58 protein-coding genes and 3 tRNA genes (2 of these 61 cut by a window edge) are annotated in these 57,671 nt (G+C 32.0%); 33 read left to right on the forward strand and 28 right to left on the reverse strand.

What is annotated here, in order from left to right:
• The 6 genes in view from C8N26_RS00360 to C8N26_RS00385 are tightly spaced (at most 51 nt apart) and all read left to right on the forward strand, a layout consistent with a single transcriptional unit that may run on beyond the window.
• On the forward strand, positions 1 to 141 hold the final stretch of the coding sequence (locus tag C8N26_RS00360) for a LytR/AlgR family response regulator transcription factor (RefSeq protein WP_120185563.1). The gene continues 567 nt to the left of window position 1, outside the view; the window shows 141 of its 708 coding nt (coding positions 568-708); its start codon lies beyond the left edge, outside the window; the stop codon is at positions 139 to 141.
• Between the two features lie 34 nt (positions 142 to 175).
• Positions 176 to 1,255, forward strand: a complete 1,080-nt coding sequence (locus C8N26_RS00365; protein ID WP_120185564.1) for a diphosphomevalonate/mevalonate 3,5-bisphosphate decarboxylase family protein — start codon at positions 176 to 178, stop codon at positions 1,253 to 1,255.
• Between the two features lie 17 nt (positions 1,256 to 1,272).
• Positions 1,273 to 1,767, forward strand: coding sequence for a toxin-antitoxin system YwqK family antitoxin (locus C8N26_RS00370; RefSeq protein WP_051435838.1), 495 nt, complete (start codon positions 1,273 to 1,275; stop codon positions 1,765 to 1,767).
• Positions 1,768 to 1,818: 51 nt separating this feature from the next.
• Entirely contained in the window at positions 1,819 to 2,745 is a 927-nt protein-coding gene (locus tag C8N26_RS00375) for a mevalonate kinase family protein (protein ID WP_120185565.1), read from the forward strand.
• Between the two features lie 9 nt (positions 2,746 to 2,754).
• Positions 2,755 to 3,672 (forward strand): geranylgeranylglycerol-phosphate geranylgeranyltransferase, encoded by a 918-nt coding sequence (locus C8N26_RS00380; protein WP_120185566.1) that lies wholly within the window; start codon positions 2,755 to 2,757, stop codon positions 3,670 to 3,672.
• 49 nt (positions 3,673 to 3,721) lie between these two features.
• Positions 3,722 to 4,558, forward strand: coding sequence for a pseudouridine synthase (locus tag C8N26_RS00385; RefSeq protein WP_028891205.1), 837 nt, complete (start codon positions 3,722 to 3,724; stop codon positions 4,556 to 4,558).
• A gap of 35 nt (positions 4,559 to 4,593) precedes the next feature.
• Here the strand turns inward: C8N26_RS00385 and C8N26_RS00390 are convergent, their stop codons facing one another.
• Genes C8N26_RS00390 through C8N26_RS00400 form a run of 3 tightly spaced genes read right to left on the reverse strand, consistent with a single transcriptional unit; the run spans position 4,594 to position 7,687 of the window.
• Positions 4,594 to 4,959 carry a heavy-metal-associated domain-containing protein gene (locus tag C8N26_RS00390; RefSeq protein WP_028891206.1) on the reverse strand — a complete coding sequence of 122 codons (366 nt, stop codon included), beginning with the start codon at positions 4,957 to 4,959 and terminating at the stop codon, positions 4,594 to 4,596.
• 21 nt (positions 4,960 to 4,980) lie between these two features.
• Positions 4,981 to 7,218, reverse strand: coding sequence for a TonB-dependent receptor (locus C8N26_RS00395; protein WP_120185567.1), 2,238 nt, complete (start codon positions 7,216 to 7,218; stop codon positions 4,981 to 4,983).
• 58 nt (positions 7,219 to 7,276) lie between these two features.
• Complete coding sequence (locus C8N26_RS00400; RefSeq protein ID WP_120185568.1) at positions 7,277 to 7,687, reverse strand: HYC_CC_PP family protein; 411 nt, start codon at positions 7,685 to 7,687, stop codon at positions 7,277 to 7,279.
• 109 nt (positions 7,688 to 7,796) lie between these two features.
• Here C8N26_RS00400 and C8N26_RS00405 point away from each other — a divergent pair, with 109 nt between their 5' ends.
• The 9 genes from C8N26_RS00405 (at position 7,797) to C8N26_RS00440 (ending at position 16,106) form a co-directional block, all read left to right on the forward strand.
• Positions 7,797 to 8,249, forward strand: a complete 453-nt coding sequence (locus C8N26_RS00405; protein WP_120185569.1) for a GAF domain-containing protein — start codon at positions 7,797 to 7,799, stop codon at positions 8,247 to 8,249.
• An 86-nt stretch (positions 8,250 to 8,335) separates the two neighbouring features.
• Positions 8,336 to 8,461, forward strand: coding sequence for a hypothetical protein (locus tag C8N26_RS13645; protein WP_255326689.1), 126 nt, complete (start codon positions 8,336 to 8,338; stop codon positions 8,459 to 8,461).
• Positions 8,462 to 8,606: 145 nt separating this feature from the next.
• Positions 8,607 to 10,133 (forward strand): bifunctional phosphoribosylaminoimidazolecarboxamide formyltransferase/IMP cyclohydrolase, encoded by a 1,527-nt coding sequence (gene purH, locus C8N26_RS00410; RefSeq protein WP_120185570.1) that lies wholly within the window; start codon positions 8,607 to 8,609, stop codon positions 10,131 to 10,133.
• Positions 10,134 to 10,215: 82 nt separating this feature from the next.
• Positions 10,216 to 11,244 carry a rod shape-determining protein gene (locus C8N26_RS00415; RefSeq protein WP_028891211.1) on the forward strand — a complete coding sequence of 343 codons (1,029 nt, stop codon included), beginning with the start codon at positions 10,216 to 10,218 and terminating at the stop codon, positions 11,242 to 11,244.
• 16 nt (positions 11,245 to 11,260) lie between these two features.
• On the forward strand, positions 11,261 to 12,088 hold the full coding sequence (mreC, locus tag C8N26_RS00420) for a rod shape-determining protein MreC (RefSeq protein ID WP_120185571.1): 828 nt from the start codon (positions 11,261 to 11,263) through the stop codon (positions 12,086 to 12,088).
• Positions 12,081 to 12,587 (forward strand): rod shape-determining protein MreD, encoded by a 507-nt coding sequence (gene mreD, locus C8N26_RS00425; protein ID WP_120185572.1) that lies wholly within the window; start codon positions 12,081 to 12,083, stop codon positions 12,585 to 12,587. Before mreC ends, mreD begins: the two co-directional genes overlap by 8 nt.
• Positions 12,584 to 14,470: a penicillin-binding protein 2 gene (gene mrdA, locus C8N26_RS00430; RefSeq protein ID WP_120185573.1), complete on the forward strand. Its 1,887-nt coding sequence runs from the start codon at positions 12,584 to 12,586 to the stop codon at positions 14,468 to 14,470. Before mreD ends, mrdA begins: the two co-directional genes overlap by 4 nt.
• The gene (gene rodA / locus C8N26_RS00435; protein ID WP_120185574.1) at positions 14,451 to 15,728 is read left to right on the forward strand and encodes a rod shape-determining protein RodA; all 1,278 of its coding nucleotides are present in this window, start codon (positions 14,451 to 14,453) and stop codon (positions 15,726 to 15,728) included. The genes mrdA and rodA overlap by 20 nt, the downstream gene beginning before the upstream one ends.
• Positions 15,729 to 15,923: 195 nt before the next feature.
• Positions 15,924 to 16,106, forward strand: a complete 183-nt coding sequence (locus C8N26_RS00440) for a hypothetical protein (RefSeq protein WP_120185575.1) — start codon at positions 15,924 to 15,926, stop codon at positions 16,104 to 16,106.
• A gap of 11 nt (positions 16,107 to 16,117) precedes the next feature.
• Here the strand turns inward: C8N26_RS00440 and rpsT are convergent, their stop codons facing one another.
• The 4 genes from rpsT to proS all read right to left on the reverse strand — a co-directional run bounded on the left by rpsT (position 16,118) and on the right by proS (position 18,214).
• On the reverse strand, positions 16,118 to 16,369 hold the full coding sequence (gene rpsT, locus C8N26_RS00445; protein WP_028891217.1) for a 30S ribosomal protein S20: 252 nt from the start codon (positions 16,367 to 16,369) through the stop codon (positions 16,118 to 16,120).
• Positions 16,370 to 16,404: 35 nt separating this feature from the next.
• Positions 16,405 to 16,476: transfer RNA gene (locus C8N26_RS00450), tRNA-Glu, on the reverse strand.
• A 111-nt stretch (positions 16,477 to 16,587) separates the two neighbouring features.
• Positions 16,588 to 16,659, reverse strand: a tRNA-Glu gene (locus C8N26_RS00455).
• Positions 16,660 to 16,735: 76 nt separating this feature from the next.
• Positions 16,736 to 18,214: a proline--tRNA ligase gene (gene proS / locus C8N26_RS00460; RefSeq protein WP_028891218.1), complete on the reverse strand. Its 1,479-nt coding sequence runs from the start codon at positions 18,212 to 18,214 to the stop codon at positions 16,736 to 16,738.
• Positions 18,215 to 18,361: 147 nt separating this feature from the next.
• Between proS and C8N26_RS00465 the strand changes: the two genes are divergently transcribed.
• From C8N26_RS00465 to porT, 5 genes are all read left to right on the forward strand, one after another.
• Positions 18,362 to 19,684 carry a hypothetical protein gene (locus C8N26_RS00465; protein WP_120185576.1) on the forward strand — a complete coding sequence of 441 codons (1,323 nt, stop codon included), beginning with the start codon at positions 18,362 to 18,364 and terminating at the stop codon, positions 19,682 to 19,684.
• A gap of 15 nt (positions 19,685 to 19,699) precedes the next feature.
• Positions 19,700 to 21,052 (forward strand): OmpP1/FadL family transporter, encoded by a 1,353-nt coding sequence (locus tag C8N26_RS00470; RefSeq protein ID WP_120185577.1) that lies wholly within the window; start codon positions 19,700 to 19,702, stop codon positions 21,050 to 21,052.
• Between the two features lie 99 nt (positions 21,053 to 21,151).
• The gene (locus C8N26_RS00475; RefSeq protein ID WP_120185578.1) at positions 21,152 to 22,045 is read left to right on the forward strand and encodes a NifU family protein; all 894 of its coding nucleotides are present in this window, start codon (positions 21,152 to 21,154) and stop codon (positions 22,043 to 22,045) included.
• Positions 22,046 to 22,070: 25 nt separating this feature from the next.
• Positions 22,071 to 22,799 carry a bifunctional demethylmenaquinone methyltransferase/2-methoxy-6-polyprenyl-1,4-benzoquinol methylase UbiE gene (gene ubiE / locus C8N26_RS00480; protein ID WP_120185579.1) on the forward strand — a complete coding sequence of 243 codons (729 nt, stop codon included), beginning with the start codon at positions 22,071 to 22,073 and terminating at the stop codon, positions 22,797 to 22,799.
• A 1-nt stretch (position 22,800) separates the two neighbouring features.
• A complete protein-coding gene (porT, locus tag C8N26_RS00485) occupies positions 22,801 to 23,496 on the forward strand; it encodes a type IX secretion/gliding motility protein PorT/SprT (RefSeq protein ID WP_120185580.1) in 696 nt (231 codons plus the stop codon).
• A gap of 283 nt (positions 23,497 to 23,779) precedes the next feature.
• On the opposite strand, the gene C8N26_RS00490 is transcribed toward porT, so the two are convergent.
• Genes C8N26_RS00490 through C8N26_RS00500 form a run of 3 tightly spaced genes read right to left on the reverse strand, consistent with a single transcriptional unit; the run spans position 23,780 to position 25,393 of the window.
• Positions 23,780 to 24,598, reverse strand: coding sequence for a mechanosensitive ion channel family protein (locus C8N26_RS00490; protein ID WP_051435839.1), 819 nt, complete (start codon positions 24,596 to 24,598; stop codon positions 23,780 to 23,782).
• A gap of 25 nt (positions 24,599 to 24,623) precedes the next feature.
• Complete coding sequence (locus tag C8N26_RS00495) at positions 24,624 to 24,818, reverse strand: hypothetical protein (protein ID WP_038005480.1); 195 nt, start codon at positions 24,816 to 24,818, stop codon at positions 24,624 to 24,626.
• A gap of 5 nt (positions 24,819 to 24,823) precedes the next feature.
• A complete protein-coding gene (locus C8N26_RS00500; protein ID WP_028891226.1) occupies positions 24,824 to 25,393 on the reverse strand; it encodes an RNA polymerase sigma factor in 570 nt (189 codons plus the stop codon).
• A gap of 213 nt (positions 25,394 to 25,606) precedes the next feature.
• Here C8N26_RS00500 and C8N26_RS00505 point away from each other — a divergent pair, with 213 nt between their 5' ends.
• Both C8N26_RS00505 and rpe read left to right on the forward strand, forming a co-directional pair.
• A complete protein-coding gene (locus tag C8N26_RS00505) occupies positions 25,607 to 26,470 on the forward strand; it encodes a sigma-70 family RNA polymerase sigma factor (RefSeq protein ID WP_028891227.1) in 864 nt (287 codons plus the stop codon).
• Positions 26,471 to 26,620: 150 nt separating this feature from the next.
• Complete coding sequence (gene rpe, locus C8N26_RS00510; RefSeq protein ID WP_120185581.1) at positions 26,621 to 27,277, forward strand: ribulose-phosphate 3-epimerase; 657 nt, start codon at positions 26,621 to 26,623, stop codon at positions 27,275 to 27,277.
• An 88-nt stretch (positions 27,278 to 27,365) separates the two neighbouring features.
• Here rpe and C8N26_RS13435 read toward each other — a convergent pair whose 3' ends face one another.
• Positions 27,366 to 27,518, reverse strand: coding sequence for a hypothetical protein (locus tag C8N26_RS13435; protein ID WP_170141608.1), 153 nt, complete (start codon positions 27,516 to 27,518; stop codon positions 27,366 to 27,368).
• Positions 27,519 to 27,644: 126 nt separating this feature from the next.
• A complete protein-coding gene (locus C8N26_RS00515; RefSeq protein ID WP_028891229.1) occupies positions 27,645 to 28,064 on the reverse strand; it encodes a CBS domain-containing protein in 420 nt (139 codons plus the stop codon).
• 144 nt (positions 28,065 to 28,208) lie between these two features.
• Here C8N26_RS00515 and C8N26_RS00520 point away from each other — a divergent pair, with 144 nt between their 5' ends.
• The 11 genes from C8N26_RS00520 to C8N26_RS00570 all read left to right on the forward strand — a co-directional run bounded on the left by C8N26_RS00520 (position 28,209) and on the right by C8N26_RS00570 (position 39,635).
• Positions 28,209 to 28,841, forward strand: coding sequence for a Crp/Fnr family transcriptional regulator (locus C8N26_RS00520; RefSeq protein WP_120185582.1), 633 nt, complete (start codon positions 28,209 to 28,211; stop codon positions 28,839 to 28,841).
• Positions 28,842 to 28,906: 65 nt separating this feature from the next.
• Positions 28,907 to 29,890 (forward strand): c-type heme family protein, encoded by a 984-nt coding sequence (locus C8N26_RS00525; protein WP_120185583.1) that lies wholly within the window; start codon positions 28,907 to 28,909, stop codon positions 29,888 to 29,890.
• A gap of 4 nt (positions 29,891 to 29,894) precedes the next feature.
• Positions 29,895 to 30,194 (forward strand): thioredoxin, encoded by a 300-nt coding sequence (gene trxA, locus C8N26_RS00530; RefSeq protein WP_028891232.1) that lies wholly within the window; start codon positions 29,895 to 29,897, stop codon positions 30,192 to 30,194.
• 75 nt (positions 30,195 to 30,269) lie between these two features.
• A complete protein-coding gene (locus C8N26_RS00535; RefSeq protein WP_120185584.1) occupies positions 30,270 to 31,598 on the forward strand; it encodes a cytochrome ubiquinol oxidase subunit I in 1,329 nt (442 codons plus the stop codon).
• A gap of 3 nt (positions 31,599 to 31,601) precedes the next feature.
• Positions 31,602 to 32,678: a cytochrome d ubiquinol oxidase subunit II gene (gene cydB / locus C8N26_RS00540; RefSeq protein ID WP_120185585.1), complete on the forward strand. Its 1,077-nt coding sequence runs from the start codon at positions 31,602 to 31,604 to the stop codon at positions 32,676 to 32,678.
• 122 nt (positions 32,679 to 32,800) lie between these two features.
• The gene (locus C8N26_RS00545; RefSeq protein WP_120185586.1) at positions 32,801 to 33,328 is read left to right on the forward strand and encodes a ferritin-like domain-containing protein; all 528 of its coding nucleotides are present in this window, start codon (positions 32,801 to 32,803) and stop codon (positions 33,326 to 33,328) included.
• A 120-nt stretch (positions 33,329 to 33,448) separates the two neighbouring features.
• Positions 33,449 to 34,762, forward strand: coding sequence for a TolC family protein (locus tag C8N26_RS00550; RefSeq protein WP_120185587.1), 1,314 nt, complete (start codon positions 33,449 to 33,451; stop codon positions 34,760 to 34,762).
• Between the two features lie 7 nt (positions 34,763 to 34,769).
• Positions 34,770 to 35,843 carry an efflux RND transporter periplasmic adaptor subunit gene (locus C8N26_RS00555; protein ID WP_120185588.1) on the forward strand — a complete coding sequence of 358 codons (1,074 nt, stop codon included), beginning with the start codon at positions 34,770 to 34,772 and terminating at the stop codon, positions 35,841 to 35,843.
• Between the two features lie 87 nt (positions 35,844 to 35,930).
• Positions 35,931 to 39,137 (forward strand): efflux RND transporter permease subunit, encoded by a 3,207-nt coding sequence (locus C8N26_RS00560; RefSeq protein WP_120185589.1) that lies wholly within the window; start codon positions 35,931 to 35,933, stop codon positions 39,135 to 39,137.
• 1 nt (position 39,138) lies between these two features.
• Positions 39,139 to 39,444 carry a hypothetical protein gene (locus C8N26_RS00565; RefSeq protein ID WP_099215687.1) on the forward strand — a complete coding sequence of 102 codons (306 nt, stop codon included), beginning with the start codon at positions 39,139 to 39,141 and terminating at the stop codon, positions 39,442 to 39,444.
• Between the two features lie 2 nt (positions 39,445 to 39,446).
• Complete coding sequence (locus tag C8N26_RS00570; protein WP_028891241.1) at positions 39,447 to 39,635, forward strand: YgaP family membrane protein; 189 nt, start codon at positions 39,447 to 39,449, stop codon at positions 39,633 to 39,635.
• Between the two features lie 4 nt (positions 39,636 to 39,639).
• Here the strand turns inward: C8N26_RS00570 and C8N26_RS00575 are convergent, their stop codons facing one another.
• From C8N26_RS00575 to murD, 16 genes are all read right to left on the reverse strand, one after another.
• A complete protein-coding gene (locus tag C8N26_RS00575; protein WP_120185590.1) occupies positions 39,640 to 40,443 on the reverse strand; it encodes a zinc-dependent peptidase in 804 nt (267 codons plus the stop codon).
• Between the two features lie 234 nt (positions 40,444 to 40,677).
• Positions 40,678 to 41,607: a glycerophosphodiester phosphodiesterase family protein gene (locus C8N26_RS00580; protein ID WP_120186051.1), complete on the reverse strand. Its 930-nt coding sequence runs from the start codon at positions 41,605 to 41,607 to the stop codon at positions 40,678 to 40,680.
• 52 nt (positions 41,608 to 41,659) lie between these two features.
• A complete protein-coding gene (locus tag C8N26_RS00585; protein WP_120185591.1) occupies positions 41,660 to 42,595 on the reverse strand; it encodes a glycerophosphodiester phosphodiesterase family protein in 936 nt (311 codons plus the stop codon).
• Positions 42,596 to 42,611: 16 nt separating this feature from the next.
• The gene (locus C8N26_RS00590; RefSeq protein WP_120185592.1) at positions 42,612 to 43,997 is read right to left on the reverse strand and encodes a RagB/SusD family nutrient uptake outer membrane protein; all 1,386 of its coding nucleotides are present in this window, start codon (positions 43,995 to 43,997) and stop codon (positions 42,612 to 42,614) included.
• 19 nt (positions 43,998 to 44,016) lie between these two features.
• On the reverse strand, positions 44,017 to 47,457 hold the full coding sequence (locus tag C8N26_RS00595; protein WP_120185593.1) for a SusC/RagA family TonB-linked outer membrane protein: 3,441 nt from the start codon (positions 47,455 to 47,457) through the stop codon (positions 44,017 to 44,019).
• A gap of 71 nt (positions 47,458 to 47,528) precedes the next feature.
• The gene (locus tag C8N26_RS00600; protein ID WP_120185594.1) at positions 47,529 to 48,491 is read right to left on the reverse strand and encodes a FecR family protein; all 963 of its coding nucleotides are present in this window, start codon (positions 48,489 to 48,491) and stop codon (positions 47,529 to 47,531) included.
• A gap of 60 nt (positions 48,492 to 48,551) precedes the next feature.
• On the reverse strand, positions 48,552 to 49,100 hold the full coding sequence (locus tag C8N26_RS00605; protein WP_170141609.1) for an RNA polymerase sigma factor: 549 nt from the start codon (positions 49,098 to 49,100) through the stop codon (positions 48,552 to 48,554).
• Between the two features lie 125 nt (positions 49,101 to 49,225).
• Positions 49,226 to 49,299, reverse strand: a tRNA-Arg gene (locus tag C8N26_RS00610).
• A gap of 11 nt (positions 49,300 to 49,310) precedes the next feature.
• On the reverse strand, positions 49,311 to 49,757 hold the full coding sequence (locus C8N26_RS00615) for a GatB/YqeY domain-containing protein (RefSeq protein WP_120185596.1): 447 nt from the start codon (positions 49,755 to 49,757) through the stop codon (positions 49,311 to 49,313).
• A gap of 71 nt (positions 49,758 to 49,828) precedes the next feature.
• The gene (gene ftsZ, locus C8N26_RS00620) at positions 49,829 to 51,688 is read right to left on the reverse strand and encodes a cell division protein FtsZ (RefSeq protein ID WP_028891244.1); all 1,860 of its coding nucleotides are present in this window, start codon (positions 51,686 to 51,688) and stop codon (positions 49,829 to 49,831) included.
• A gap of 87 nt (positions 51,689 to 51,775) precedes the next feature.
• Positions 51,776 to 53,131, reverse strand: a complete 1,356-nt coding sequence (gene ftsA / locus C8N26_RS00625; RefSeq protein ID WP_028891245.1) for a cell division protein FtsA — start codon at positions 53,129 to 53,131, stop codon at positions 51,776 to 51,778.
• Positions 53,118 to 53,858 (reverse strand): cell division protein FtsQ/DivIB, encoded by a 741-nt coding sequence (locus C8N26_RS00630; RefSeq protein ID WP_028891246.1) that lies wholly within the window; start codon positions 53,856 to 53,858, stop codon positions 53,118 to 53,120. Before C8N26_RS00630 ends, ftsA begins: the two co-directional genes overlap by 14 nt.
• A 1-nt stretch (position 53,859) precedes the next feature.
• Positions 53,860 to 55,206 (reverse strand): UDP-N-acetylmuramate--L-alanine ligase, encoded by a 1,347-nt coding sequence (gene murC / locus C8N26_RS00635; RefSeq protein ID WP_120185597.1) that lies wholly within the window; start codon positions 55,204 to 55,206, stop codon positions 53,860 to 53,862.
• Positions 55,206 to 56,297 (reverse strand): undecaprenyldiphospho-muramoylpentapeptide beta-N-acetylglucosaminyltransferase, encoded by a 1,092-nt coding sequence (gene murG / locus C8N26_RS00640; RefSeq protein WP_120185598.1) that lies wholly within the window; start codon positions 56,295 to 56,297, stop codon positions 55,206 to 55,208. The genes murC and murG overlap by 1 nt, the downstream gene beginning before the upstream one ends.
• 72 nt (positions 56,298 to 56,369) lie before the next feature.
• Positions 56,370 to 57,560 (reverse strand): FtsW/RodA/SpoVE family cell cycle protein, encoded by a 1,191-nt coding sequence (locus tag C8N26_RS00645; protein WP_120185599.1) that lies wholly within the window; start codon positions 57,558 to 57,560, stop codon positions 56,370 to 56,372.
• Positions 57,561 to 57,576: 16 nt separating this feature from the next.
• Positions 57,577 to 57,671, reverse strand: partial view of a UDP-N-acetylmuramoyl-L-alanine--D-glutamate ligase gene (gene murD, locus C8N26_RS00650; RefSeq protein ID WP_120185600.1) — the 3' portion only. Its footprint extends 1,240 nt past the window's final position; 95 of the gene's 1,335 nt are visible here — the last part of the coding sequence; the start codon falls outside the window, past its right edge; the stop codon is at positions 57,577 to 57,579.

The following is a 57,671-nucleotide window of genomic DNA, read 5'->3' on the forward strand; positions in this document are numbered from 1 at the left end:
TTACGTGTACATCGTTCTTTTATTATAGCACTTAATAAAATTGACTCATACACCAACGAGTATATCGAAATTCAAAAAAAAGCTATTTCAATAAGTAGAAGTTACAAAGACACTGTTTTACAAAAATTAGCACAAGTGTAAGTGAAACTTTATCTTTACCGCAAAATTTTACACCTTGAATACATCTGATTTTATATTTCAATCTCAAGACAAAAAAGTAGAAAACTTAACAGTTACTTGGCAAACACCTAGCAATATTGCTTTGGTAAAATATTGGGGAAAAAGCGAACCGCAAATACCTAAAAATGCTTCAATAAGCTTCACGCTAAATAACTGCCATACTATTACAAAAATTGAGTTTACAAAAACTGACTCTAAAAATCAAGCAGAGTTTGAGTTGTTTTTTGAAGGAAAAAAGAAAGATGATTTTAAGCCTAAAATCGCTAAATTCTTTGAGCGAATTCAAGACTATTGTCCGTATATCTTAGAATATTCTATGGTTATTTCTTCGGAAAATTCATTTCCTCATAGTAGCGGTATTGCTTCTTCAGCAAGTGGAATGAGTGCTATCGCAATGTGTTTAATGAATTTAGAAAAAGAATTAAATCCCACTTTAACTAAAGAATACATTAATAAAAAAGCTTCTTTTTTAGCTCGCTTAGGCTCAGGAAGCGCCAGCAGAAGTATCGAGGGTCCATTAGTTGTTTGGGGTGAACATCCAGAAATCGAAGGGAGTTCAAATTTATTTGGAGTAAAATTTCCACACGAAGTACATCCTATTTTCGAAAACTATCAAGACACAATTTTGTTGGTTGATAAAGGAGAGAAACAAGTTTCAAGTACAGTTGGTCATAACTTAATGCACGACCACCCATATGCTGAAAATCGTTTTATTCAAGCAAATCAAAACCTTGATAAACTATCTAAAATCCTTCAAAACGGAGACATCAAAGCTTTCATTAATTTAGTAGAAAGCGAAGCGTTAACGCTACATGCAATGATGTTAACTAGTAATCCTTATTTTATTTTGATGAAGCCTAATACGCTAGAAATTATCAATAAAATCTGGGAATACAGAGAGGAAAACAACAGTAATATCTGCTTTACTTTAGATGCAGGTGCAAATGTACACGTATTATACCCTAATTCAGAAAAGTCTGAAATAGAAGCGTTTATTAAGAATGTTTTAGCTACATACTGCCAAAAAAATCAGTATATTTGTGATAGTGTGGGTTTTGGCGCAAAACCTATGTAACCTAAATCTCCATTATTATGAGAAATTCAACTATACTACTATCCTTTTTTGCTCTTTTTATTACTACGTCTATCTTAGCACAAGACACAGTATGGTTTGATAAAAACTGGCAAGAAACGACAAAAGAAAATCACGAGTTTTACAGACCCACTCCTAAAAGAATGAATAATGGCTATTGGATTGTAGATTACTACAAAAATGGCCAAATTCAAATGGAAGGATTTAGCACTGTTAACATTCCTAATGAAGAGGAATTTGACGGTTTAGTTTTGTATTATCACCCAAATGGCAAACCTTTTCACAAAGCCAATTACAAGAATGGAAAATTACATGGTATACGAAAAGTTTATTACGAATCGGGAGAACTTAAGGAAGAAGGTAAATATGAAGACGGTAAAAGAGAAGGTATTTGGAAAACTTTTTACAAAAATGGTAAAATAGAATCCAAAGGAAAGTACCGCGAAAATGAGAAAGTTGGTATTTGGAAAACTTTTTACAAAAATGTATACTAGTTTGTAAACTAGCACTTTTACTTGTATGTTTGCACTGTAATTAAACTATCTATGAAAGGACCCTTATTTTACGCTAAAATATTACTCTTCGGAGAATATGGAATCATCAAAGATTCTAAAGGATTAGCTATTCCTTTTAGCTCTTATAAAGGCGCATTAAAGTCTGCTAAAAACCTAACGGGAGAAGCTGAAAAATCAAATCAAAGTCTAGCTAAATTTTACACCTATTTGGCAAACTTGAATTCTGATTTAGTTTCTTTTGATTTAGGATCATTAAAAAATGATATCGATAATGGTATGTACTTCGATTCTTCTATCCCACAAGGATATGGAGTAGGAAGTTCTGGTGCTTTAGTAGCATCTATCTACGACCAGTATGCTAATAATAAAATTACTGTTTTAGAAAACCTTACACGCGATAAGTTACTTACGTTAAAACAAATCTTTTCTTTAATGGAATCTTTTTTCCATGGAAAAAGCTCTGGATTAGATCCGTTAAACTCATATTTAAGTTTACCAATCCTAATCAATTCAAAAGAACATATTGAACCAGCAGGTATTCCTTCTCAAAAAGAAGGAAAAGGAGCCGTTTTCTTATTAGATTCAGAACAAGTAGGCGAAACAGAACCTATGGTTAACATCTTTATGAACAAGATGAAAAATGAAGGTTTTCGTAAAATGATTAGCGAAGAGTTTGCTACTCATACTGATGCTTGTATTGAAGATTTTTTACAAGGAAACGTAAAATCGTTATTTGGCAATGTAAAAAAGTTATCAAAAGTAGTATTAGCTAACTTTAAACCTATGATTCCTACCGCTTTTCATAAAGTTTGGGAAAAAGGAATTCAAACTAACGATTACTACTTAAAGCTTTGTGGTTCTGGTGGTGGAGGTTACATCTTAGGGTTTACTGAAGATTACGAAAAAGCAAAAAATAGTTTAAAAGATTATAAATTAGAGTTGGTGTATCGCTTTTAAAATGCTACTATGAGTACATTTAAAAACAACACCTTACTTTTAAAAATATTTAGCCTTTTATCTGTCATAAGAGGTTACAACATTTTAGTATTAATAGCAGCTCAATATTTAGCTGCTATTTTTATTTTTTCTGATACAAAATCAGTAAAACCCGTTGTTTTCGACTGGCACCTACTTTACCTGGTTATCGCTACTGTTTGCGTGGTTGCAGCAGGATATATCATTAATAATTTTTATGATAAAAATGCTGATAAAATTAATCGCCCTATAAAAACAGGAATTGACTCTTACGTAAAACAAGAAACAAAACTCAGACTTTATTTTTTACTGAATTTTATAGGTTTTGGTTTTGGCTGGCTAGTATCTTGGAGAGCTGCCTTCTTTTTTGCTGTGTATATTTTTGGCATCTGGTTCTACTCACATAAATTAAAGAAATATTCTCTAATTGGACTCATCACTGCAACCATTTTAACTATACTTCCTTTTTTTGTCGTCTTTGTTTACTATAAAAATTTTTCTAAAGTAATTTTTGTACATGCCATTTTTCTCTTTTTGGTTATTATGACAAGAGAGTTAATTAAAGATTTAGAAAACATAAAAGGAGCAATTGCTAACAGTTACAACACTTTCCCTGTAATTTATGGTGAACGCAACACCAAAAAAACTATTATTTTATTAATGTTTCTCACATTAATACCTATCGGAATTATAAATACCTACCCTGCTATTGAGTACATGAAATATTACTTTTATTTAGCTGCAATTACCTTAATCTTTGTAGGGTTCTACACATGGAATTCTGTTCAAAAAAATCAATATCGATTGGCACACAACATTTTAAAAGTATTATTATTAATTGGAGTATTCAGTTTATTATTTATTGATAGGTCTTTAATTTTAGATAAAGTAATTGAAGTTTTAGATTAAAAACCAAATAATTAGCGTAAATTTGCGCACTTTTTAAAAAAACTTAAGAATGAATTCAAAAAACTCGTCGAGAGGACGACAAGCTGGACGCAACAGCAATCCTCAAGGAAAAAATCAATTCAAAAAAGATTTCAGAAAACCTAAAACCAACAAACCTGTTCAGAAAAAAGCAGAAGACACTGGTATTCGTTTAAACAAGTTTATCTCAAATTCTGGAATATGTTCTCGTAGAGAAGCTGACACCTATATTGAGCATGGAAGCGTTTCAGTAAACGGAAAATTGGTTACTGAAATGGGGTACAAAGTACAACCTACTGATGAAGTTCGTTTTGACGGAACGTTAATTTCTATGGAAAGAAAGCGTTACGTGCTACTTAACAAACCTAAAAATTACATCACTACTATGGAAGACGATCGCGGTCGTAAAACAGTGATGGAAATTATTGCTAATGCTACCAAAGAACGTATCTATCCTGTAGGAAGGTTAGATAGAAACACCACTGGTTTATTACTATTCACTAATGACGGTGAAATGGCCAAAAAATTAACACACCCAAAACACAATGTGCGTAAATTATACCACGCTTCGTTAGACAAAAAATTAACTTTAGCTGATTTAGAAAAATTACGTGGCGATGTAGTTATTGAAGGACGAAAAGTATTTATTGACGCTGTTTCATATGTAGATGGAGAAAAGAAAACAGAAGTTGGTATTGAAATTCACTCAGGAAGAAACCGTATTGTTCGTAAGATTTTTGAACATTTCGGATACACAGTTATTAAGCTTGACAGAGTGGTTTTTGCTGGTTTAACTAAAAAGAATTTACCTCGTGGAAGATGGCGTGAGTTAACACAACAAGAAATTAACAATTTACAAATGATGTAATAAAAAAATCCCGAGTTAAGACTCGGGGTTTTTTATTATTTCTTAGGCTTTTTGTGGTCTTCCTTCACTTGTTCATCACGATATTTACAACATTCATGTAAATTATCATACGCTTCTTTAGGTGCTTTAAAATCTTTCGTATCGTGACCTACACCCGCAATAGTTTTTTTAACTACTTCTGTATTCGTCTTACGTTCATCAATAATTAAACTTAATTCATGTGTATTAACATCCCATTTTGCATACTTTACACCTTTAGTTTTTAGTGCTGCTTTTTCAATACGTTGTTTACACATCATGCAAACGCCATCTACTTCAAAAGAAACTTTAGCATTTTTTTTCTGAGCAAATGCTGATGTACTTACTAGTAAAACTACTGCTAATAAAAATATATTTTTCATCTATTCTTTATTTTTTATTTATCAATCTATTTTAAATCGTAATCCTGCATAGAAGTTACTCCCAAAAACTGGTGCGTATATAATTGTAGTATCAAAATTTGCTCCAAATGGATTGTCACTTCCCAATATAGGATTTTTTTGTTTATAATTTGTGATGTTTTCAGCCCCTGCATACACTTCAAACTTTTTTGAAAACACTTTTGTTATTTGAGTATTTAACAAGTTATAGCTATCCGAATACTTTGGCAACTGGTTATTTGTATTGGGTAAACGTTGTTCTCCAATCCAATTATAAGTTACATCAAACTTCCAGCTAGCATCACTTTCTTCCTTTTTTGTTTCGTAAGATACATTAGCAAAAAAGCGGTGTTTTGCTTGTAAAGCCTTTGCTAAGTTTCCTGATTTATAATCTGCAGAAACATCATAAAACTTATACGAAAATCGAGTATTAAAGTATGGAATAATGTTTTGATTCATCTCTACCTGAAAGCTATTCGCTATACTTTTCCCTTCTAAGTTATAGAAAGAAATTTCTTGTGGGTTTTCCCAATCGACTACCACCTGATTTGAGAAGTTTGTTTGATAAAAATCAAATGTTACATCTCCTTTTCTTCCAAAGAATTTATATCCCTGTAAAAAAGACACTCCGTAATTCCAAGCAACTTCTGGATCTAAACCATAAATATTTCCGCCTGCGTTTTCTATAATTATTGCTCTTGATGAAGCAAAAAGCTGTTGATTCTCTGCAAAAATATTAGCGCTTCGTTTTCCTCTCCCAACAGAAGCTCTTAACACACCTCTTCCCCAAGGAACATAACGCATGTGTAACCTAGGTGTTACAAAAGTTCCTAATAAATTATGATGATCTAATCGAAGTCCTGCAGTAACACTTAAATTATCGGCATTATCATAAGCGTATTCAAAAAATGTACCTATAGAGTTTTCTTTTCTATCAAAATTCGGATTCATTACTGTACTAACAAACTCTTCGTATTTATCATAGGTAAAGCTAACCCCTGTTTTAAATTTATTACGAGTATCTCCAATAATAGAACTAAATATGAAGTTGCTATAAAAGCTTTGATGCTGAATATTATAGTCTCTCAATCCAAAATACGAATCTTGTTTATGGTTGCTGTAATCTGCTTGAAAGCCCATATTTTGAAAAGGCATTTCTGGAAAAACATATCCTATTTTTAATGATGTATCAAAACGCTTGGTTTTAATTTCACTTCCCCAAACAGTACTAGACCCTTTATCCACTTCTGGGTTGAAGTTAATCTCTCCTACTTGTTTTGAATCATCTAAATACCTAAAGTTGATAAAACTTACCCAGCCTTTTTCAGCATTTGTATACTGCCAACGATTCATCACGTTAATTTGTTCTGCTAACGGATTATCTAAAAAGTTGTCATTGTTTTTATCAAACTTTTCTCCTCTATAATTTCCATGAACATACAAACCTGTTTGCCATTTTTCACTCACTTTTTGGTTAAAATGTGTATTTAGCTCTAACCTACCTCCTACTGCTCCATAAACATTAAGGTAAAACTTATGATTGGTTGATGGTTTTACTAACTCGGTATTTATTTGACCTGAAATACTTTCAAAACCATTAACAACACTACCTGCTCCCTTGGTAATTTGAATACTCTCTACCCAAGTTCCAGGTGTAAAGGTCAACCCGAATACTTGTGCTGCACCTCTAATTGACGGGATATTTTCTTGAGTAATCAACAAATACGGACTTGTTAAGCCTAACATTTGAATTTGTTTTGTACCCGTTAATGCATCAGAAAAATTAACATCAATAGATGGGTTGGTTTCAAAACTTTCGGACAGATTACAGCAAGCTGCTTTTAACAATTCATCACTATTGATAGTTACCAAGTTTTGTGTTTGCAAGTACGATCGTTGTGTTGAGCTTTTTTTAGCTGAAACAGCCACCTCCTCTAAGGTATTACTTTCCGTTAAATAATGACGAACAGGAGTCAAGCTATTAACTGTTATAGTATCTGATTTATAACCAACAAAGCTTATTACCAACTTTTGATATTCTTTTTTATACGGAATTTTAAACTCTCCTTTTTGGTCTGTTGTAACTCCAACACTTGTATGTAACCAATATACATTGGCTCCAAAAATTCCTGAATTCTTTTTTGGATTATTTTTATCTTTAATAGTTCCTATTAATGCCTGTTGAGCAAAAAACATGGATGGTATCAGTAAACATATACTGATTAAAAATTTATTTTTCATTTTTTATCTATCATACTCTATTTTAAAATTCTTATTTACTTGTAATAGAATTTTAAAATCATATGATAAAAACTTCGTGAAGCACCTGTATGTCGGAAAACAGTTTGGGTGGTATATACAACCTGTGTGGAACAAACTGTTTTTCTAAATTTAGAAATAATTGTTTGTTATAAATATATGAAGTAACTGCTGTGGTAATCTTTGCAAAGATTACTTTTTCAACAGGTGATTTTTGAATTTGAGTTTGTCCTTTTAAAAACTCTGTATCGTCTTTACAGCATGAAGGCTCTATTGTTTTACTCTCACAACTGTCTTTCTCTACATCATTACAGCTATCTACATTACCTACATAAGAAATTGCCACTAAAGAATCTCCACAAAAGTGTTTTTCTACATTAAAAGAAAACGTAGATAGTAAAACAACTAGTGCTAAGAGTGTAGCTATTATTTTAGAAAAAAATTTCTTCATACATTACAAACATACAAAAAATTAAAAATTCCGTTTTTTATCACAATACATCCAATTATTTTTGTAAGCTTTAAATACTGTTTACGAACAAGATAAGAAACATAAAAAAATGAACATACAAGAACTAAAAAATAATATTGACACTATAGCTAACAACACCTCTTCTAAAGAAGAAAAATTACAACAAATTTGTGATTATTTAGCTTCAGAAATTGCTTACTATGATTGGGTAGGTTTTTATTTTAGAAACGGCAATAAAGAAGAGCTTAAGCTAGCACAATTTAACGGAGAGCCAACCGAACACACTATCATACCTTTCGGAAAAGGTATTTGTGGTCAAGTTGCTGTAAGTAATGAAAATTTTGTTGTACAAGATGTAAATCAACAAGACAATTATATTTCTTGTGGATGGAAAGTAAAATCAGAAATTGTAATTCCAATTTTTGTGAACGGAGAAAATATTGGTCAAATAGACATTGATTCTCACACCGTTAACCCTTTCACCTCAAATGACGAGGCTTTACTAGAGTATGTATGTGAAAGAGTAGCAAGTTTTATCTAATTTTTTTATATAATCATTTGATTATTAGGATTTTTTTTATTTTATTTGGTAAGTTTTATAATAAACCCCATTTAATCCCCTTAATTATGAGCAATAGAGAATATCCTTCTTATGCAGCATTAGGTAATGCTAATGCTCGTTCAGCATCACAACAATCTTTATTAGAAAAATTTACTACTTGGTTTCGTAACTTTTTAGAAACTGCAGAGTAATGTTTTCTTTTTTCATATTTGTTGTATGAAAGCGCCACCAGAATTGAATTAATTTTGGCGGCGTTTTTTACTTTTCAAAACTTAAAATTTTATTGTGTAAGCCCTAGGGTTTTACTAGCTTTGCAAGCTTAACAACACAACAATAATGAACAATACAAAAACTATTAAATCAGCATTAATTTCCGTTTTTCATAAAGACGGATTAGAGCCTATCGTAAAAAAGCTTAACGAATTAGGGGTTACTATCTATTCTACTGGTGGTACAGAAAAATTTATCAACGACTTAGGTATTGAAGTTGTACCTGTAGAAGACGTTACTTCATACCCTTCAATTTTAGGAGGACGTGTTAAAACATTACATCCAAAAGTTTTTGGCGGAATTTTAAACAGACAAGACCACGATGGTGATGTTGCTGAAATGGAAGAGTATAATATTCCACAATTAGATTTAGTGATTGTAGATTTATATCCTTTTGAAAAAACAGTAGCTTCTGGTGCTTCTGAACAAGATATTATTGAAAAAATTGATATTGGAGGAATTTCACTAATCCGTGCAGCTGCTAAGAACTTTAAAGATACTGTTATTGTTTCTTCAATGGAACAATACGAAGAGTTCCTAAATATTATTTCTGAAAACAACGGAAACACTTCTTTAACTGATAGAAAAAAGTTTGCTGCAAAAGCATTTAATATTTCTTCTCACTACGATACAGCCATCTTTAATTATTTTAATGAAGATGAAGTTGTTTACAAAGCAAGTGAAACTACTTCTAAGGTGTTACGCTATGGAGAAAACCCACACCAAAAAGGATTTTTCTTTGGCGATTTAGATGCAATGTTTGACAAGCTACATGGAAAAGAGTTAAGCTACAATAACTTATTAGATGTTGATGCTGCTGTAAACTTAATTGAAGAGTTTAAAGGTGAAGATCCTACATTTGCCATTTTAAAACACAATAATGCTTGTGGTTTTGCACAACGTAAAACAATTCATCAAGCTTATGTTGATGCTTTAGCTGGTGATCCTGTTTCTGCTTTTGGAGGTATTTTAATTGCAAATACAAAAATTGACAAAGCTACTGCTGAGGAGATTCACAATTTATTCTGTGAAGTTGTTATAGCTCCTGCATACGATGCTGATGCTTTAGAAATTTTAAAAGGTAAAAAGAACAGAGTTATCCTAGTTCAAAAAGAAGTTGAATTACCAAAACAAACAGTTAGAACTGCTTTAAACGGGGTTTTAGTTCAAGATAAAGACTATATTACTGATAAATTAGAAGATTTATCATACCCTACCAACAATAAACCATCAGAAAGTGAGTTAGAGGATTTGTTATTTGCATCTAAGCTATGTAAAAACACAAAATCTAATACAATTATCTTAGTAAAAGATAAGCAATTATTAGCTGGTGGTACTGGTCAAACAAGTAGAGTTGATGCTTTAAGACAAGCGATTGAAAAAGCAACAAGCTTTAACTTCGATTTAAACGGAGCGGTTATGGCTAGTGATGCTTTTTTCCCTTTTCCTGACTGTGTAGAAATTGCAGATAAAGCAGGAATTAAAAGTGTTATTCAACCAGGTGGTTCTATTAAAGATCAATTAAGTATTGACTATTGTAATGATAACAATGTAGCAATGGTTTTTACTGGAACAAGACATTTTAAACATTAATTATATTCAATGTAAATTACCCACAGATTTTTATTAGATTTGTGAAAATACATTAAAATAAATATAAAATAACGAAATCTTTATGGGTTTTTTCGATTTCATGACAGAAGATATTGCAGTAGATTTAGGTACTGCCAATACACTTATAATTCACAATGGTAAAGTTGTTATCGACAACCCATCTATTGTTGCTCGTAACAGAATAACAGGTAAAATTATTGCTACAGGTCATGAGGCAAATAGAATGCAAGGAAAAACCCATGAAAATATCAAAACTATACGTCCTTTAAAAGACGGCGTCATAGCAGATTTCCAAGCTTCTGAAGAAATGATTAAGGAATTTGTAAAACAAATTCCTGCAATTAAAAAGAGGCTTTTTCCACCATCATTACGTATGGTAATTTGTATTCCTTCAGGAATTACCGAAGTAGAAAAACGAGCGGTAATTGATTCTGGTCGTCACATGAACGCTAAAGAAATCTATTTAATCTTTGAACCTATGGCTGCTGCTATTGGTGTTGGTGTTGACATAATGGAACCTAAGGGAAATATGATTATTGACATAGGTGGGGGTACCACTGAAATTGCTGTTATAGCACTTGCTGGCATTGTATGTGATCAATCAGTAAAAGTAGCTGGTGATTTATTTACAAGCGATATTATGTATTACATGCGTACCCAACACAACTTATATGTTGGAGAAACTACCGCTGAAAAAATAAAACTACAAATAGGTTCTGCTACTGAAGATTTAGATAATCCACCTGAAGACATGATGGTACAAGGTCGTGATTTATTAAGTGGAAAACCTAAGCAAGTACAAGTTTCGTATCGTGAAATTGCTAAAGCTTTAGACAAGTCTATTCTACGTATTGAGGATGCTGTGATGGAAACATTATCTAAAACTCCTCCTGAATTAGCTGCCGATATTTATAATACTGGTATTTATCTTGCTGGTGGAGGGTCTATGCTTAGAGGTTTAGATAAACGTTTGTCTAGAAAAACAGATTTACCTGTATACGTTGCTGAAGATCCGTTACGTGCGGTTGTTCGTGGTACTGGTATTGCGTTAAAAAACATAGAGAAATACAAAACAGTATTAATCAAATAAAATTGAATGATTATTTATGCAACAGCTTATTTATTTCTTTCAGAAGTATAAGTTCTTCTTATTTTTTCTATTTCTAGAAATTATAGCTGTTGCATTAATCATTAACAACCATTCTTTTCATAAAAGTAAATTTATCAGTTCTACTAATTTTATTACTGGTGGTTTATATCAAAAATCTTCTAACTTATCCGAATATTTCAGTTTAAAAGAAAAAAATTTAGTTTTAGTTGAAGAAAATTTATCCTTAAAAAATAAATTAGAAAGACTGAACAGCTACTTTGACAGTATTTCAAGCCATCAGGTTATAGATACAATTAAACTGAACCCTGATTACACTTATACCTCAGGGAAAATAATCAAAAACTCCTATAGCAAAACTGATAATTTTATAACAATCAATAGAGGGAAAAACGATGATATTTCAAAAGAAATGGCTGTAATAAACAGTAAGGGTATCATTGGAATCACTGATAATGTATCTAATAATTTTGCTAGAGTACAGTCTATTTTAAACTCTAAAAGTAACATTAACGCTAAGTTTAAAAACAACCATCACTACGGAACATTAATTTGGAATGGTGAAAATTATAATATTGTTCAATTAACAGACATTCCTCGTCAAGCAGTATTCAAAGTAGGTGACACAATTATTACAGGAGGTAGATCTACTATTTTTCCCGAAGGAATTCCTATTGGTACTATCATAAAAGTTCCTGAAGAATTATCTGCTGTTAACAGTATTGATATTAAACTTTTTAATGACATGTCTAACTTAGGGTATATTTATGTCGTAACAAATCTTCACAAAGAAGAAATTAAAAATTTAGACAATAATAATGAATAGAACTATTTACTTAATACTTTTATTTGTTTTTCTCTTGTTACTACAAGTACTTGTTCTTAATAATATTTTATTTTTAGGATATGTAAATCCTTATATATACATTGTATTTATCTTTTTATACCCTATTAAAGAGAATCGTTTTCCTATTCTAATTACTGCATTTTTATTAGGACTTTCGATAGATGCATTTTCTAACTCCGGAGGTATACACACTTTTGCTACCTTGTTTATAGCTTACATTAGACTATTTTTTTTCAAGGTTATCTTTAAAAAAACTACTACAGACTATCAACTTTTTAACTTAAGACACGAATCTTTTGATAAGGTATTTAACTATACTGCTATTTTAACACTTATTCATCATTTTATCTTGTTTAGTTTAACTAACTTTAGCTTTTACAATTTTACTAACGTACTTATAAACACACTATTTTCTAGTGTTTTTACGTTACTCTTGTATTTTTTAGGAAGTTTTATATTTAGGAAAAAGCTAACATGAAACGAAGTTTTTTACTCATATTTTTAATTACCCTTATCGGAGTTATTTATATCTCAAGATTGTTTCACTTACAAATAATGAAAGGAAGTGAAAATAGTCTTACTCATAGCGCTACAATTAAAGTTGAGTATGATTACCCTGAACGAGGTTATATATACGACAGAAACGGAAAGTTACTCGTAGCAAATCAATTATCTTATGATGTAATGATTGTTCCGAAAGAAGTAGAACCTCTTGACACGTTAGAGTTTTGTAGTCTTCTAAAAATAGACAAAGAAGATTTTAAAAAACGATTTACTAAAGCTGAAAATTATGCTCGTTGGTTACCATCTGTATTTTTAAAACAATTAGCCAAAGAGGATTACGCCTACCTTCAAGAAAAACTACCTAAATACAAAGGTTTTTATATTCAAAAACGTATTATTAGAAACTACCCCGTTAAATCCGCTGCAAATGTATTAGGATATATTAGTGAGGTAAGTGAATACAAAGCTAAACAAAGCGACTATTACGAACAAGGAGAATTAATTGGTGCCTGGGGTGTAGAAAAACAATACGAAAAAGAATTAAGAGGAGTAAAAGGAAAAAGATACTATAAGAGAAATAACTTAAATGAAATTACTGGTTCTTTTAAAGATGGAATCTATGACACTTTAGCAGTTCCTGGAAAAGATTTAATATTAACCATTGATAGCGAATTACAACAATACGGAGAACTATTAATGTCTGGTAAAAGAGGAGGAATTGTAGCTCTTGAGCCTCAAACAGGTGAAATTTTAGCACTGGTAACTGCCCCTTCTTATGATCCTAATTTATTAGTCGGAAGAAATCGCTCTCCAAACTCAGTAAAACTATTTAATGACACAATTGGCATGCCTACTTTCGACAGAGGTTTACAAGCTTCATACGCACCAGGCTCTCCTTTTAAAATACTTACAGGACTAATAGGTTTACAAGAAGGAGTTATTGATGAAAACTCAGGTTTCTTCTGTAACCATGGTTATCGTTATGGTAGAAGACCTAATGAATTTATGGGGTGTCATTGTAGAATTGTTGGTCGTCCTGTTCGTTTAAAAACAGCTATTGCTAAATCATGTAACACATATTTTGCTAATACTTACAGAAAAATTGTCGACAAATACGAAAATGCAACCATTGGCACAGACGCTTGGAGTGAACATGCTAAAAGTTTTGGTTTAGGAAATTATTTAGGATACGACTTGCCTTCTGGTCAAAAAGGAAGAATTCCTGATGGAAAATTCTACGATAGAGGTTATAATTTTAGGTGGGGAGCCACGACTACTATTTCTAACTCTATTGGTCAGGGTGAAGTAGAAACTACTCCTATTCAATTAGCAAACATGACTGCTGCAATTGCTAACAAAGGCTATTACTATACTCCTCATATTGTTAAAAAAATTGCAGGAAACACTAGTTTAGACTCCGCTTACACTACTCGTAGAAAAACAACTGTGGCACCTCAGCATTTTCCTATTGCCATAGAGGCAATGCATGAATCTTTTACTAAAGGAACAGCCAGAAGAAGTAGAGTTGAAGGAATTGAAATGTGTGGTAAAACAGGAACAGTTGAAAACTTTATTAGAGTTAACCGAAAAAAAGTTCAGTTAGTAGATCATTCAATCTTCGTTGCTTTTGCCCCTAAAGATAACCCAAAAATAGCCATTGCCATTTTTGTTGAAAACGGAGGCTACGGATCTACAATCGCAGCACCTATCACAAGCCTTTTAATTGAAAAATATTTAAACGGTGAAGTTACAAGAAAACATGTAGAAGATAGGATGATTAATTTAAGTCTTCAGGAACGATACGACAACCAATTACTAATTCAAAACACAGATACAATTGCGACAAGAACGAAATAATATTTTTGCAGGAATTGACTGGCTACTTGTTTTATTATATATCATCTTAGTTGGTTTTGGATGGATGAACATTTATGCTTCCTCTTCAACAGAAGAATCTAGAGAAATATTTGACTTCTCAACAAAATATGGAAAGCAACTTATTTTTATAGGATTAAGTATACCTGTAATTATTTTTATCCTATTCTTTAATTCAAAGTTTTACGAACAATTTGCAAGTGTTTTATATATAATTTCGCTAGTGCTACTGGCTGGCGTTTTAGTTTTTGGAAAAAAAATTAATGGCGCAACTTCTTGGTATAACTTTGGAGGAATTGGATTACAACCCTCTGAATTTGCAAAAGCTTTCACTGCATTGGCCTTAGCTAAATTGATGAGTGATCGGCAATACAACCTTAAACTATTAAAAAACCAAGCAAAAACTTTTATTGTCATCTTTTTACCCGCTTTTTTTATTGCTCTTCAACCTGACATGGGTTCTGTATTAATTTACTTTGCTTTCTTTTTTGTATTAAACAGAGAGGGGCTTACATTAAGTTATATCTTATTTGGAGCAACAACTATTATTCTATTCATATTAACCATTTCTTTTGGTTCTAAATGGGTTCTTAGCTCTTGTTTATTTATTATAACACTTGCCACACTATATGGTATTTATAAAGACAAACGTTTTTTCCGCTTTAATGCATTAAAAATACTTAGCTCATATGTTTTTACTACTTTGTTTATTTTAGGTATAAGCTACACTTATAACAATGTTCTTGAGCAACATCAAAAAGATAGATTTGACATTTTGTTAGGAAAAGTTGAAGACAATAAAGGAATCGGATACAACTCATTTCAATCAGAAAAAACTATTAGTTCTGGTGGCCTCTCTGGAAAAGGATTTTTACAAGGAGATAGAACACAAGGAAACTTTGTTCCAGAACAACATACGGATTATATATATAGTACCGTAGGTGAAGAATGGGGCTTCATTGGAAGTACTTTAGTTATTATTTTATTTATGATACTTCTATATAGGATTATATACCTTTCTGAAATTCAAACTAACAAATTTGCAAGGATATATGGCTACAGTGTAGCCTCTATCTTCTTTTTTCATGTTGCTGTAAATATAGGCATGGTAATAGGTTTATTTCCTACTGTAGGAATCCCTCTACCCTTTTTTAGTTATGGTGGTTCATCCTTATGGGGATTCACGCTACTCTTATTTATCTTTATTCGTTTAGATGCTCATAAGAAGTATGATTGGTAACACCTTAAAAATATTTGCTTTTGTTTTTCTCTTTATCTCATGTAACAAAAAAAGGGATGAAAATTTATGGAAAAGTAGTTGATATTAACTCCAAGAAAATCATTAATAATGCAACTATACACAGTAGAACCTGGGTTTATAACATTAAACTAGACGAATCTTACCCATTAATAGATTCTATCAAAGTGACAAATAATGGGGCACTATACAGTTTACATAAAAGAAGCTGAAGCTGTTGATTTAGTAGCTGTAGCCGACGGTTACCTTAATCAAATTAAACATATAGATGCTTACGCAGCAAAAAAGAAAATAAACTTCAATTTAATAAAACAACAAAAAACGCCCCGATTAAATCGAGGCGTTTTAACTATTAACTAACCTTAAAACTCTTATAAAGCTGCAACGTGCTTAGCCAACTTTGACTTTAAGTTTGCTGCTTTATTCTTATGAATAATGTTGTTCTTTGCTAACTTATCTAACATAGATACAACAGTCGAAAACATTCCTTCTGCTTCCTTCTTATCTTCTGTAGCTCTTAATTTTCTAACAGCATTACGTGTAGTTTTATGCTGATATTTATTTCTCAAGCGCTTTGCTTCGTTACTTCTGATTCTCTTTAATGCTGACTTATGATTTGCCATTGTACTAAATTCGTTAATTGTTTATAAAAAACTTGTAGTCCGTACGGGAATCGAACCCGTGTTACCAGGATGAAAACCTGGCGTCCTAACCCCTAGACGAACGGACCAAAACAATCGTTCTGATTGCGGGTGCAAATATACAACTCTTTTTGTTATTTGCAATAATTTTTATCTTTTTATTAGTTTTATTTTTTCTTCTAAAACTAACTTAGAACTTGTAGTCCGTACGGGAATCGAACCCGTGTTACCAGGATGAAAACCTGGCGTCCTAACCCCTAGACGAACGGACCAAAACAATCTATTTTGCGATTGCGGGTGCAAATATAGAAACTGTTTTTTATTGCACAAAGTTTTTTTTTATTTTTTTTAATAGGCTTTGGCAAAAAGCACTCTTTTACCAGATGGTTTACCTGTAAACACACATATTCCCTCCTCTTCTTTTGCGTCGTTAGGAATACATCTTATGGTTGCTTTTGTTAATTCTTTAATCTTATCTTCTGTTTCAATAGTACCATCCCAGTGTGCAGAAACAAATCCTCCTTTATTCTCTATTACATCTTTAAACTCATCAAACGTATTTACTTCCGTAATATGGTCGTTTCTGTAGTTTAATGCTCTTGTATATAAATTCTCTTGAATCTCTTCTAATAAATTAGCTACAACGTCAACTACCTCTTCTCTAGAAACAGTTTGTTTTTCAAAAGTATCACGACGAGCAACCTCAACAGTTCCGTTTTCCAAATCACGTGCTCCCATAGCAATTCGCACAGGCACACCTTTTAATTCGTATTCTGCAAACTTAGCTCCTGGTCTAAAAGTATCTCTATCATCAAACTTTACTGAAATTCCTTTAGCTCGTAATTCTTTTACAATTACATCAACTTTTTCTGAGATTGCATTTAACTGCTCCTCTCCTTTATATATAGGTACAATTACTACTTGAATTGGCGCTAACCTTGGAGGTAATACCAAACCAGCATCATCAGAATGTGTCATGATTAACCCTCCGATTAAACGAGTTGACACCCCCCATGATGTTGCCCATACATATTCTTGCTTTCCTTCTTTAGAAGTATATTTTACATCAAATGCCTTAGCAAAATTCTGACCTAAGAAATGAGAAGTTCCTGCTTGTAATGCTTTTCCATCTTGCATCAATGCTTCAATAGTTAAAGTGTCATCTGCTCCAGCGAAACGCTCACTTTCACTTTTTGCTCCTTTTACTACTGGCATAGCCATAAAATCTTCTGCAAAAGTTGCATACACTTCTTGCATTTGTTTTGCTTCTGCTATTGCTTCAGCTTTTGTAGCATGTGCAGTATGACCTTCTTGCCATAAAAATTCTGCAGTACGTAAAAATAAACGTGTACGCATTTCCCAACGTACTACATTTGCCCATTGGTTAATTAACAATGGTAAATCTCTGTGTGATTGAATCCATCCTTTATATGTATTCCAAATAATTGCTTCGGAAGTTGGACGAACAACTAACTCTTCTTCTAATTTTGCCTCTGGATCTACACGAAGTTTCCCCTCATTTTCAGGATCATTTTGCAAACGATAATGTGTAACTACCGCACACTCTTTCGCAAAACCTTCAGCGTTTTTCTCTTCAGCTTCAAACAAACTTTTAGGAACAAAAAGAGGAAAATATGCATTTTGATGTCCTGTTTCTTTAAACATTCTATCTAACTCTTTTTGCATGTTCTCCCAAATTGCAAATCCGTAGGGTTTAATAACCATACAACCTCTAACCGCTGAGTTTTCAGCTAAATCAGCTTTGACAATCAATTCGTTATACCATTTCGAGTAATCTTCGGCTCTTTTTGTTAAATGTTTGCTCATAATCAAAAGTTTGGCATAAATATTGTTATTTTTTATGCGTAAATTGTGTCTGCAAAACTACATTAAATAAGGTAACAAGCCCAACAAAGAAATTAATTTTTGCTGCTCAATAAAAAAATAATTTGCATTAACTAAAAACATAAGGTCATGAAGTTCCAATACGCCAATACCAAACTTCCTCTTTATATTCTATCTATTATTACGGTAGCTACATTCGTTTCTTGTGGGTCTGCACAAACGGTTACTAGTAACGACGACGGAATTTATGCGGACGACATTGAACAACCACAACGTAGAGTAATTATTGCTGATGATAGGCAATATGATGAATATGAAGAAAATTACTTTACCAAAGAAGTAGAACGCTTAGGTACTTTAAACGGAACAGATATTTTTACAGATATAGAAAACTACAAATCTGAAAATGCTGATTATTATGATGACGAAGATATTATTTATGAAGATGAACCTGAAACAAGAATTACTTATAATGACAATGAGCCTTGGGGTTATAGTAACAGTAGTGACGTAGTTATAAACATTAATACATATCCTAGATGGGGCTATCATAACGACTGGTATTGGGATTCTTATTATGGCTATGGATACAATTATTACAGACCTTGGTGGAGACCTCGTTATTATAACTATTGGGGATACAACCATCACTGGCATCCTTATCACTGGAACTCTGGATTCTATGTTGGTTTAGGAGGAGGTTATTATGGTTCTTACTGGAACTCTCCTTATTATGGTTATAATTATTATAGACCATACTATTACAACAGATATTATAACAATAACTATTACAGACCTTATAGAGGCGCTAACTACTATAGAAGCAACAGAACAGCAACAACTTCTAGAAGAGGCTATACAACTGGACGCAGAGGAACTACAACCTCAAGACGCTCATCTGATGTTTATAGAAAAAGCAGTGACAGAACCTATCGAAGTTCTAGAAACACACGCTCTACAAGAAACACAAGAGGATACAATACAAGAACCAATAGATCTAACGACAGAAATATAAACCGTTCTACTAGAACAAGAAGTTACAATTCTAGTGGAAGTCGTTCTAACGGAAGCTACAGAAGTGTACCACGTACTACTAGAAGTAGAAGCTCTAGAGGACATGCTGTAAGAAGTCATAACGACAACTCATACAACAACAGAAGTACAACAAGATCTACCAGAAACTCTAGAAGTTATAACACCAACAATACTAGATCTGTAAAAAAATCTACACAAACAAGAAGTTCTCGTAGCTACACTAGATCTAATAACCGAAGTAAAAAAGAATATGCTTCTCGAAGCAGCAATGCTAGAAATAACAGAAGCTATTCAAGATCTTCTAACAGATCTTCATCTTCTCGAAGTCATTCTGCTCCTTCAAGAAACTCACGAAGCAACTCTTCAGGAAATAATTCAAGCTCAAGAAGTAGTAATTCAAGAAGTCTAAGGAGATAATTTAAAAAAGAACACATGAAAAGAATTTTAGCTCTTGCAATTGGTATTGCCAGTACATATACCGCCTATTCACAATCTTTAAACTATAATGATTTAGGAGTTTTATTTTCTAAAGACGATAATTATGGAACCGCTCGTTTTGAAGCCATGAGTGGTGCGTTCGGAGCATTGGGAGGAGATATTTCTTCCTTTGGAATTAACCCAGCAGGTAGTGCCGTTGCTATTAAAAGCACCTTTGGTGTTACTTTAAGTAATAGAAACACAGAGTACACCTCTAATTACTATGGAAATTCTACTAGTACAGCAGATGATTTTTTCAACATAACTCAAGCAGGTGGTATTTTATCTTTTGATTCTGCCTTTAGCTCTGATTGGAATCGTTTTGCATTGACTTTTAATTACCGAATCAAAAAAGATTTTAGCGGATTCCATGCTGCAGAAGGTAATAGTCAATATTTAATTTATAATGAACACGTTGCTGATCCAAAAACTATAAAAACTCAATTCGACAGAAGTCTCGATCAATATAACTCTAGTTATATTGATGGTAAATCGAGTGTATTTAGTTTAGGTTTCTCTTCTGTACACCAAAACAAATTATATGTTGGTGCTTCTTTAAACTTTCATGATTTAGAATTTTACAGAGAACACCTTTTTAATGAAGTAAATGACGACATAGATGGCAACATATTAGATGTAGAAAATTATACTGAGAGCTACATACAAGGAACTGGTTTTTCTATAGGACTAGGATTTATATATAAACTTAACCAAAATATTAGATTTGGTTTAGCCTATGAAACACCTACTTGGTATCAGGAGGTTTTAGAAGACTATTATGATGAGCTTTTAATGAAAAGAGTTGAAAATTTAGGCATCCCTGAAGATTTTGATGTTATTGGTCCTGAATCATATTTATACAAATTTAAATCCCCTAGTAGATTTACTGCCAGTGGAGCTTATGTAATAGGGAAACAAGGGTTGATAAGTGTAGACTACACCTATAAAGATTTTAAAAACATAAAATATAGTGGAGGAAACTTCACTAATACAAACACTAATTTTTCTAACGATTATAGAAACACACATGCACTAAATATTGGTACAGAGTGGCGCTTTGATAATTTAAGTGTTCGTGGCGGATATCATTATGAAAAAGACCCTAATTTACTTTTAGGCAGCAACACTAACAATGATAATATACAAGGATTTTCTGCTGGATTAGGATATAATTTTGGTAACATGAAAATTGATTTAAGTTATAGCAAATCAAACAACAATGAATATTATACAATTTATCAAAATAGTGATTTAAACATAGAAAACAATACTTCTCGAATTTCAGGAACTGTAACATTCAGTTTATAATTCTTAACAATACTATATAAAAATCCTGCTTCCATGCAGGATTTTTTATATATCCATATCTCAGTTTTTTACCTTAATTTTGCTCCTTATTTACAACTTATGAGTTCTATCAAAATAAACATACAAGAAACCAATAACGAAACCATCTTAAAATTTGTTAGCAATAAAATTTTAGTCAACGGTGGTAGTTATGAATACAATAATATTGACGAAGCTAAAAACTCACCTTTAGCTCAACAACTTTTTTATCTTCCGTTTGTAAAAAAAGTATTAGTTACTGCTAATTTTATAGCAATTCAACGATACGATATTGTACAATGGAGTGATGTTGAAGAGGAAGTTAGAGAACAAATTGAAGCTTATATTCAAAGCGGAAATTCGGTAGTAAAAGAAGAAACTACCAAAAAAGATGCTATTGAAGTATATGCTGAAGTTACTCCGAACCCAGCTGTTATGAAATTTGGCACCAACAAAGCTTTAACACAAACCGATGTTGAGTTTACAAATATTGAAGAAGCCAGTAAATCTTCTCCTCTAGCTCAATCCTTATTCAATTTTCCTTTTGTAAAAGAAATTTTCATTTCTGAAAACTATATTTCTATTACAAAATACGATATGATTGAATGGAATGAAGTATACCAAGAGGTTCGTACATTTATCCGCAATTTTCTTCAAGAAGGTAAAGCAATCATTACTGAATTACCAAAACAACAAACAAAACAAAACGTTGAAATTCCTAAAGAAAGTTTAACTGATGTTGAAGCTAAAATTGTTGATATTCTTGATGAATATATCAAACCTGCAGTTGCTTCTGATGGAGGAAATATTGCTTTTCAATCATACGATTCAGAAAGCAAACGAGTAAGCGTAATTTTACAAGGAGCATGTAGCGGATGCCCGTCTTCAACAGTTACACTGAAAAATGGTATTGAAACCATGCTAAAAGAAATGTTACCAAACCAAATCAACGAAGTAGTCGCTATTAACGGATAATTTCACCGTAAACTATACAAAACACATGTCTGAAAACATCAAACCATATAAAGATTCTGAATTAGGAAAAAAAGAACAAGTTGCTAAAATGTTTGACAATATTTCTGAAGATTATGACGGGTTAAACCGTGTTATTTCTTTTGGAATAGATGTTAGTTGGCGTAAGAAAGTAGTAAAACTAGTAGGAGAAAATAATCCGAAGCAAATTTTAGATATTGCAACTGGTACTGGTGATTTGGCCTTGATGATGTCGCAATTAAACCCTGAAAGAATTGTTGGTTTAGACATTTCTGAAGGTATGCTACAAGTAGGAAGACAAAAAGTTGCCAAAGCCAACTTATCTAACAAAATAGAAATGGTTGTTGGCGATAGTGAAAACATTCCTTTTCCTGACAACACTTTTGATGCTATTACAGTTTCTTTTGGAGTTAGAAATTTTGAAAATTTAGATAAAGGTTTAACTGAAATATTTCGTGTATTAAAACCTGGAGGTAAATTTGTTGTATTAGAAACTTCAAATCCAACTAAATTTCCTTTTAAACAAGGGTATAAATTGTACACAAATTTTATTTTACCTATCATTGGCAAACTCTTTTCAAAAGACAAAGTTGCTTACTCATATTTATCTGAAACAGCAAATTCTTTTCCTTTTGGAGAGGCTTTCAACAATATTTTGCAAAAAAATGGGTTTAAGAATGCAAGGAATACACCTGTTACATTTGGTGTAGCATCAATTTATACCGCTTTAAAATAGTATGTTAAAAAGGCTTTTACTTTTCGGAATTTTCGCAGCTTCAATCTCTGCTCAAGCTCAAAGAGAAAAAATATTAAAACTACCTAGTTTTGACAAACCTCTTTTTCATTATGGTTTTTATTTAGGAGCTAATAATAATAGTTACAAAATAGGTTACAAACCAAGTAGTATTAGCGATCCCGAAATTGAAGTAGAATCGTCTATAGGTTTTAATGTTGGTTTAATTGCTGATTTAAGACTTCACAATAACATAAATCTACGTTTTGAACCTGGTTTAATGTCTAACACCAAAACATTACGTTTTAATCATATACCAGGTCCAGAAAACATAAACACACGTGAAGTTGGTGCTACATACTTACATTTACCTTTATTATTAAAGTTTAGCACAAACAGACTTAACAACATGAGGCCTTATGTGATAGGTGGAGTTTCGTACGATCATAATTTTTCGAGTAACGAACGTAACAATGATGATAATTATGCTGGCGAATTTAGAACAACAACTAATAATTTTATGTATGAAGTTGGTATAGGTGTAGATTTTTACCTAAGTTACTTTAAATTCTCTCCTTCTATTAGAGGGGTTTTTGCCATAAATAACGAAGTTAAATATGACAACAAAGCTTCTCAATGGACAGATCCTATTAACTACTTAGGAACAAGAGGGGTATTTTTACATCTAGCTTTTGAGTAAGATTATATTTTATTCTATATATATATAGAAAAGGCTATCAGAATTCTGATAGCCTTTTTCTTTACATTAGATATAGAAATCCCCCGAAATCTATTTACTCTATTAGTTTAGACACATTTTATATCTATAAGTCACATTTTTAAAATAAAAAAAGGTCACTTTCGTGACCTCTTTTCATAAAGATTTCTCTTTATTATTAGATAGAAGTCCCCCGAAATCTATCGTACTGTAAAAACATTGTTTTTATACAACTTCAAAGATATAAAAAAATGTTAATTTTTTGCTAATTTTTTATAACTATTTTATTATCTACCACATCTCTAATTGGTAAAATAACCTTACCTTCTACAGTAGCAATAGTTACACAAATATTATCAATAGCAACAACAACCCCTTCTATATCATTAATAATAACCTTAGCTCCTATCTCTATGTTTTTTCTAGAATAATAACCATAAAGTAATCTAGAAACTGCTTCTCTTGCTCCAAAACCAAAGGCTAAAGTAAAAGCTAAAAGTACTGATCCTATTAATAATGTTACATTACTTTTTATTACTGAAGTATCAACTCCTGCTTGGTCTAGTGCTGTGATAGACAAGAACACAACTATCAAATAAAAAGCAATATTTCCTACTAAGTTTCCTCCTGAAACCTCAAAAGATTTAAACATTGATTGGATTGCTTTTTTAACCATAGTTCCTAAATAAGCCCCCGCAACAAAAATTCCTAACGCAGTTAATAATTTAGGTAAGTAAGCAAAGAAACTTTTTATTCCTTCCGAAACAACTTCTAAGCCAAACATTTCTGCTCCTACCATTACAAAAACAAAAATTAAAAACCACTTTAATACAGCCAAAATCACATTCGTTAATACAATATTTATTGTACTATCACCAAAAATTTCTGTCTTTCGTAATTTTTTTGACCATTCATCTATTTTTGTCTTCGCTAATGCTTTTCTAACTACATATAAAAATACCTTTATTACTAGCCATGAAAGGATTATAAAAAAAATAAACATTGCTACCATTGGCAACGTGTTTATAATTTCTTGAAAAATATCTTTAAAAGGCTGTAAAACATCTATTTCTAAAAAATTCATAACTGCTATACTATATTTGGTTCAATTAATTATTATCGTCTTTTTTATCTTGGGCTTTTCCTCCTCCCATTAAATCTATAATCGTGTTGGGGTATTTTACAACAAATAAATCAGCCATATCAATGGATAGTTTTATCATTGCGACATCATTAAGCACTCTACTTTTAAGTACTTCGGGCAACTCTTCGTTATGTAATATTTTTTTGAATGGGTTATCCATAATTATTACAATTCATTATACGCTTTAATTACTTTCTCCTTAGCTCTTTTTAAGCGCATTTTTACAGCACTTTCCCCTAATTCTAACCCCTCTGAAATATCCTTTATACTCATTTCGTCTTGATATTTCATTAATAATATCATTTTCTCAGAAGGAGAAATCATTTCGAGTGCTTTAGCCAGTTTATCTGACTTTAACTCGAATAATGTAGTATCATCTATATCGTTAACACTATTTTCCTCTTTTATCTCATCTGTTACTACAGTTACTTTTTCTTTTCTTTTCTCTTTATTTCTTTGTACGTAATTCACACAAAAATTGTAGGTAAAAGAATACAACCATGTAGAAAACTTCGACTTTCCTTTAAAAGTTCTCAATTTTACAAATAAACGAATAAACACATCATGCGTTAAATCTTGTGCTTCCTCTTTACTTGATGAAAATCCATAACATTTGTTATACACCACACCAGCATAACGGTCGTATAAAGCAGCAAACAAATGAGTATCATTTTTTTCTACTATTTTACGAACCAATTCTTCGTCGCTTAATTTTGTTACATCAATACTCTCCAAGGGGCAGTATAGTTAGTTTTCCTTTAGTTATAATAGTTGTAAGACACAGAATTTTAAACGGGGGTCACTAACTTTTTCTTTTAATTTACAAAATTAACAAAACATTAACAATTAAGTGAATTATCTCAAAAAAACATCTTTTTTTTGTAACAAAAGATTCTATGCTTACGTATAAGATAATGTAGAGTGAAATTAAAATACATTTGAAGTAGAATGAGACAGCTTAAAATTACAAAACAGGTTACCAACAGAGAAACCGCGTCTTTAGACAAATATTTGCAAGAAATAGGAAAAGTAGACTTAATTACTGCCGATGAAGAAGTAGAATTAGCGCAAAGAATTAAAGCTGGTGACCAAAGAGCTCTTGAAAAATTAACCAAAGCTAACTTACGTTTTGTGGTATCGGTTGCAAAACAATACCAAAATCAAGGATTAACACTTCCTGATTTAATTAACGAAGGAAATTTAGGATTGATTAAAGCTGCGAAACGTTTTGATGAAACTCGTGGATTTAAGTTTATTTCTTATGCTGTATGGTGGATTCGTCAATCTATCTTACAAGCATTGGCTGAACAATCTCGTATTGTTCGTTTACCATTAAATAAAATTGGTTCTATTAACAAAATCAACAAAATGTATGCTTTCTTAGAGCAAGAAAATGAGCGCCCTCCAAGTGCTGAAGAAATTGCCAAGAAATTAGACATGACTGTAAATGATGTTAAAGAGTCGATGAAAAATTCTGGTCGTCACGTATCGATGGATGCTCCATTAATCGAAGGTGAAGACTCTAACTTATATGATGTATTAAACTCTGGTGAATCGCCAAATCCAGATAAAACTTTATTACACGAATCATTACGTATCGAAATTAATCGTGCTTTAGAAACATTAACTCCACGTGAAGCTGATGTTGTAAAGTTATACTTTGGTTTAGGAGAGCACCAGCCAATGACTTTAGAAGAAATTGGTGAAACATTTGATTTAACTCGTGAACGTGTACGTCAAATTAAAGAAAAAGCCATCAGAAGATTAAAACATACATCTCGTAGTAAGATTTTAATGACTTACTTAGGTTAATAATATAAACAACAACAAATAGTTATCGTAACTATTCGTTTTTTGATTAATGAATGAAAGCTCTCAAATTTGAGAGCTTTCTTTTTGGTTTTAATGCTCTTAGTTTTAACTATATTTGCAATTAATAACAACACAACAACTTATATATTAATGGAAAAACTTGTAGCCCCATCAATTTTAGCGGCTGATTTTGGTAACCTACAACGTGATGTTGAAATGGTTAATGATAGTAAAGCAGATTGGTTTCATATTGACATTATGGATGGTGTTTTTGTACCAAATATTTCTTTCGGAATGCCTGTTTTAAAGTCAATTGCAAAACATGCTAATAAAACTATTGATGTACACTTAATGATTGTAGATCCTGATCGTTACATTCAAACTTTTGCTGATTTAGGCGCCGATATTTTAACCGTACATTATGAAGCTTGTACACATTTACATAGAACTGTACAGGCAATAAAAGCTGCTGGTATGAAAGCTGGGGTTGCCTTAAATCCGCACACACCTATCGCAGTTTTAGAAGACATAATAAAAGACTTAGATGTAGTTTGTATTATGAGTGTAAACCCTGGGTTTGGCGGACAATCATTCATTGAAAATACGTACAAGAAAATTCAACAATTAAAAAACTTAATTGAATTTAGCGAAGCATCCACTTTAATTGAAATTGATGGAGGTGTAACTGACCAAAATGCAAATAAGCTAATCGAAGTTGGTGCTGATGTATTAGTAGCAGGTAGTTTTGTTTTTAAAAGTGACAACCCTACAGATACAATTGAAAATTTAAAAAATATTATAAATTAAGAACAACATACTTTAGTAATAAGTAGGACTAAATAATATTATTAAAAAAAGCCATATAAATATTTATATGGCTTTTTTTCACGAAAGCTTATTCTCCTCCGCAGATAACATCATTCATACAAACATAACCTCTAGGAAGAGGTTCACAGTTATGACATAAAACATAAATCCATCCCCCATTAACTGATTTTTGTTCTGACTTATTTAAAACTGAACCTAAGCTTGAAATATTTTTTAACATAATAAAGTGTTTTAAGTTTCTCAAAAATAAATTCTGTCAAATAATTCGCTTCAGAAAAAGCCATAATAAAAGTAAGGTATTTCCTTATTATTAACTTATTATCTGTGTTTATTTCCTATATAAAAACTAAAACTGTTCTAATAAATAATTAATCAAATCGGTCGTTGTTACTATACCTACTAATTCATTATTATTTACAACAGGTAACGCATGAAACTCTTTTTTTGCTAAAATCTCAGCTACCTCTTTAATCGTTGTATCTGAGTTTACAGTTACCAGATTTTTCGCCATTACTTGGTCTATTGTAAACATATTATACACTACTGTATCTACGTCGGTTTCATTTTCATCAACTGCATCTGCAAAACTTATTCGTAATAAATCTGTATAACTTAACATTCCTTTTATTTCGCTTCCACTTACTACTGGAATATGTCTAATATTCTCTTTCTTAAATATTTTTTCAGCAGTCATTAAATCATCAGTACTACTTAAAGTGATTACTTCTTTTGTCATTATTGCTGAAACTGGAGTTCTTTTTTTCATCTTTACTATAGTTTTGTATTATTATCTATTTCAAATTTCAGCATTATATTTAAGTAAAAAACTGATTTAAATCATAGATTCACTCCTATTTTATTTATATCTAAAGTGTAAATATTTACTTATTTTTACAAAAAACATTTTATCTTGACTGAAGACTTAAAGAAATACTACGGCTACTTATTTGAAGATGCATTATTAAAAGAAATAGCTGATGTCGCCATAGCAAAAGATGTAAAAGCAAACGATGTTATTATTGATATAGGAAGCTACATTACCTCTATACCTCTATTGTTAAGTGGTGCCATTAAAATTTTACGTGAAGATAAAGAAGGGGACGACCTTGTTTTATACTATATTGAAAAAGGTGACACTTGCGCCATGACTCTTTCTTGCTGTATGGGGGAAACTAAAAGCAAAATAAAAGCGGTTGCTGAAACTGATGTGAAACTTTTAATGATACCTAAACAAAAAATGAGTGAATGGCTTAGTAAATATAGAAGCTGGCAAGAATTCATCTTACATAGTTATCATAGCAGATTACAAGAGTTCATTGATGCTATTGATACCATTGCTTTTTTAAACATGGATCAACGTTTATTAAAATATTTAAAAGACAAAGCATTGGTAAATAATAACGATACTATAAATGTAACACACCAACAAATTGCTAATGATTTACATACCTCTCGAGTTGTTGTATCTAGACTTTTAAAAGCTTTAGAAAAACAACATAAAATAGAGTTATATCGTAACCAAATTAAAGTGTTAGAATTATAAGCCTGTAACTTAAGTTACATATTTTACAGGAGAATCGTTCTACCTTTATAGTAAATTTTAGAACGATGAAAAAATTAATAGCTTTACTTACTATTTTATCTATTGTTAGCTGTAATCAAGCTAAAAAAAGTGATTACTCTAAGAAAAACTCCAAAAATATTGTAACAGAAGAAGCTAGTATTCCTCCTGGAAAAAAACTGCTTGAAACAAAATGTTTTGTTTGTCATAATGCCGCTACACCACATGACGAAAGGGTTGCTCCACCAATGATCGCCATTAAAGCGCATTATATTAACGAGAACACCTCAGAAGAAGAGTTTACTAAAAGTTTCATAAATTTCGTAGCAAACCCTACAAAAGAAAGCGCTAAAATGAGAGGCGCTATCAAAAGATTTGGAGTGATGCCTTATCAAAAGTTTGAAGAAGAAGATCTCAAGAAGATAGCAAATTATCTATATAACTATAAAATTGAAGAACCTAGCTGGTTTAAAGAGCATTGGGAGTCTAAGCAAAGTAAAAGCTATATTAATTCAGGTAGAGAGGTAAGCGATATCCAATCTAGCAAAACTCCTGAAGAAACTGGATTAGAGTACGCCATGGAAACTAAAAAAACATTAGGTAAAAACTTAATGAGTGCAATTCAAAAAAAAGGAACTTTACACGCTTTACAATTTTGTAATGAAAAAGCTTACAAGCTAACCGATAGTATGGCTACAAATTTTAATGCTTCCATTAAAAGAGTTTCAGACAAACCAAGAAACCTCAACAATACTGCAAACACTGAAGAGTTAAATATTATTGAAGGATACAAAAGAATTGTAAGTAACAAAGAGGAAATTAAACCTGTTACGAAACAAGTAGGTAACAAAACCCAATTCTATTACCCTATTATAACGAATAACATGTGCTTACAATGCCATGGAACCCCTAACACACAAATAAAACCTGAAACTTTAAAAGAATTAGCTCTCCTATACCCCACCGATAAAGCTCAAGGTTACGATGTAAATCAGGTACGAGGAATTTGGAGCATAACATTTAAAAATTAAAATTATGGGAAAATTTTCTGAAATAATTAAAGGAGACAAACCTGTTTTGGTTGATTTCTTTGCTGAATGGTGTGGTCCATGTAAAATGATGGCTCCTATATTAAAAGAAGTAAAAGAAGATTTAGGAGAAAATGTTATTATTTTAAAAATAGACATTGATAAAAATCAACAAATAGCCAATACCTACCAAATTAGGGGTGTTCCTACCTTTATGCTTTTTAAAGAAGGCAAACTATTATGGAGACAATCAGGAATGTTATATAAGAACGATTTGATTAGTATTATTAATAACCATGTGAAATAATATCATTATTTTTATTACACCTTATTGCTACTAAAAAAACGTTCTTATTTAATAACCTCATAAACAATCTTCAGTATGGAAGACATGCTCTTTTATGATAGAATGCAGTTTGCTTTCACTATTACTTTTCACTACTTATTTCCACAATTAACAATGGGACTATCTTTAATGATAGTCTTCTTTAAATGGAAATTTTTAAGAACTAAACTTGAAAAACACAACGATGCTGCTAAGTTTTGGATGAAAATCTTTGCTTTAAACTTTGCCATGGGAGTAGTTACTGGGATTCCTATGGAATTTCAATTCGGAACTAACTGGGCTAAGTTCTCCGAGCTTACTGGTGGTATTATAGGTCAAACATTAGCTATGGAAGGAATGTTTTCTTTCTTCCTAGAATCTTCATTTTTAGGATTATTTTTATTTGGTGAAAAAAAACTAGGACATAAACTTCATTTTTTAACTGGATTCCTTGTCTTTTTAGGTTCTTGGGCAAGTGGTTTTTTAATCATTGCTACACATTCTTGGATGCAAAATCCTGTAGGCTATGAAATACTAGCCAACGGTAAGTTTGTACTAAATAACTTTTCAGCTTTATTCTCAAACCCATGGTTATGGCCTTCTTATTTACATAATCAAGCAGCCTCCTTGGTTACCAGTTCTTTTGTAGTCGCTGGTATAGGAGCTCTTTATCTTTTAAACAAGAAGCACTTAGAATTTGGTAAATTATTTTTAAAAACTGGAGTTATTTTCGGAGTTGTAGCATCTATTTTAGTTGCTTTTCCTACAGGTGATTTAGCCGCTAAAAATGTAGTAAAATATCAACCTATAACCTTTGCCGCTATGGAAGGTATATTTGAAACAGAAAAAGGAGGTTCTGAAATAATATTAATTGGACAACCAAATATGCTGGAGAAAAAATTAGACAATAAAATTGCTGTTCCTAACATCTTAAGCTTTTTAACCTATCAAGAATGGAATGCAGAAATTAAAGGACTCAATGAGTTTGATGAAAAAAACTACCCAACAAACATACCGGGTTTGTATTATGCATATCATATAATGGTGGGATTAGGAACTATTTTTATTGCTTTGATGTTAGCTAGCATTGTTCAATTATTTAGAAAAAAGTTATATGATACAAAATGGATTTTATGGGCATTACTCTTTATGATTCCATTTCCTTATATTGCTAATACCACTGGTTGGTATACTGCTGAATTAGGCCGTCAACCTTGGTTAGTTTATAATTTACTACGAACATCTGCTGGAGCATCTCCTACAGTATCCTCAGGAAACACTTTATTTACTCTTTTAGGATTTATCGGATTATACCTACTATTAGGAATGTTATTTTTAATTTTAGTTGGAAAAATCATTAACAAAGGACCTCAAACAACACGTTAAGTTATGGAACTATTTTGGTATGTAGTATTAGTTACAATGTTAGCCATTTATGTTATTTTAGATGGTTATGATTTTGGCGCAGGAATTATTCATTTATTCTTTGCTAAAAAAGAAGAAGACAAAAAAAAGGTTGTAAAAGCAATAGGTCCATTTTGGGATGCAAACGAAGTATGGTTGATTGCTGCTGGTGGTGTTTTATTTTTTGCTTTCCCTACTTTATACGCTTCATCATTTAGTGGTTTTTACCTCCCTTTAATGATGGTTTTATGGCTACTAATTTTTAGAGCTATTGGTTTAGAGCTTCGCGGACAAATACATAATAAAATATGGGAAAGTATTTGGGATAAAGCTTTTGGAATTGCCAGTTTACTTCTTGCCTTATTTTTTGGAGTTGCATTAGGAAATGTCGTACGTGGTGTTAATCTAGGAAATGTGGTAGATGGTGTTTCTACTCATGAAGCACATTATTTTTTCCTTCCTTTATGGAATTCGGAATTCTCTCCTCATTCTGAAACACTTGGTGTTATTGATTGGTTTACTTTACTTCTAGGAATTATTGCAGTAGTATCACTAACAATTCATGGTGCCAATTGGGTAATTTTCAAAACCAATGCTAGTATTAATAACCAATTAAAGAAAGTTGTTTTTACTCTTTCTTTTGTTTTATTAGGCTTAGTAATTATTTCATTATTCGCTTGGCATATTATAGAACCTAAACCATTTCATAATTTTATAGAACATCCTTTCCTTTGGATATTTCCTTTACTAACGTTTATAGGCTTGTTTGGTTTATTCAACGTAAAAAAATATACAAAGCACATCACTGGTTTTTTATATTCTTCGTTGTTTTTATTAGGAGGCTTGGCAACTACAGTCGCTTCAATTTTCCCTAAAGTTTTGCCTTCAACTAATAATATAAATCCTGATTTAACAATTTACAATGTAGCTGCTGACGAATACGGTTTATCTGTTGGTATAAATTGGTTTTTTATAGCTACAATACTAGTAATTGTTTATTTTGTTATTCAGTATAAAGTTTTTAAAGGAAAAATGGATGATGTAGACTATGGTGAGCATTAGTCTACTTCTTATACTTAGCTAAATAAAAAACATTCTATTAAAACCTTACTCCTATGTAACTAAAGTTGCAGACTACAGCCTATACAATATTTAAATTAGTGTATAATTTAAAAGCTGTTATCATGAAAACTTTAAACACAATAGGCTTGCTATTCTTATTACTTTTTTCAAGTGTTAGTAGCTCTTGCCAAAATACAAACAACACCAGTCTTACTCTTTCTCAACAAGAAAAAAATGAAATGCTTTTGATGTTAGAAGAAGAAAAATTAGCTTTTGATGTTTATAACTTCCTTAATGAAAAATGGAACCTACGTGTTTTTGAAAACATCAGTCAAAGCGAAGAACGACATATGAACGCCATGAAAGGTTTATTACAATACAATAATATTGCCTTTACCTTAAATAAAGAAAGAGGTGTTTTTAAAAATTCTGAACTTCAAAAGTTATATGATGAGTTAATAAGTAAAGGACAAAAATCTAAACTAGATGCACTTGAAGTAGGTAAGTTAATTGAAGAAAAAGATATTGAAGATCTACAGTTAGCTATTAAGAACACCAATGATGAATACAGTATAAATGTATATACCAATTTATTAAACGCTTCATACAATCACTTAAACGCATTTAACAGAAACATTTCCAAGTATTAGTTGATTTTTAATTGTTAGTTAATAACGTCTAGACTTTTGTTTAGGCGTTTTTTCATTGTAACATTAGTTACTGACTACTGTGTTTTATGCCACTAAATTTGCTGTAACAAAACAGAAAAAATGAAAACATCATATATTAGTTTATTTACGGTGGCACTTTTTATATCTGCTACTACCCTAGCTCAAACTAAAATTTCCATTTCAAAAGGTGAAGTTTTAAAAAGAGTTCAGGAAAATAACACCTCTTTAAAAATATCTGAACAAAACTATCAGCAAGCACGTGCCGATTATAAGCAAACCAATGCTGTATTCTTACCAAATATTACTGCCTCTCATACAGGAATTGTAACAACCAACCCATTAATGGCATTTGGTAGTAAATTGAATCAGGAAATTTTAACACAGGCAGATTTCAATCCTGATTTATTGAATAACCCAAAACGAACACAAAACTTCGCTACTAAAATTGAAGTACAACAACCTTTAGTGAATTTAGACGGTATTTACCAACGTAAGGCTGCTAAAACTAAAATGGAAGCAACCAACTTGCAAACACAACGTACTCAAGAATATTTATTACTTGAAGTAGAAAAAGCATACATGCAATTGCAATTAGCTCACAAGGGAGTTTCAGTATTAGAAAAAGCATTAAAAGCTGCAGAAGTAAACCAACAAATGGCAGAAAACAGCTTTAAGCAGGGATATTTACAACGTGCAGATGTACTAGCAGTTGAAGTTAGAGTTACTGAAGTAAAAAATCAGTTACAAACAGCAAAAAGCAATGTGCTAAATGCTTCTAACTATTTGTCTTTTTTAATGAATGAAACACAAAACAACATTTATGAACCTTCAGATAGTTTGCAAGTACACTTAACGAATCAACTAGCTGACGTTACTATTTCTGAAAACCGTTCAGATATTAAAGCAATGGAATTAGCTTCTGAGGCTTATCAAAAAATGCACAAAGCCGATAAGATGGATTTTCTTCCACGCTTAAATGCTTTTGGTAGTTACGAGTTGTACGATGATAAAATTTTCAATGTTGATGCAAGTGGTTACGTAATAGGAGCGCAATTAACTTGGGATATTTTCAAAGGCTCTAAACGCTACGGAAAAGCACAAAAAAGTAAAGCGCAGTATGAAAAGTCTAGATTAGAATACGAACAGTACAAATCTAAAAGTCAATTAGAATTAAATAATACCAAACGATTGTTAACTGATGCTGAGGAACAGTTAAAACTAACCGAATTGGCTTTACAACAATCAGAAGAAGCCTTACGAATCAGAAAAAATAGATTTAAAGAAGGGTTAGAAAAAACATCTGATTTATTAACCGCTGAAACGCAATATGCTCAAAAGCAACTAGAATATTACCAAACTGTATATCAATATAATTATACCAAAGCTTACTTAGATTTTTTAACTAAAGAATAATCAACAAATGAAAACTATATATACAATCGCCCTTGCCGCATCACTTTTAACAATAAGTTGTGGTAAAAAAGAAACAACAAACAATAACAACAAACCAACAGTAGCTGTAAAAGTTGCCAAAGTAACGGCTAATGATAACAATCCGTTTATAACAGCAAGCGGAAAAGTGGAAGCTACCAACAGTGCTGAATTAAGTACTCGTATGATGGGTTATGTAACTAACATACACGTAAAAGTTGGTGATAAAGTAAACAAAGGTCAATTATTATTATCTATCAATAACAGCGATTTACAAGCTAAGAAAGCTCAAGTAGAGGCTAACATTATTAAAGCGAAAGCAGGATTTTCAAGTGCTGAAAAAGATTACAATCGCTTTAAAAACTTATTTGAACAAAATAGCGCTTCTCAAAAGGAGTTTGACGATATCACTGTTCATTACAATGTTGCCAAAGCTAATTTAGAAGCTGCAAAACAGATGAGAAATGAAATCAATTCTCAGTTTGCTTACACGAATATCAGAGCCCCTTTTTCAGGAGTGGTAACTAACAAATTTATTGATAAAGGTGCAATGGCGAATCCTGGAATGCCTTTAATTTCTGTAGAAGGAAAAGGCGGATTTGAAGTTACTGCGTTAGTACCAGAAAGTGATATTTCTCAAATTAAAAAGGATACTAAGGTTGATGTAACTATCAAATCAATCAACAAAACAGTTACAGGTAACGTATCAGAAGTAAGTACCTCAGCAAAAAACACAGGAGGACAATACTTAGTTAAAATTAACCTAGATAAAACCGATGTGAAATTGTTATCAGGAATGTTTGCTACTGTTCAGTTTCCTGTTGAAAAAACACAAAAAAGTACTGACATGGTTTTAATTCCGTCAGAAGCTTTAGTACACAAAGGACAACTATCAGGAATTTATACGGTAAGTCAAAGTAATACTGCTGTGTTGCGTTGGTTACGCTTAGGAAGAACTTTTGGAGATCAAGTAGAAGTTTTATCAGGTTTATCTGCCAATGAAAGTTATATCATTTCTTCTGAAGGTAAGCTATACAACGGAGCGAACATTACAATTAAATAAGTAAAAAATTGCGTTAGGGATAGAAGCAGGCTACCATGTAGCGCGAATAGCCCGACCACATAGTGGTAACGCCCAAAATAATAAAACATGAAAGAAGGTTTAGCAGGAAAAATAGCCAAAGGGTTTATAGGCTCTAAACTTACCATATTATTAATGGTAGTGTTTATGGTAATTGGTGTGTATAGTTCTTTTTTAATTCCGAGAGAAGAAGAACCACAGATTGATGTGCCTATGGCTGACATTTTTGTAGGGTATCCAGGAGCGAGCCCTACAGAAGTAGAATCGAGAGTTATCAAACCCTTAGAAAAAATAATTTCGAACATCAAAGGAATAGAGTACGTATACTCTACTTCGATGAAAGAACAAGGAATGGTCATTGTTCAGTTTTATGTGGGAGAAGACATCGAACGCTCGTTTGTAAAACTATACAATGAGATTAACAAACATATGGATCAAATGCCGAAAGGTGTTACGATGCCTTTGGTAAAAACACGTGCAATTGATGATGTACCTATGTTAGGGTTGACATTATGGAGTGAAAACTATGATGACTATCAATTAAAACAAATGGCACAAGAACTTACCAACGAAATCGAAAAGGTAAACGATGTAGCGATTACTCAAAAAATTGGAGGTAGAAATCGTGAAGTACGTGTTGTAATAGATAAAGATAAATTAGCCGCTAGTGGGCTAGACTTTTTATCGGTTACTGAAATGCTAAAAGCCAGCAATCAGCAACTGAGTGCTGGAAGTTATGATAAAAATGATACCGAGTTTTTAGTAACTACAGGAAAGTTTTTACAATCTGCTGAAGATGTTAAAAACTTAGTCGTTGGTGTACAACAAAATCAACCAATTTATTTAAAACAAGTTGCGAACGTACTAGACGGTCCAGAAATTCCTAAAAACTATGTAAGTTTTGGGTACGGACAAGCGAGTAGTAATGCTTCGACATATCAATCAGAATATCCAGCGGTAACCATATCGGTAGCTAAACGAAAAGGTGCAGATGCAATGCAAATTGCCGATGTTATTTTAGCTAAGGTTGATCATTTACGTACCAACTTGATTCCTGATGATGTACATGTTGAAGTTACACGTAACTATGGTGAAACAGCCTCACAAAAAGTATCAGAATTATTATTACACTTAATCGGTGCTATTATCGCCGTAACTTTAGTCGTAATGTTGGCCATGGGATGGCGAGGTGGTTTAGTGGTATTCTTATCAGTTCCCATCACTTTTGCGCTTACCTTGTTAAGTTACTACATGTTAGATTATACCTTAAACAGAATTACCTTATTTGCTTTGGTATTTGTAACAGGTATTGTGGTAGATGATTCCATTATTATTGCCGAAAATATGCATAGGCATTTTAAAATGAAACGATTACCGTTTAAGCAAGCTGCCTTATATGCTATTAACGAAGTAGGTAACCCAACTATATTAGCCACTTTTACCGTAATTGCTTCGGTATTACCAATGGCATTCGTTTCTGGATTAATGGGGCCTTATATGAGTCCAATGCCTATTGGAGCTTCTATCGCCATGATTTTGTCATTATTTGTTGCGTTAACGATTACTCCGTATTTAGGATATATTTTCTTACGCGAAAAAGACAAGCATGGTGCCGAGGAAAAGGTAGAAGAAGATGAAACCAAAGCAATGCAAAGCACGCTAATCTATAAATTGTATGAACGATTCGAGCGTCCGCTTATTGAAAATAAAACCAAACGTTGGGCATTCTTAGGAATCACTATTGTTTTATTACTAGGTTCTATGTCGTTATTCTTTACCAAATCGGTAGCTGTAAAGATGTTGCCTTTTGATAATAAAAACGAATTCCAGGTAGTAATTGATATGCCTGAAGGTACCACATTAGAACGTACCGATGCGGTAACCAAAGAAATTGCACAGTACTTAGCTACACGACCAGAAGTAGTAAACTACCAAAGTTATGTGGGTACTTCTGCCCCAATTACCTTTAACGGATTGGTACGTCACTACGATTTACGTGGTGGTAGTAATATGGCGGATATTCAGGTAAACTTGGTTGACAAAAAAGATAGAAGTATACAAAGTCACGATATAGCTAAATTGATGCGTGGTGATATTCAAAACATTGCTAAAAAGTTCAAAGCAAATGTAAAATTAGTAGAAGTTCCACCAGGACCACCTGTATTATCAACCATTGTTGCTGAAGTGTACGGGCCAGATTATGAAAAGCAAATTGAAATTGCTAATGAAGTTCAAAATATCTTACATAATACAAATGACGTTGTAGATATCGATTGGATGGTAGAAGACAATCAAACTGAATATGAATTTGTAATCGACAAGGAAAAAGCAATGTTGTATGGTGTGGCACCTCAGCAAATTGCTTACACATTGAATATGGCATTGTCTAACAGAGCGGTTTCAACCTTATATGATGAAGACGCTTCTAATCAAGTAGGAATTGTGTTTGCTTTGGATGAGAAAGAGAAGTCTTCTGTTCAAGATATTGCTCAGTTACAGATTAAATCGCAACACGGCAACATGGTTTCTATAAGTGATTTAGTTTCTATTGAAGAAAAGAACAGCGCAAAAAGTATTTACAGAAAGAATCAAAAACGTGTGGTATATGTGATGGCTGATATGGCTGGGGAATTGGAAAGTCCTGCTTATGCTATTTTAGGGATGGAAGAAAAATTAAAAGAGATTCCGCTTCCAAAGGGATATGAATTAAATGAGCTATACATTAAACAACCCGATTTTGAAGATAATTACACCGTAAAATGGGATGGTGAATGGCAAATTACCTTAGAAGTGTTTAGAGATTTAGGTATCGCCTTTTTAGGAGTAATCATTATTATTTATATGTTGATTGTAGGGTGGTTTCAAAACTTTAAAGCTCCAATTGTAATGATGGTTGCAATTCCATTATCTATGGTAGGAATTATTTTAGGACACTGGATGATGGGGGCTTATTTTACAGCTACTTCATTTATTGGAATGATTGCCCTAGCAGGAATTATGGTACGAAACTCCGTCTTACTTATTGACTTCGTTAATTTACGTTTAGCAGAAGGAATTCCGTTAAAACAAGCTGTTATAGAAGCTGGTGCTGTTCGTACTACTCCTATTCTACTAACTGCAGGTACTGTAGTTATTGGGGCATTTGTAATCTTATTTGACCCTATTTTCCAAGGATTAGCCATTTCTTTAATGGGAGGAACTATTACTGCAACTGTACTAACCTTATTGGTAGTACCATTAGTATACTATTTAATTGAACGTAAAAACTATAAATAAGATGAAGTTATTAATAATAACCGTAGTTGATGGGCTTCAAAATGAAGTAATGAAACTATTAAAAGAAGCAGCTATAGATAATTTTAGTGCTTCTGATATTGAAGGTTTTCGAAATTCTTTTCCTGTAATTTCTGTAAATGATTGGTTTTCTGGAAATGAAAAAGCAACTGGTTCATATATGTATTTCTCATTTACTGAAACTGATAAAATAGATACACTGTTTAACTTAATTGAAACTTTTAATAAAAATTTAGAAACAAATAATCCAATACGAGCTGTTGTGGTTCCTATTGATAAATATATTTAATTATGAAGAATAGAATTGTACGTGGTATTGCTGGTAGTTTTATACTTATTAGTTTAATCTTAGCTATTAAAGTAAATATTAATTGGTTATGGTTTACTGCTTTTGTAGGTGCCAATTTATTACAATCATCATTAACCAAATGGTGTTTAATGGATGATATTTTAACCAAGGTTTTTAAAGTAAAAGAGTAACTATTTATACTACAGAATAGTTTAACATGAGTTGAATCTTTTTATACAATTGTGGAAATTGTTGCTGTAAATCTTTTGGAGTTTCAAAAAAGTGCTCCATAATTACAGCAACAAATTCCAATTTATTTGTTAATGCATATGCTCTAAAATAACCTGATGATTTAATTCTTTCAGCATTCGCTTTATCATCCATAAAACTGGTTATTTCTTCAAATAAACGGTAATAAATTCGGGCACTTACATCTTTCGATTTTCTTCCATGAAAGGTTAACGCATGTGAAAACTCATGAATTCCTAAGTTTAAATTATCATTCAATACAATATCTCCTAACAAAAAATCTTCCCAAGAAAACACAATAGATTTTAATCTTGGGTTAAACTCTCCTTTATGATATTGTTTAGTTATTGTTGAATAAAAACTAGTAGGATATATTATAATTTTATCGAAAGTTGTTGTAAGGTATTTACGCATTCCGAAAGTTAATTTAATATACGATGCTGCTATTAGAACTTTTGCTTCTGGAGTTAAGTCAAAATCATCTCTTTCAACAAAATCATAGGTTCTGATAAACTTGGTCAGTCGATGTTCAAAATACACTTTTTGTTTTTCACTTAGTTTTTTATAGAACCTTACATTTTCAACTAAAAACGCTTTCTTTTTCTTAGGCAATTTCTTCTTTATTGGGTAAAAATGCACAAAAATAGGTTTGTTAAAAATAGATACATAAACGGACTCAATAACATTAACTCCAACCCCAATAAAACCAATAAAAATGGCAGTATATTTAATTAAAAAAATAGGTTTCATATCAATTTTGAAAAAATCAAATATAGCTTATGTAACTTAGGTTACATTACTTAACAATAGCTTTTTTTAATTTTACAATCAGTTAAGCAACCTTTCCCCAATATTTCCCTTAAAGATAAAAAAACAGCAGAGAGCTTATCTTCTGCTGTTTTAATTTTTACTCTGTCTCATAAAAAAGGGCTAGAAAAATAACTTTTCCAACCCTCTTCAAAATAAACAGAAATTTATAAAAAACTACTTTTCTCTACGCAATCCTTCTTTTTTTAAATAGCTTAATAATTCTTCTGGCCTATCAGTCATAATTGCATTTGCTCCATTTTTTATTAACCAGCCCCAAGATACTTCTGGTCCTTCTAATAGAGCCATTTCGTCTGTTCTTCCTGCAACTAATGCATCCCAAAGTGGGATATTTAAAACAGTTATTCCTTTTTTATTTAATCTTTTTATTTCTTTAAAATTTTTAGTGTTTGTACTTGAAAAGGTAACCTCATAAGCTATAGGTGATAATTTTTTGTTATAATCCTTCACAAATTCCTCTGGGTTATCAGTATTATCAATTAGTATAGGCATATATATGATCTCTTTCATTAAATCTCCATACTTTTTAAGCATAAAATCAACCGTTTCTCTTCCTTTAAAAATTGCTTGATTTACTGTTCCAGTTTCTTTTAAAACCTCGTAGGCTTCCCTTACAGTATTTCCTTCAACTTTATCTAAATTAATCATTATTTTCCCTTTAGCTAACAACATTATCTCTTTAAGTGTAGGTATTTGTTGCCTAGAATGTCTTACTCCGCAGGCATTTTTAAGTCTTAACTTTTTAATTTCTTCCAAAGTCATATCACTAACTTTTCCTTTACCATTGGTTGTGCGATCAACAGTTGTATCGTGAATAGCTACTAAGTGCCCATCTTTAGTTAAACGTACGTCTATTTCAACAATATCGACCCCTAAATCAATACACCTTTGTACTGCCATTAAACTATTTTCTGGTGCGTACCTCCAATCTCCTCTATGTGACACAACCAAAACATGGTTCTTCTGAGGCTTTTTTAGCTGTTCTAAAACTAAAGCTGCCTTCTCTAAATTTTTTTCTTGTGCATTAGAATCACTAACTACACTGAATAAAAACAATGCAGTTATTATAAATACTATTCTTTTCATTTTTTGATTGTTTTTAAAATAGTATGGAGTAAAAAACTCCATACTATTTATTTTAATTATGAAGTCCTTTACTTCTAAGGTAATCTAATAACAACTTCGGTCTATCTGTTTGAATAATATCTATATTGTTCGTAATAAACCAATCGTAAACATTTACATCTAAATATGCTTTCTCATCATCATGACCTCCATTATGTTTAGCCCATAATGAATTAACCCATACACTTGCTCCTTTATTTCGAATAGTTTTAAATTTTTTTATAAGCGAAATTGTATCTTGAGGGACAGTAAACTCAAACGCTAAAGGAATATCTCCTTCCAAATATTCATCTATTGTTTGTTTTGCATTTGGGTTTGCCAACCTTACAATTGGCATGAAGTTTACTTTATCTAAATACTCTCCAAACTCATTTTCTACTTGTTTTTTAGACTTCGCTCCTTTTATAATTATCTGATCTAATGTTTGAGTTTTTTTAGCAACTTCATAACATTTATCGAAAATATCGTAACTCTTATCTAAATTAACCAGTATTTTACCTTTACATAAGTTTAAAGCTTCTTCTAATGTTGGAATTTTATTTGAAGTAGCCACTCCTAAACCATCTAAAAGCTGTAAGGTTTTTAAACTATCTAAAGTCCATTCATTTACTGCTCCTTTACCCTTAGTTGTTCTATCTATAGTCTTATCATGCATCAAAACTAAGTGACCGTCTTTTGTTTCTCTTACATCAATTTCTACCATATCAACCCCCATATCAATACAGCTTTGTATTGCTTGAAGTGAATTTTCTGGAGCATTTCTCCAATCTCCTCTATGAGCTACAACTATAACTTCTTTATTGGTTGAATCGTGCAAATTAGCGAGCAAACTTTCTAGTTTACTTAGCTTTTTATTAGGCTCTTCCTCATTTTTTGATTCAGTGATTTTTTTACAACTTACAGCGCTGACTAGGAGTATTGATAATATTAAACTCTTAAATTTCATCATTTAATTATTTTTAAAATTAGTACCCTGGATTTTGTTGTAAAGCTGGATCTGCTGCTATTTGACTTGCTGGTAAAGGCATTAATAGTTTAGTATTATCCGAAATACCTAATACCTCAGAAGCTCTATTTTGTCTTAAAATATCAAACCAACGATGTCCTTCCCAAACAAGCTCCAATCTTCTTTGTAAATCAACTTCAGTAAATACTGATGACTTATCTTCCATTCCGTTATAATCTTCTAACCCAACTCTATTTCTTATCTGATTTATATAGTTAATGGCATTAGTTTGATTTCCTAACTCATTTTCAACCTCAGCTAACATTAAAAGTACATCTGCATAACGCAATACTACCCAATCACTTTCTGCATCACCTACCACAGTAGTTGGAACAGCTATTTTATTATTATATGCTACTCCTGATTCTAAAGTACCTACGTATACATCTTTACGTTTATCATTATTTTGATATAAACTATAAAAATCTGACTTTAAAACTCCATGTCCTTTAGTTCCTGTTAAATTCCCAACGACTCTTCCTGTAGGATTAAACATTCGATAAGCATCAGATCCTTCACTATTTGAATTTATTCCTGAAGAAAATTGTACTGCAAAAATAATTTCTTCATTAAGTTCATTACTTGTTGAAAACACCTCATTTACATCTACTAAATTGTGCGCTCCTGAACTTACTACTTCTTCTAAATGTAATTTTGCTTGATCGTAATTTTGAAGCGTTAATTCCACCTTACCTAACAATACTTGTGCTGCAGATTTAACTACTCTCATCTTATTACTTTCACTTCTAACAGGAAGTAAATCTATAGCTTCAGATAAATCTTCTGTTATCTGAGTATACACTTCATTTGCAGGTGTTCTTTCTTGTCCAAAAGAATCTTGAGGATTAATAATTTCACTAGTTATCAATGGAACGTCTCCATAAATCCTTACAAGATTGAAATAATATAGTGCTCGTATAAACTTCATCTCTCCTATTCTATTTTTACGAGTTTCTTCACTGTTATATTCAATATTTTCTATTCTATTAAGAACAATATTCGCTCTTTGAATTCCTTTGTAAGCATCTTTCCAAATATTAGCTATCAATCCACTTTGAGCTATTACGTTATAATCATCAAGTTGTCCGTAAACACCTCCGTCATTAGCGGGTGTTTGGTCATAAGCATCTTCACCAGGAAGCTCTCCTATCGCAGGTATTGCTGTATCAAAGTTTCCTGTAAACTGTAAAGAAGCATAAACAGCATTTACAGCTTCTTCTAGCTCTGCTTCGTTTGAATAAAAATTATCTGCAACCTTACTGGTATTAGGGTTTTGTATCAGTTCATTATCGCACGAAGCAGTAACTAATGCAATAACAATTAAAAAATATATTGTACGTTTCATTTCTTCTTTATTTTATTTGTTAGTAAGTTACTCTTACTCCTACTAAATATGTTTTTGCTACTGGGTAATTTCCTCCATTATTAAAACCAGAGGTTAAAATATTCCCTGAAGTTCCGTCAGGATTCCACCCTCTATAATCTGTTGAAGTAAAAAGGTTATTTCCTGATACGTAAACTTGTAATTTTGAAAGCTTAAGTTTATTTAAAAGAGACTCAGAAAAATCATATGCTAAACGAACATCTCTTAATCGTATATAATCTCCGTTGTTTCTTTCAACTACAACTGAACTTCTCAATAACTTTCTCGAATTAGAAAAGTTTCCAAAGTTTGGTTGCCCTAAAAATCCGTTCGGATTGTTTTCTGGGTGATACCTATTTTCAAAATAATATGTGGTTGGTACAGCAAAACCTTCTCCTGATTCTGTTAAGCTTGACATATCTCCATCCATTAACGTTCTTCCTTTTACTCCGTTAAATCCAAAGCTAAAAGTAAATCCTTCATACTGTAAATTAGCCCCAAAACCATATGTGAAATCTGGCATATATGATCCTTTTGAAACTTTATCATCTACATTAATTACTCCATCACCATTCATGTCTTTCACTTTATAATCTCCTGTTAGCGTTCCTGGTAAATGAGGTGTATTATCTATTTCTTCTTGGGTCTTAAAAACTCCATCAACTTCATAACCGTAAATTTCTGCAATAGAGTGCCCTACTTTAGTTACAAAATTTTGATCTGTTCCTGTAGCTATTTCTTTTTGCCCTGGACCAAGAGCTAGTACTTTATTGTTATATGAAGTTAAGTTTGCATTGAATCCAACTTTTACATTTCCTAAAGAAAAATCTTGTCCTGACAATTGAAGCTCTAGCCCTTTATTTTCCATTTCTCCAATGTTTGCCAATACTGTAGTATAACCTGTTTGTTGAGGCACTGGTACATCTAACAACAAATCGCGTGTATTAGTTTTGTAATAGGCAGCACTTAAATTTACTTTATGAAACAGCCCTAAGTCTAATCCTACATTTAAAGAAGAAGCTACCTCCCAACCTAAATCTGGGTTAGGAGCCGTTGTGGTAATATACCCTGGAGCCAACCCTCCATCAAATACATAATTAGAATCTGTTACCAATGCTTGAGAACTGTAATTCCCTATCTGATTGTTACCTGTTTGTCCCCAGCTACCTGAAATTTTTCCAAATGTGATAATATCTTTTAGCGGGAAAAACTCTTCTCTATTAAATACCCATCCTGCCGAAACTGATGGAAAATACCCCCATCTATTATTACTACCAAATCGAGAAGATCCATCTGCCCTTATAGCTGCCGAGAATAAATACTTTGAATTATAATCGTATTGTACACGAGATAAATAGGATTCTAAAGTCCAAATATCAAGAGTATTATCAACGGTAAACGAACTACCTCCTGCAATGTTTTGAATATTATTATCAGCAAACCCTGTAGCTTTCACAGTAGTACTGCTTATTTTTTCTTTTTGAAAAGTATGCCCCACAAGTACATTCAACGAATGCTTGTTAGATTTTAACTGATAATTTAAAGTATTTTCAACTAAATAATTATATCTATTTAATTTACGTTCAGTAGCATCTGCATCACTTCTAGGTGCAGGTGTACGATATGATCCTACATCCGATGGGTAATAATAGTTTCGTACATACGCATCATAATCTCCTCCCATTGAAAACTTATATTTCAAATTTTTGAAGATTTCAGCATCTAAATAAATATTACCAAAAGTTCTAAAACGATCTTTTTGATCGATAACTTTTCTTGAAGTAGCTACTAAATTTTCAACAGGTGTTCCATTAATACGTACTCCTTCTATTTCTCTTTGTTCATTAATTAACTGATCACTTATATTCAAGCTTCCATCAAACTTGTACGGAGAATAAGAAGGAAAATTCAAAGGAATAAGCGCTAAAGCTCCAGAACTTCTGCTACTCTGATTTAAAGCATCTTGAACTGTAAACGTTGGTTTAATATTTATTCCAAATTTTACTTTATCTGATATTTTTGAATCTAAATTTAAGGTTGCCGAATAACGTTTTAAACCACTACCAATTACAATACCTTCTTGGTGAAAATATCCTAAAGAAGTATAATACCTTGTTTTTTTATTACCTCCAGAAATTGAAAGATCATAATTATACATTGGAGCAGCCCTAAACGCTTCATTCATCCAATTTGTGTTGATTAATCCTTGCTCTCCATCAAGGTAAGGTTGTAGATAATCTAAATACAACTCTCTTCCGTCAATATTTCTACCATTAATTTTTTTAGTTACCCTAACTGAGTTTGGGTCACTTTCACTTCTGTTTAAAGGATCTTTAGAAACATAGCCCCAGTTACGAGCTTCAGTTAAAAATTGAGCATGCTTATAAGCATCTACAAGTTCAACTCCAGAACTTTGTTCTTGTATTCCCATGTAAGTGTGTAACGAAATAGAAGTTTTTTGATCTGATTTACCTTTTTTTGTAGTTACTAATATTACTCCATTTGCTGCTCTGGAACCATATATTGCTGCTGAAGCGGCATCCTTTAAAATACTTATATCAGAAATATCATTTGAATTTATAGAGTTTAACGAACTTCCTTCTGTTAACGGATAACCATCTACTACAATTAATGGATTCGCACCTGCAGTTAATGTTCCTGTACCTCTAATTACAATTTGAGAAGCAGCTCCTGGTTGTCCATTGAACTGATTTACTACTACTCCAGACATTTTACCTGCTATTTGTTGCTCTATAGAGGCTGAAGCTACTTTCGTTAGTTCTTCATTTTTTAACTCTCCTACTGCACCAACTACTTTAGCTCTAGATTGTTCTCCATAACCTATAATAACAACTTCATCTAATACTTGAGCGTCTTCTAATAGAGTAATGTTAAAAACTGTTTCTGAACCAATATTAATTTCTTTTGTTTCAAAACCAACAAAACTTACAACTAAAGTTTTAGCTTCGTTTGTTAACTCTAATTGAAAATTCCCATCAAAATCTGTTGATACACCTATAGATGTTCCTTTTATACTCACTGTAGCTCCAGGTAAAGGCTCACCTGTTTTATCAACTACTTTTCCACTAATTTTTTGTTGAATTGTTTTTTCTTTCTGTTGTTCTCTTTTTCCTATGATTATATTATTCTCTTCAATTTTATAATCAAAACCTACTTTTTTAGAAAGATCATCAAGAATTATAGTAACCTCCTTATTTTGAAAGCTTACAGTGTATTTGTTAGAATTATTTGCGATGTAATCTCCATAAGTAAATTTAAATTGTGTTAAATTTGTCATTTGCTCAAAAACAGTTACTAGAGTAGCATCATTGAGTTCTAATGAGATTTTTTCATTGTCTAGGTTTTTAGAAAACCCGTAATTTGCCTGAAAAATCAGGAATATGCCTATTACAAACAGGCGTGTTTTTTTAAATTGTTTCATATTACATTTAGGTGTTGATTTTTTTTCGGATTTCAATACTTATCAATAAGGACCTGTTCCAGCAGGTCCTTTTATAGTTTAGCTGTTATTCTGATATCATTATTATAATTTTTAAGTTCTACTTCGTTTATATAATTAATTCTGTCAATCAATTTTTCTAAAGATTCATTTCTCTTTATATAAAAGGCGTATAACTTTTTAGCCTTTAGGTCTTCATTAGAAAAAATTATTTCTTTTTCATATAAAGTTTTAAAAACTTCAGATAATTCTAAAAGTGTAATTTCTTTAAAAGACACTTGTTCCATTGCCCATAAATTATGCGCAACCGCCTTTGTTTTTCCTTTATAAAATGTATTATGTTTTCTATTAAATATTGCTAATTCATCTGGTCTTAAAAACTCTTTCTTTGATGAATTTTGAACACTCACCAAACCTGTATTAACACTTATTTTAGTTATAGAATCGTTTGTTTTAACTGTGAAAGAAGTCCCAAGAACTCTAGTTGTTACTTCATCTGCTTTTACAGAAAATGGGTATAAAGAATCTCGTTTTACTTCAAAAAAAGCTTCTCCTGTAAGCGTAAGATTTCTATTAGTAGCAAACTTTTCGTGATAACTGATTCTTGAGTTTTCTCTTAATGTAATTTTTGACCCATCTGGCATCTGTATCGTCTTAGGGAGAATATCGTTATTCGCTATTTCTACCAAAGATGAAGAATTGTTCTTTTGAAAAAAGAAAGAGACTCCTAAAGCTATAATAAATAAAGCGGCTATCCACTTATAGTTATAAGTGATTATCTTTACCTGATTTTGTTTACTCTCAATTCTTTTCTCAATTGCTTCCCATACAGACTTTTTAAGGTTATTTTTATCTAAATAATGAACTTGATCTTGATTATTAAAAGACTCTTCTAAAATATCTTCTAATAGCTCTTCGTTTTTTAAAGCTTCTTTTAGTTCTTCTAGCTCATTTTTATGCAAGCTTTTATTAGTAAGCTTTTCTAGCAAATATTTTATTCGTAAATTTTGTTTCATACTCAACTCTTTCTTATTAATAAAGAGTGAGCTTTTAAAGAAATCCCTTACTTCTAAAGATTAAGATAAGGTTAATAAGAAGTAACCAAAAAAATACAACAAGTTTGCTTTAATTCGTAATGTATCAAAAGCTTTTCTAAGATGGGCTTCTACAGTTCTTTCTGATATATTTAATTCTAACGCAGCTTCTTTGTATGATAAGCCTTGTAGTTTCACCAATTCTATAACTCTACGTTGTCTACTTGGTAGTGTATTTAAAAGTTTGTTTATACTAGGTATATTTGAATTACTATCTGACTCAGTTTGTAGTAATTCTTGTGTTTCTTTATAATATAATAAAGCTTCAGCTACTACTATTTTTTGTTTGTACTCAGCAATACATTTATTGCGAATTACTTTAAACAAATAAGCTTCGAAAGATTCCCAGCTAGGTGTAAGTGTTTTTTTCCTTTCCCATAAAATAACAAATGAATCTTGTATTATTTCTTTAGAAAGTTCAAAATCAGAAGTATGTTTAAATGTAAATGAGAATAATTTTGCGTGAGTTTTATCATAAAACTTTTTAAAAGCCTTTTGATTCCCTTCTATTATTTCCTCAATTACATTCACTATTTTAAAATTGAGGTCAAATGTATTTTCTTTACATTTCCTTATCTACTACTTAGTATTAAATAATCGTAAAGCTTAAATAAAAAAACCTGATAATAATTATTATCAGGTATATAAATAGTTAGCGACCCAGAGAGGACTCGAACCCCTAACCCTCAGAGCCGAAATCTGATGTTCTATCCAGTTGAACTACTGAGTCTATAAATTTTATTAAGCTAATTTAGCTTTTACAATTGCTGAGATAGTTTTTCCGTCTGCTTGTCCTGCTAATTGTTTAGAAACAATTCCCATTACTTTACCCATATCTTTCATTCCCTCAGCACCAACATCTGCAATCGTTTTTTCAACGATTTCACCAATCTCATCATCACTCAACGCCTCTGGCAAAAACTGCTCTAAAACAGCTGCTTCAGCTAATTCTGGTTCTGCTAAATCATTACGTCCTTGCTCTGTAAATACAGCTGCACTATCTTTACGTTGTTTTACTTGCTTTTGAACAATTTTTAACTCTTCTGCTTCTGATAACTCCCCTGCCCCTGCTTCTGTATTTGCTAACATAAAAGCCGATTTTAAGGCTCTTAAAGCTGTTAAAGCTACTGTATCTTTCGCTTTCATAGCTTCTTTCATTTTATCCATTACCTGTTTTTGCAAACTCATAATTTTATAATTTTAACTATTAAAAAAAATCCCGATAAATCGGGATTTTAAAAATACGTGTTATTCTTTTATTAATCTACATTATCGTGTAAAAACGAGTTATTTGATCGTAATAAATCGTTATTATCCGTATTTAATGCTGTATCTGATTTACTAATATCTGAACCAGAATCAATATCAACTCCTAATCTTTTATAAGCCGGTTGACGCTCAATTTCATCTATATTTTTACTTACTTGATCGTTAAACTTATAGTTAAAACCTTTCATCTTTTCACGTCTTTCTTGTGCTCTTTTTTGCACTTCAGAAATTGTTAAGTCTAACGGAGAAACTTCTTCGCTTGAAGTATTAATGTTATTAATTTCCTCTTGCGTTTTAGATTTTACTTCAAAACGTAATTCTTCTTCTACTTCATCTTTTATAATAGGTGTAGAACTTTTGCCTATGGTTGGTTCTGCGTTAAAATCATCTAAAACATATCGTTTTTCTACCTTATGAAATTTAATTTCTTGTGCAGTTACTTCAATATTTTTAATCTCATTTGTAGTTTCAACTAAATGAGAAGCTGGTTTTATTTCTTCGTAAGAATTCAACGGTAAATCAAACAATAAATCTTGTTGAACTGGTTGTTGTCTTACTTCTTCTTCTACTTTTGGCTCAGCTATATTTGTAATAATAAAATCGTCTTCTGAAATAGTTTCGATAGCGATTTCATCGTACACTACATCTATATTTTTAATAGCCTCTGTTGTAGGAATTAAATTCGATTTAGGCTCAACAATTTCCTCTTCTAATACATGAACAACTTTATCTGTTGGTTTAGTAGGTAAAGGTTCATTTATACTAGGTGAAGTTTGAATTTTCTGATCTCCAAAATTGTAAGTAGCTTTTTGCTCATCTTCTAAAGTATGAACAATCTTTTTTACTTCTGTATTAGTAATATTTCCTTGTTGATCAGCAGCAAAACCCGTTGCTACAACTGTTACAGCTATTCCGTCTTCTAATGATTCGTCTTCACCAATACCCATAATAATATTGGCATCATATCCTGCTTCATCTTGAATATAATCGTTGATTTCTCCAATTTCATCTAAAGTAACTTCATTACCTCCAGAAACAATCAACAACAATACATTCTTAGCTCCTGTAATTTTGTTATCATTTAATAACGGTGAATCTAACGCTTTTACAATTGCATTTTTAGCTCTGTTAGCTCCAGTTTCTTTTGCAGACCCCATTATCGCAGTACCACTATTAGACAATACCGTTTTAGCATCGTGTAAATCGATATTTTGTTTGTAGTGATGTGTAATTACTTCTGCAATACCTTTTGCCGCTGTAGCTAAAACTTCATCTGCTTTTGAGAATCCTGCTTTAAACCCTAAGTTACCATAAACTTCGCGCAGTTTATTATTATTGATAACAATTAACGAATCTACATTTTTACGTAGCTCATCAATTCCTTTTTGAGCTTGTTTTGAGCGCATTCTTCCTTCAAATTGAAATGGCATAGTAACGATTCCTACCGTTAAAATATCCATATCTTTAGCAATTTTGGCAATGATTGGTGCTGCACCCGTACCGGTACCTCCACCCATACCTGCGGTAATAAATACCATTTTGGTATGCGTACTCAACATTTGTTGAATTTCTTGAATACTTTCAGCCGCTGCCTGTGCTCCTATTTCAGGGTTTGCACCCGCACCTAACCCAGAGGTTAAATGTGCTCCTAATTGTACTTTATTAGGAATTGGACTGTTTTCTAATGCTTGTGCATCTGTGTTACAAATTACGAAATCTACTCCGTGAATTTGCTTGCTATACATGTGGTTTACTGCGTTACTTCCTCCCCCACCAACACCAATTACTTTAATGGCATTCGATTGTGTTTTCGGCATGTCGAATGAAATGTTATCAAATTCTGCGCTCATAATAACTTTTCTTTTTTTTTTTATTCTTATTCAATTTACACTCTCCTTCTTAGGGGATTAATTCGGAGTAGTTTTTTATATATACTTTTACTCTGCGTTATCTAAAAACTCTTTAAATCCTTCAGTGAATCGCTTGGTAAACTTTTCAAAGATTGATTTAGACTTTTCTTTCGCTGGTAGTTCCTTCTCTTCTTGAGCTTCTTCTATAGCTTCTTTTTCTTCTTCAATAGCTGGTTCTTCAAACACTTCTGGAGCTTCTTCTACTGCTACTACTTCACTTTCTTCTTTTTTCAATCCTTCCATTAACAACCCTACTGCAGTTGCAAATGCTGGACTTGATAAGACTTCATCAGAATCTCCTGCCAAATGTTCATTTGGATACCCAATACGAACGTCCATTCCAGTAATATATTCTACTAACTGACGTAAATGTTTTAATTGAGCTCCTCCACCTGTTAAAACAATACCTGCAATGAGTTTTCCTTTTTGAGTTTCGTGTCCGTAGTTTTTAATTTCTAAGTACACATGCTCAATAATTTCTTGTACTCTAGCGTGTATTATTTTAGATAAGTTCTTAAGCGTAATTTCTTTTGGTTCTCTTCCTCGTAACCCTGGAATAGAAACAATTTCAGTTTCTTTATTTTCTCCTGGCCATGCAGAACCAAATTTTATTTTTAACAACTCAGCTTGCTTTTCAATAATTGAACAACCTTCTTTAATATCTTCAGTAATTACATTACCTCCAAAAGGAATAACTGCTGTATGACGAATAATTCCGTCTTTAAAAATAGCTAAATCTGTTGTTCCGCCACCTATATCAATCAACGCTACACCTGCTTCTTTTTCTTCTTGACTTAATACTGCTGATGCTGATGCTAAAGGCTCTAATGTAATATCAGATAAATTTAAACCAGCACTTTTAATACACCTTCCAACATTTCGGATAGAAGATACTTGACCAACAACAACATGGAAGTTAGCTTCTAACCTACCTCCATACATTCCTATAGGTTCTTTAATATCTGGCTGACTATCTACCTTAAACTCTTGAGGTAACACATGAATAATTTCCTCACCAGGTAACATTACTAATTTATGAACCTGATTTACTAAGTTTTCAATATCATTTGCATCGATAACTTCCTCAGCCTTTTCTCGTGTTATATAATCACTATGATGCAAACTTCTTATGTGCTGACCAGCAATACCTACTACAACATTTTCTATTTTTTGTCCTGAAACACTTTCAGCCTCGTCAACAGCTTGTTGAATGGATTGAATGGTTTGTGTAATATTATTAACAACCCCTCTTTTTACACCTAAACTTTTTGCTTTACCAATACCTAAAACTTCAAGTTTTCCGTATTCGTTTTCACGACCAATCATGGCAACAATCTTGGTTGTACCAATATCTAAACCAACTGCAATTTTATTGTTTTCCATCTTGATTTTGTTTTGTGCACACAACTTGGTTGTGGTATTTTACATTTATCGTTTTGTAATTACTTATAGTTTTATCTTTAAGAGCTTTGTTATAAAACGCTGTTAGCTTTTTAAACTTTTCTGCTGCATCTTTAAACTCACCAAAAATTATCTCATAATCACCGCTACGAACTGTAAATGTATATTCGTTTTGGGCGTCTTTTTGAATAGCAATAATTTCTTTAGCGAAAAAACTATTACTATTAATTGTTTTTATTAACGTTGTTAATTCTTTGATTTCTTCAGGTCCCCTTATTCCTGAAACTAACGGTACTCTTGCTGAAAAATTTGTTGATAAAGGTATTTCTGCCCCATATTTATCAACATAAAAAGATTTGTTCTTATCAACAATTCGAGCTATCGGTGTTCGTTGTTTTATTAATGTTTTTAACACCCCATCTACAGTTAAAAACACCGCTGTTTTTTCAACATACGGATTCGCCGAAACATTAGCCTCCAGAAAGTGTAAATCTACCAATCTTTTCGGTTGGTTTTTAACAAATTCATTATTTTGTATTAACAATTTATCAACCATACTGTGCGTCAAAAAGTTATTATCACCTGCTTCAAACTCAACCACGGTGTTTTTTACCTTTTTTAAGCCATTTCTATTGGTTGTAAAGCCATACAAGAACGCCAAAAACATCAACAACAAGAAAAAAGATAGATAAGTTGCTACTTTTTTCATACTAGATTTTGTGTTTTTCTTTAATTTTATTTTTTACTTCTTCTACCAATAAACCAATATCTCCTGCCCCCAACATCGTCACTATTTTTGACTCAGATTTAAGCACTTCATCGCTTAATTTTTCTTTAGATACTAGCTTTTTATTTTCTAATGTCATTTTATCCAATAACCAACTTGAAGTAACACCTTCAATCGGTAATTCTCTTGCTGGATAAATATCTAACAACAACACTTCATCAAACAATGATAATGCTTCTGCAAAATCATCAACAAAATCTTTTGTTCTACTAAATAAATGCGGTTGAAAAACTGCTAACACTTTTTTATTTGGAAACATTTCTCGAACCGATTGTGCTACTGCTTTTATCTCTGTTGGATGATGTGCATAATCATCAATTAAAACAACATCATCTGTTTTTATTTTGTATGAAAACCTTCTTTGTACTCCTCTAAAAGATTTTAATTGCTCCTTTATTTTCTCTAACGAAACTCCGTATACATCTGCCATTGCCAATGCTGCCAATGCATTCATCATATTGTGATTTCCTGGTAAATGGAATTCGATATCTTTAATTTCTGATGTTGGTGTTTGTACATCAAAAATGTACTTACCCACTTCAACCCTAACATTAAAAGCTTTATAATCCGCATCTTCATTTACTGCATAGGTCAACCCTTTCAATGGCAATCCTTTTGCGACAATTAACGTATCAGAAACTTTATTCGCAAACTCAACAAAAGACTGCTGAAGCATTTCATTTTCTCCATAAATATCTAAATGATCTGCATCCATAGAAGTTACACAGGCAATATTTGGAGATAATTTTAAAAACGAACGATCAAACTCATCTGCTTCAACCACCGATACTTTATCTTCACCTAAAATTAAATTGGAATTATAATTTTCTGCAATTCCACCTAAAAAAGAAGTAGCTTTTTCAGGCTGCATTATGTGCCCTAAAATTGAAGATGTTGTTGTTTTACCATGTGTTCCTGCTACTGCTAAACAAAAAGTGTTTTTAGTAATTTCTCCCAACACTTCAGCTCGTTTTAAAACCGTATATCCATTATTTGTAAAGTAATTTAATTCTTGATGATTTTTAGGAACTGCTGGTGTATACACTACCAATGTAGCCCTTTTATCTAAAAATGAAATCGGAATATTCTTTACAGCATCTTCAAAATGAATCTCCACCCCTATTTGCTCTAAACCTTTAGTGATAGGAGACGGTGTTTTATCGTAACCAGCAACCACCTTACCATTCTCAGAGAAATATCGAGCCAAGGCACTCATTCCTATCCCACCAATACCTATAAAATAAACGTTATGTATCGTTTTTAAATTCACTAACTGATTAATTTTTCTATTTCGTTAACGATATGACTTGTAGCATTAGGCAACGCCAATTCGTTGATATTCTCACTTAAACTCTCTTGCTTCCCTTTATCTTTCAATAAAGTTTCTAATACCACAGGAAATGTTTCTAACTCACTTTCTTTAACTACAATTGCTCCGTGTTCTTTTGCTATTGATTTAGCATTTTTTGTTTGATGATCTTCTGCCACGTTAGGTGACGGAATAAAAATGGTTGGTTTACCTACAATACATAGCTCTGACACCGAACTTGCTCCTGCTCTAGACACAATAAAATCGGCCGCTGCATAAGCCAAATCCATTCGGTTTAAAAACTGATGTACTTGTACATTTTCAATCTCATTGTATTTTTTATATTCATCAAAATACAACTTACCACATTGCCAAATAAGCTGTATGTTCTGATTTTTAAAGAAGTCTAAATTAGCTTCTATTAGCTGATTTATTTTACGAGCCCCTAAACTTCCTCCTAAAACCAATAATGTTTTTTTAGAAGCATCTAACTCGAAAAATTCTTTACCTTCTTCAATCTTTGTATGAATAAATAGTAAATCTTGTCGAACTGGATTTCCTGTTTTTATAATTTTATCCTCTGGAAAAAAACGCTCTAAATCATCATATGCTACACATATTTTCTGTGCGCTTTTTCCTAAAAATTTATTAGTTATCCCTGGGTATGAATTTTGCTCTTGAATTAAGGTTGGAATTCCTCTTTGATTAGCAGCCATTAATGTTGGTCCACTAGCAAAACCTCCTGTACCAATAGCTACATCAGGCTTGAATTTACTTATAATTCGATGTGCCTTCCACAAACTACTTAACAATTTGAATGGAAACATTAAATTTGTAAGAGTTAGTTTTCTTTGAATACCTGAAATCCATAATCCTTCAATTTCATATCCTGCTTGCGGAACTTTCTCCATTTCCATTTTATCTTTTGCTCCTACGAACAAAATATTAGCTTCTGGATAACGAACTTTAATTTCGTTAGCAATTGCTATGGCAGGATAAATGTGTCCACCAGTACCTCCACCGCTTATTATGATATTAATCGACTGTTTCATACAATCTATTTTATTTTAACATTATGGTTGTATGTAACACTTATAGCAGTTCCAACCCATAAATTTATACTTTTAATCAAGTGTTTCATGTAAAATATCTAAAGGGTTGTCGTCTAAAATTGTTTCTTCCGTTTCGTTTTTAGAAGCACTTACACTTAAAATCATTCCTAATGCGAAACATGTCATCCAAATAGAGGTACCTCCACTACTAATTAAAGGGAGTGTTTGTCCTGTTACTGGTAAAATATTCACTGCTACCGCCATGTTTATCATCGCCTGAAAAACAATAGGGATTCCCACACCTATAACTAACAAAGTTGCAAATATGGTAGTAGCTTTTTTAGCTGTTATTAATATTCTAAAAAGTAATAAAAAGTAAATAAAGATAACTACGACTGCTCCTGCCAAACCATATTCTTCAACAATAATTGCATAAATAAAATCGGATGAAGATTGAGGTAAAAAGTTTTTTTGAACACTTTTTCCTGGCCCCTTACCTACAACACCACCCGTAGCTATGGCTATTTTTGCTTTTTCTACTTGATAATTCTCTTCTCCATTGGGTTGTGAGAAACTTTCAATTCTACTTTTCCATGTATTTACACGGTTTGGCATTGCATCTGGAAACGCTTTAGCTACTAAAATAAAAAACAAAAAAGCAAAAAGCCCCATTCCTAATATATAGCCAATGTACTTTAAGGGATACCCTCCTATAAATGACACTAACAGAATCATAAAAAATATCATAGCTGTTGTTGAAAAGTTTGCAGGTAATATCAACACCAATACAATACCAACTGGCAACCACAACTGTAACAAACTCTCTTTAAAAGAAATAACTTTTTCTTTATGTTTCGCTAAATATCTCGCTACATATACCATTAACACAAGACCCGCCAATGTAGATGTTTGAAAACCAATACCTACAAACGGAATTCGTATCCATCTACTAGCATTTGCACCTTCAATGGTTGTTCCTTGAGCTAGGGTAAAAATCAACAGAACAATAACAACTGGAAACATTAAAACAGACCCTCCACTAAAATACCTATATGGAATTTTATGTACCCCGTAAATCACAGCAAAACCTGTAATTAACAACACGATATGCTTTATTAAATGCCCAAAAGTAGAACCATTACCCACTACATATACTAAATTGGTACTAGCACTATATATTGGCATAAACGAAAATATTGCCAACATTGTTACTATGGCCCAAATAGCTCTATCTCCTTTAATATGTCGAAAGATGTATTTCATCAATCTTTTTTAGCTTTTATAAGTTTCTTACAGCTTCTTTGAATTTTCTTCCTCTATCTTCGTAACTTTCAAATAAGTCAAAACTAGCACAGGCAGGAGATAATAATACAG

The organism is Tenacibaculum lutimaris (assembly GCF_003610735.1).
GTDB classification, from domain to species: Bacteria; Bacteroidota; Bacteroidia; order Flavobacteriales; family Flavobacteriaceae; genus Polaribacter; species Polaribacter lutimaris.

Coding starts and splice junctions, on each gene's coding strand:
- C8N26_RS00475 (WP_120185578.1), top strand. CDS start 21,152: ATGAGTTCTATCAAAATAAACATACAAGAAACCAATAACGAAACCATC.
- C8N26_RS00515 (WP_028891229.1), bottom strand. CDS start 28,064: ATGAAAAAAAGAACTCCAGTTTCAGCAATAATGACAAAAGAAGTAATC.
- C8N26_RS00405 (WP_120185569.1), top strand. CDS start 7,797: ATGAACATACAAGAACTAAAAAATAATATTGACACTATAGCTAACAAC.
- C8N26_RS00600 (WP_120185594.1), bottom strand. CDS start 48,491: ATGAAACAAAATTTACGAATAAAATATTTGCTAGAAAAGCTTACTAAT.
- C8N26_RS00630 (WP_028891246.1), bottom strand. CDS start 53,858: ATGAAAAAAGTAGCAACTTATCTATCTTTTTTCTTGTTGTTGATGTTT.
- C8N26_RS00385 (WP_028891205.1), top strand. CDS start 3,722: ATGAATTCAAAAAACTCGTCGAGAGGACGACAAGCTGGACGCAACAGC.
- proS (WP_028891218.1), bottom strand. CDS start 18,214: ATGAGCAAACATTTAACAAAAAGAGCCGAAGATTACTCGAAATGGTAT.
- C8N26_RS00580 (WP_120186051.1), bottom strand. CDS start 41,607: ATGAAAAGAATAGTATTTATAATAACTGCATTGTTTTTATTCAGTGTA.
- C8N26_RS00560 (WP_120185589.1), top strand. CDS start 35,931: ATGAAAGAAGGTTTAGCAGGAAAAATAGCCAAAGGGTTTATAGGCTCT.
- C8N26_RS00415 (WP_028891211.1), top strand. CDS start 10,216: ATGGGTTTTTTCGATTTCATGACAGAAGATATTGCAGTAGATTTAGGT.
- C8N26_RS00390 (WP_028891206.1), bottom strand. CDS start 4,959: ATGAAAAATATATTTTTATTAGCAGTAGTTTTACTAGTAAGTACATCA.
- C8N26_RS00470 (WP_120185577.1), top strand. CDS start 19,700: ATGAAAAGAATTTTAGCTCTTGCAATTGGTATTGCCAGTACATATACC.
- C8N26_RS00380 (WP_120185566.1), top strand. CDS start 2,755: ATGAGTACATTTAAAAACAACACCTTACTTTTAAAAATATTTAGCCTT.
- rpe (WP_120185581.1), top strand. CDS start 26,621: ATGGAAAAACTTGTAGCCCCATCAATTTTAGCGGCTGATTTTGGTAAC.
- C8N26_RS00535 (WP_120185584.1), top strand. CDS start 30,270: ATGGAAGACATGCTCTTTTATGATAGAATGCAGTTTGCTTTCACTATT.
- C8N26_RS00375 (WP_120185565.1), top strand. CDS start 1,819: ATGAAAGGACCCTTATTTTACGCTAAAATATTACTCTTCGGAGAATAT.
- ftsZ (WP_028891244.1), bottom strand. CDS start 51,688: ATGAGCGCAGAATTTGATAACATTTCATTCGACATGCCGAAAACACAA.
- C8N26_RS00525 (WP_120185583.1), top strand. CDS start 28,907: ATGAAAAAATTAATAGCTTTACTTACTATTTTATCTATTGTTAGCTGT.
- C8N26_RS00495 (WP_038005480.1), bottom strand. CDS start 24,818: ATGGATAACCCATTCAAAAAAATATTACATAACGAAGAGTTGCCCGAA.
- ftsA (WP_028891245.1), bottom strand. CDS start 53,131: ATGGAAAACAATAAAATTGCAGTTGGTTTAGATATTGGTACAACCAAG.
- mrdA (WP_120185573.1), top strand. CDS start 12,584: ATGAAACGAAGTTTTTTACTCATATTTTTAATTACCCTTATCGGAGTT.
- C8N26_RS00565 (WP_099215687.1), top strand. CDS start 39,139: ATGAAGTTATTAATAATAACCGTAGTTGATGGGCTTCAAAATGAAGTA.
- C8N26_RS00595 (WP_120185593.1), bottom strand. CDS start 47,457: ATGAAACAATTTAAAAAAACACGCCTGTTTGTAATAGGCATATTCCTG.
- ubiE (WP_120185579.1), top strand. CDS start 22,071: ATGTCTGAAAACATCAAACCATATAAAGATTCTGAATTAGGAAAAAAA.
- C8N26_RS00545 (WP_120185586.1), top strand. CDS start 32,801: ATGAAAACTTTAAACACAATAGGCTTGCTATTCTTATTACTTTTTTCA.
- C8N26_RS00370 (WP_051435838.1), top strand. CDS start 1,273: ATGAGAAATTCAACTATACTACTATCCTTTTTTGCTCTTTTTATTACT.
- C8N26_RS00395 (WP_120185567.1), bottom strand. CDS start 7,218: ATGAAAAATAAATTTTTAATCAGTATATGTTTACTGATACCATCCATG.
- C8N26_RS00585 (WP_120185591.1), bottom strand. CDS start 42,595: ATGATGAAATTTAAGAGTTTAATATTATCAATACTCCTAGTCAGCGCT.
- C8N26_RS00615 (WP_120185596.1), bottom strand. CDS start 49,757: ATGAGTTTGCAAAAACAGGTAATGGATAAAATGAAAGAAGCTATGAAA.
- murG (WP_120185598.1), bottom strand. CDS start 56,297: ATGAAACAGTCGATTAATATCATAATAAGCGGTGGAGGTACTGGTGGA.
- rpsT (WP_028891217.1), bottom strand. CDS start 16,369: ATGGCAAATCATAAGTCAGCATTAAAGAGAATCAGAAGTAACGAAGCA.
- C8N26_RS13645 (WP_255326689.1), top strand. CDS start 8,336: ATGAGCAATAGAGAATATCCTTCTTATGCAGCATTAGGTAATGCTAAT.
- C8N26_RS00505 (WP_028891227.1), top strand. CDS start 25,607: ATGAGACAGCTTAAAATTACAAAACAGGTTACCAACAGAGAAACCGCG.
- cydB (WP_120185585.1), top strand. CDS start 31,602: ATGGAACTATTTTGGTATGTAGTATTAGTTACAATGTTAGCCATTTAT.
- C8N26_RS00400 (WP_120185568.1), bottom strand. CDS start 7,687: ATGAAGAAATTTTTTTCTAAAATAATAGCTACACTCTTAGCACTAGTT.
- C8N26_RS00555 (WP_120185588.1), top strand. CDS start 34,770: ATGAAAACTATATATACAATCGCCCTTGCCGCATCACTTTTAACAATA.
- purH (WP_120185570.1), top strand. CDS start 8,607: ATGAACAATACAAAAACTATTAAATCAGCATTAATTTCCGTTTTTCAT.
- C8N26_RS13435 (WP_170141608.1), bottom strand. CDS start 27,518: ATGTTAAAAAATATTTCAAGCTTAGGTTCAGTTTTAAATAAGTCAGAA.
- C8N26_RS00645 (WP_120185599.1), bottom strand. CDS start 57,560: ATGAAATACATCTTTCGACATATTAAAGGAGATAGAGCTATTTGGGCC.
- C8N26_RS00440 (WP_120185575.1), top strand. CDS start 15,924: ATGGGGCACTATACAGTTTACATAAAAGAAGCTGAAGCTGTTGATTTA.
- C8N26_RS00490 (WP_051435839.1), bottom strand. CDS start 24,598: ATGAATTTTTTAGAAATAGATGTTTTACAGCCTTTTAAAGATATTTTT.
- mreD (WP_120185572.1), top strand. CDS start 12,081: ATGAATAGAACTATTTACTTAATACTTTTATTTGTTTTTCTCTTGTTA.
- porT (WP_120185580.1), top strand. CDS start 22,801: ATGTTAAAAAGGCTTTTACTTTTCGGAATTTTCGCAGCTTCAATCTCT.
- trxA (WP_028891232.1), top strand. CDS start 29,895: ATGGGAAAATTTTCTGAAATAATTAAAGGAGACAAACCTGTTTTGGTT.
- C8N26_RS00575 (WP_120185590.1), bottom strand. CDS start 40,443: ATGAAACCTATTTTTTTAATTAAATATACTGCCATTTTTATTGGTTTT.
- C8N26_RS00570 (WP_028891241.1), top strand. CDS start 39,447: ATGAAGAATAGAATTGTACGTGGTATTGCTGGTAGTTTTATACTTATT.
- C8N26_RS00465 (WP_120185576.1), top strand. CDS start 18,362: ATGAAGTTCCAATACGCCAATACCAAACTTCCTCTTTATATTCTATCT.
- C8N26_RS00550 (WP_120185587.1), top strand. CDS start 33,449: ATGAAAACATCATATATTAGTTTATTTACGGTGGCACTTTTTATATCT.
- mreC (WP_120185571.1), top strand. CDS start 11,261: ATGCAACAGCTTATTTATTTCTTTCAGAAGTATAAGTTCTTCTTATTT.
- C8N26_RS00590 (WP_120185592.1), bottom strand. CDS start 43,997: ATGAAACGTACAATATATTTTTTAATTGTTATTGCATTAGTTACTGCT.